Source organism: Acinetobacter sp. 809848, assembly GCF_000581275.1.
Classification (GTDB): domain Bacteria; phylum Pseudomonadota; class Gammaproteobacteria; order Pseudomonadales; family Moraxellaceae; genus Acinetobacter; species Acinetobacter pittii.
The window spans coordinates 1-55171 of sequence record NZ_JEXG01000024.1 but is presented as its reverse complement, the minus strand read 5'-3'; the positions used below and the strand labels follow the sequence as shown (position 1 = coordinate 55171).

The window sequence follows — 55171 nt, the reverse complement described above, 5'->3', positions numbered from 1 at the left end:
TTGGTTTGAAACAAGCAGCAGATGCAATTCGTTCGGGTGCTCGCCGTGTTTTATTGGTGAACGTTGAGATTACTTCTGGTCATTTGGACTATCGTAACCGTGACTGTCACTTCATTTTTGGTGATGTTGCAACGGCTTCTATTATTGAAGAAACCACTACTAAAACTGGTTTTGAAATTTTAGATATTCATTTATTTACTCAATTTTCAAACAACATTCGCAATAACTTTGGTTTCTTAAACCGTAGTGAAGATGCGGTAGTTGATGACAAATTATTCCGTCAAGATGGCCGCAAAGTATTTAAAGATGTTTGTCCACTTGTGGCAAAAATCATTAATGCGCAGTTAGAAAAAATGCAGTTAACTGCAAACGATATCAAGCGTTTTTGGTTACACCAAGCCAATGCCAACATGAATGAATTAATCTTGAAATATGTGGCTGGTAAAGAGGCAGATCTAAGCCGAGCGCCTATTATTTTAGATGAGTTTGCCAATACCTCATCAGCAGGTGTGATTATTGCTTTACATCGTACAGGCCACGAAGTGGATGATGGCGAATATGGCGTGATTTCATCTTTCGGCGCTGGTTATTCAGTAGGTTCGATTGTTGTACAAAAGCACGTTGCTTAAGTTGCAAAGTTAATAAAAAAACGCTCGTAAGAGCGTTTTTTTATGAGCGAAATAATATAAAAAAGAAGGCCAAAATTGACCCGCTTCAATTGAATCAAAAATGATTAAAACTTTTTGGTGTAGTTTACAAATAAGCGGTCTTCACCAAAGTCATTGCCGTGTTTAACGTTGTAATCAATACGAATATATTGCAGGGCAACACCCTTTAAGAATGGCTGTTGAAACGCATAGTTTAAAATTACATTCGACTCAGTTTCATAATTTTTTTCGCCATTGGCCGCTTTAAAATCATGGCCATAGACATATTTAACCATTGTATTTAAGCCCGGAACATAATCTTTAAAGTCATAGCCATACATCACATGGTAAGACTTTTCGTCTTCTTTAAAGAAACCAGTAGCATTCCAGTTAATGAAATAGGTCTCTGGTAAAAAGCCATCTGGTAGAGGGTAAGCCGACTCACCGATAATCTGTTGATAACCCAAACCAAAGGTATGATTTTTTACTTTAAGTGTTTCTAGCACTCCAATGTTTCGAGCATCAATATCAAAGGTGTTGCCGTCATCTTTTGCATTAAAGTACTTAAACTTAGAGGTCAGGGCAAAATTAGGTTGTTTCCAATTATGCTCAAGTCCAACATAGTGTTTGTTGTAGAGGTCTTCTAAATTACCAAAATAATATTCGCCCTTTAAAGACGGCGTGAATTGATAGCGCAGATCTATGTAATTTAAACCATCAGATTCTTTGGTAATGCCGTTCGCTGTAAAAGAAAACTTTTTAAAATCTTCTTCATTTCGTGGTGATACTTTTTCAACCCGACCAATTTCTGCATAAAGCTGATCTGAAAGTTGCGACTTAAGATTGGTTCCCCAATATGAAGCAAGTAATTGTCGGCTCGCATCCACAGCCGTTACAGGCAGGTCTAACCAGAGTTCACCGACACTTAAAAGGGTTTTGTCATAACCTAATTTTAAAGTTGCGCCGTATTTTAAAAAGTCAGATGCTTGTGATTGAGTTTCTTTATTAAAAGGCAAAACTGTGTCCGCAACATGTTTGTCTGAACTCAAGCGAACGGCGTATTGAACAGAAGCATCTGCGCCAATGGTAATAGGCTTGTCTGCAATTTGCAGAGGGGTGTCATGCATTTTCGACTTATAAAATAGCGATGCTGCCTGAGACCAACTGCCCGTATCTTTGAGTGCATCATTATCAAAATTACGATTGATATAGGCATTCTTTAGCGTGAACTTCCATTCATCTTCGGGCTGCTGATTTGGATTTGCGGCCCATGAGTTGCTGCACATCAGTAATAAAGTGGTAACGGCTAAAGTGTTTGGTTTAAAACGGTGAAATAATTCCATAATCCATTTCCAAAAAAGATGCGCCAGTCCTCGGCGCATTTAATTTACTGCTGGGTAAGCGTGTTTTGAGGGTTAAAAGTTGATGGCGTTTGTGCAGCAACTGAGGCTTTGAGATTGACCATAAATATTGCAAGTGCAGCAATCACGCCAGGGATTGCAATCGCTAAGAAATTCATTTGGTGAGGAAGCTCAAGTGTGAGTAGGGCTCCAGTTAAAACTGGTCCAATAATCGCGCCAATACGACCAATGCCGGATGCCCAGCCCATGCCAGTTGAACGAAGTGCTGTCGGATAGAACTGTGCAACGAAAGTGTAGAGTAAGATTTGCGAACCAATGGTGGCAGCACCAGCAATCGCAATCAGGCTATATAAAATAAATTGTGGACTATTAATGCCAAGCAGAATTAAAGCTGCTGATCCGACAATGAACATGATCGTAATAACAGGTTTTAAATGGAATCTGTCTGCTAAAGCACCGCCACCAATTGCACCGACCATGCCGCCAATATTGAGTGCAAACAGGAACAACATGCTTGCACCTAATGAGTAGCCCGCTTGTAGCATGAGTTTAGGTAACCAGCTTCCTAAGGCATACACCATGAGTAAGCACATAAAGAAAGCAATCCAGAACATAAATGTGCTGAAGGTACGGCCTTGCTGGAAAAGCGCACGGACAGGTGCATCTGTTGTTGTGCTTTCGTTTAATACCAGTTGAGTATTGGCGTTTACCTGAGTTTGAGGTGCAATTTTACTCACAATACTTTTTGCCTGTTCGCCATGGTTAGATTTCACTAAAAAGGCAAGAGATTCTGGCAAAAATTTCCAGATGAGTGGGAGCAGCAATAGGGGAATACCCGCAATTAAAAACATGATTTGCCAGCCCATATCTTTCACAAGCCATGCGCCGAGTAGTGCAGAGGTCATGCCACCAATTGCATAGCCACTAAACATGATTGCGACTAATGTACTGCGGATTTTTTTTGGTGCGTATTCAGTCATAAGTGCGACCACATTTGGCATAACGCCACCAATCCCAAGACCTGCGATAAAGCGCAAAATAGCAAACTCTGTTGGTCCTTTGGCAAAGGCACCCATAAAGGTAAATCCGCTAAATAAGGTGACACAAATCAGGATGGTTTTTTTTCGTCCCAGTTTGTCTGAAAGCGTGCCGAAAATCATGGCACCAAACATCATCCCGAATAGCGCAGCACTGGCGAGTAACCCAGCTTCTACCGCAGTTAATGACCATTGTTGCATTAACAGAGGAAGAGCAACTCCATAAATAACTAAATCATATCCATCAAAAATAATAATAAGTAAGCACCAGATTAAAACTTTCCAATGAAAAGATGTAAAACTGGCTTTATCAATTAACTCATTAATATTAACCTTGCTCGTATCCATTTTCTTCACCTCCAATTTGTGAAGTATCGCGTTATTTTTTAATAAACTATTTTGTTATTTGATTAGAGTCAAAAACCTAATTGATATATCTTTATGTTTTTAAGGTATTGTACTTTTATTGATTTAATTATTTGAAAAATATGTATTTATTTTTATTGTTCTAGTTGGCTTTGTTGTGTCTTTAAAATAGGGTTAAATATTGTATAGTGAGAATTTTAAGGATTTTATAGATACTTTTTTATAGATTTTATTGATGAGAATCACGCTTGAAAATATTGCTAAATTTATATTAAAAATTGAGGTGGAAATATAAAAAAAATACTAAAGTCTATTATTTAATTATTTTGGAAATTGATCTTAAAAATGAAATTTAATTTATATTAAATAAAATCGCCAAATCAGGGTTAGCGAATTATTTGCATCCTGATGTGGCGGTTGAGGTTTTATTTTAGTGGCGGGCGCTTAGATAAAAAACTTAATTTGTAGTTGGCGTTGATCGTGGTGTGAGAATAAAATGTGCGATTACACCAATACAAATTCCCCAGAAAACTGAGCTTAATCCAAGGAAATGCATGCCTGATGCCGTGGCTAAAAAGGTAATAAGTGCAGCATCACGTTGATTGTCATTTTTCATGGCAACAGAAATATTGGTGGCAATTGCTCCAAGCAAGGCTAAACCTGCCAATGCTGCAACCAACTCTTTAGGAAGTAAGCTAAATAGCATGACAATACTGCCAGCAAATAAGCCTCCTAAAATATAAAAAATTCCATTGGCAATTCCTGCGATATAGCGTTTTTCTTTCAGTTCATGTGCATCTTTGCCCATACATAAAGCGGCGGTAATTGAGGCAAGCACAATGGTAATACCACCGACGCAGGCAACAGCTAAAGAGGCAATACTAGTGACAGTAATAATGGGTTTGGCTGGGGTATCGTAACCGCTGAGTTTCATAATCGCCATACCCGGTAAAAATTGGCCGGTTAGACTGACTAAAATGAGAGGAACGGCGAGGTTCAATGTTGAGTTCCATGTCCATTCTGGGCTAATCCACTGTGGAATAGCTAAACTAAAACTCACATCAACCGGATTCATTTTGCCCAAAATGAGGCTTAATAAAACTCCTGCAGCTAACACCCAAATCATGGTGTAGCGCGGCATTAAACGTTTGGCAATTAAAAAGACAATAAGCATGCTAAAGACAATAAAAGGCATGCTATCAGACGCGGTAAATAGACCAATACCAAATTGAAAAAGAATACCCGCCATCATGCCTGCAGCGACATCTTGCGGAATCCACTTTAGTAATTTGTCGAAGTAACCTGTAACACCAATTAAAAAAATAACAATGGCAGAAGTAATATAGGCGGCTACTGCTTCATTCAACGAGACGTTTGGAAATAGGGTAACTAATAGGGCAGTGCCCGGTGCAGACCATGCGGTTATGACAGGAGTTTTATATTTAATTGAAAGATAAATACCTGAAACGGCGGCACCAATTGAAATTCCCCAAATCCATGACACCATCATATCGGTGGACACATGAGCACGCTGAGCAGCTTGGAAAAAAATAATCAGTGGGCCTGAGTAAGAAATTAAAACCGCAAGAAAGCCAGCAACTGTTGCTGATATGGACCAGTCATTTTTTAACGTCTTTAACAGGGTTGCCATGTGTGATTGCCTCCATGCAAATCATGTTATTTACCCAATCATGCAAAAAGATCAGGGTTAACCCTGATCTCCACCTCCGACCGGAATGACCGATCCCGTCATATACGATGCGTCATCTGATGCAAGAAATAAAATTGCATTGACTTGTTCTTGAATTGTGCCATAACGGCTCATAAATGTTCGATCTATTGTTTGATCAACTACTTGCTGCATCCAGTCTTTTTCATTTTGACTTAATGGATTGGCATTGCGTGGTACTTTCCGAGGTGGTGCTTCGGTTCCACCAGTCGCAACAGCATTGACTCGAATTCCATCTTTAGCATGTTCAAAAGCAAGCGATGCCGTTAAAGCATTTACTCCACCTTTAGATGCCGAGTAGGGAATACGATTAATACCACGGGTTGCAATTGAAGACACATTTACAATCACCCCCGATTGTTGCTTAATCATGGCAGGTAACACAGCACGGCAACACCATAACGTTGGAAACAACGAGCGATTTACTTCCTTAATGATCTCTTCTTCGGAAAACTCTTCAAAAGGTTTCATCCAGATCGCACCACCCACATTATTAATCAGAATATCTATCCGACCATAATGTTCAATGGCTCTTGCAACTACTGCTTGCGCGCCTGCATAGGTTTCTAGGTCAGCATTAATCGTGACGGCATCACCACCTGCACTCCGAATTTCTTTAAGAACGTCTTCAACATATTCAGAGCGGTCAGCCATGACGACTTGTCCACCCTCAGCCGCTACTTGTAGTGCCACGCCACGACCAATGCCTTGAGCACTACCCGTAACAATCACGACCTTATCGGTAAATCTTTGACGGTTTGACATAGATAACTTCTCCACCTGTTAATTCGCAGAGAATTTTTCAAACAAGAAATTAGCAGGTTTGATATTTTCAGTTTCTAACCAGCCACGTACAGCTTCTACCATTGGTACCGGGCCACATAGATAAACATCAACATCGCCACCGTTTAACCATTCACTTTCAATATGACCAGTGACATAGCCTTTGCGTTCATGGTTACTTTCAGGGCTTGCAACCACAGTTCGATATTCAAACCATGGGAATTTCGCCTGTAACTCATTGAGTTTTTCTAGAGCAACCAAATCAAAGTCATTGGTGACGCCAAAGACTAAACGAACAGGTTGTTCTGAACCTTTTTCTTCAAGCACTTGTAACATCGACATAAATGGGGCAACGCCAGTACCGCCTGCAAGCATCAGCACTGGGCGCGCTACATTACGCAAATAGAAGCTACCGAATGGTCCGGTAAATGTCATCTTGTCACCGGCTTTAGCATTTTTACTTAAGAATTCACTCATTTTACCGTTCGGTACGTTACGGACCACAAAGCCCGTTAAGCGATTGCCCGGTTTTGAGCTAAATGAATATGAACGGGTTTCGCCAGTTTCAGGAATTGCAACATTCACATACTGACCTGCAAGGAAATGAATATCCGGTTGGCCTTCATCAAGTTGAATATCAAACGTGATGGTTGAATCTGATAAGTTTTCAACGCGAGCTAATGTACCTTGGAAGCTATGAATTTCTGTTTTGCAAACATCTGACGACGCCTGAATCTGGAATACCGCATCGGAAGTTGGGCGACATTGGCAAGCAAGAATATAACCTTGCTCAGCTTCTTCAGGGGTTAATGCATCTTCAATATAGGTTTCTTCTGGCATGTCATAACTACCGGACTCGCAAAATGCGCGGCAAGTTCCACATGCACCATCACGGCAATCCAAAGGAATATTAATTTTTTGGCGATAGGCTGCGTCAGATAGGGTTTCGCCTTGAGCTACGTTAATGAAACGTGTAACACCATCTTCAAATTGAAGTGCGATATTGTGGTTTGACATGGCATGTATCCTACAAAATATTTGAAACTTTTACCCTCAGCCAACAGTCCGTTTAGCTGAGGGGGTATGTCTTAAAGGTGGTAAATATCAATCACTTGATTGATGTAGTCATTTTTCAAAACGACATACTTGCTCAAGATTTTTGGTTGATCACCTGAAAAATCGATCACATAACGTGACATACCGAAATAGCTGTAATTTGTCTTGTAACGGAAACTCAAAGTATTCCAGTTAAAGCGAACAGTAACTTTGTCGCCGTCGCGATCGAGAACTTCAACGTTGGCAATATTGTGGCTTGTGCGTGTGTCCGGCATGGTTGCAGATGAGCGTTCAGTTTTGATACGGAACACCCGATCTTCTAAACCTTGACGGTCTGGATAATAAATAAGTGAAATTTCAGATTGCGGGTCTTCAGTTAATTTATCGTCGTCATCCCAAGCTGGCATCCAGAAAGAAGCTTCTGGTGCATAGCATTCAAGCCAGTCATCCCATTGTTCATCATCTAAAAAGCGAGCTTCACAATAGAGAAACTGAGCAATATTTTCTAAAGTTGCTTTGTCTTGAGTGCTCATGCTGTTTCTCCCTGATCAGCAATTTCTTTCTCTGATGCAATCGCGTGTTTCATGGTGTGTAACCAATATTGATGTTGGGCAAGATAAAGTCCCTCATCTTCAGTTTTAATCCCACTTAACATTGGTTTTAAACCGATTTCGTTCGCTGCATCGTCTGGTCCATAAATCCAGTGTTTTGAACCGCGGCACATGTCATTCCATTCAAGTGCAATCCCTGCATAGCCTGCCTGACAAGCACGGAATTCTTCTAAATCGTCTGGTGTTGCCATGCCTGAGGCATTAAAGAAATCTTCATATTGACGGATACGACGTGCACGAGCTTCAGGTGCTTCACCTTTAGGCGCGATACAGTAAATGGTGACTTCAGTTCGATTAACCGAAAGTGGGCGAAGTACACGAATTTGCGAACCAAACTGATCCATCAAATAAACATTTGGATAGAGACAAAGATTACGTGAGCGCTCAATCATCCATTTCGACATCGCTTCACCGTATTTTTCGGTGTATTCGTCTGCTTTCGGGAAGTTTGGACGGTCTTCTGGGTTTGCCCATTGTGTCCAAAGCAACATGTGGCCATTTTCAAAGCCATACGAGCCACCGCCTTGTTTACCCCAAGAACCTGCACTCATGGCACGAATGTTATCGGCAGCTTGAGTTTCTTTACGGTGTTGAGTTGTTGCTGCATAGTTCCAGTGAACAGCAGAAACATGATAACCATCGGCACCATTTTCAGCGGTGAGTTTCCAGTTGCCTTCATAAGTATACGTAGATGAACCACGTAAAACTTCTAAACCATGTTCAGACTGGTCAACAATCATGTCGATGATTTTGGTGGTTTCTCCCAAGAATTCTTCAAGTGAAGGAACATCGGGATTTAAGCTACCAAATAAGAAACCTTTGTAACTCTCAAAACGAGCCACTTTTTTAAGGTCGTGTGAGCCATCTTGGTTAAAACAGTCAGAATAGCCTGCTTCACTTGGATCTTTAACCTTAAGCAATTTACCTGAGTTGTTAAAAGTCCAGCCGTGGAAAGGGCAAGTATACGTTGCTTTATTACCACGTTTGTAACGGCAAAGTTGTGCTCCGCGGTGTGAACACGCATTGATCATGGCATTCAATTCACCGTTACGGTTGCGGGCAATAATGACCGGCTGACGACCAATGTGAGTGGTGTAGTAGTCATTATTATTTGGAATTTGGCTTTCGTGTGCTAAGTAAACCCAATTACCTTCGAAGATATATTTCATTTCGAGGTCAAATAGGGCTTCGTCAGTAAACACTGAGCGATGAAGTTTAAATTCACCTGTATCGATATTATCGACAAGTAATTCATCAATACGGTCAAGATGGCTAGTATTGATTACAGGAATACGTGGCATGTCCGTTCTCCGACTTTCCAAAAGTGTGGAAGTCACCAAGGCCTTAGCTACGGTCTAAAAGGTCTTGATATCCTAATATTGTCAATGAAGCGCATGAGTGCGCTGGGTGTTTAACCGTGAATTGATGAAGATGAATAACTGGAAGATTGGCAAGAAGGCTTGTTCACAAAGCAATTCATCACTTCATCGGTTTGTTGCTTGTATATACCTTAAAAGAATGGTTAAACTGTGTCTAAGACTGAATTTGCATTTTTTTATATCTTAAAGGTATGGAAGCCTTATGGAACTAAGACATTTACGGTATTTTGTGGCGGTTGTTGAAGAGCAGAGCTTTACAAAGGCAGCCGAAAAACTATTTATTGCTCAACCACCTTTGAGTCGACAGATTCAAAATCTGGAAAGCGAGCTTGGCATTCAACTGTTTGAGCGTGGAAGCCGTCCTTTACAAACTACACAAGCAGGGCATTTCTTTTACCAGCACGCCGTTAAACTTTTGTCGAATGCTGAAGAAATAAAAAGTATGACCAAGCGTATTGGTCTCATCGAAAGAAGTATGACCATTGGTTTTGTTGGGTCTTTACTCTATGGTTTGCTACCTCGAATCATTTATTTATTTCGCCAACAACAACCTCATTTGAATATTCAGCTTATGGAGTTAAGTACAACCGAACAGTTACAGGCATTAAAAGAAGGACGTATTGATGTCGGTTTCGGGCGTTTAAGAATTAGTGATCCTGCTGTGAGACGAATTCTTTTACGTAAAGAGCGTTTGGTAGTTGCTGCACATACCAGCCATCCAATTGCACAGCGCACGGAAGGGGTATATCTAGCTGACTTGATTGATGAAAAGATGTTTATGTATCCCACTTCACCGAAACCCAATTTTTCGACCCAGCTTTTAAATATTTTTGCCGAGCATAGTTTGGTTCCAAAAAATATGCATGAAATACGAGAAATTCAACTGGCTTTGGGCTTAGTGGCAGCGGGAGAAGGGATCTGTATTATTCCGGCAAGTGCCGATACCATTCGATTTCCACACTTAAACTATATTCCGATTTTAGATAACGGCGCGGTCAGCCCAATTTTTATTACAGCACGGGCAATGGACAGAAGTGAAGATTTACAGTCACTGTTTGATTGTATTTATCAGGTTTATGACTTAGAAGGGATACCTTATCAACGGACTGTCTTTACACTCGATCAGAACCCGATAGATGATTCAAATGGTATCGACTTTTAAATAAAGGAGGTGCATAGCCTCAAAGGATGAAGCTATGCAGTTTTATATTTTATTGCACTTTCGCTGGGAAACCATCTTCTTCAAGTGCTTCGGTAATTTTATCGACGCTTTCACTGCTTTCAACAGTCACGATTTTGGTCACTAAGTCTACATCTACTTTTGCATTTGGATCGACGTCCTGAATCGTTGCAGTCACACCACGAGCGCAGCCACCACAAGTCATATTTTCAATAAGTAGTTTCATGTTCATACTCCATCAAGAATGAGATGTTTGTTTGGATAACACTGAGTCTAAACCTTGTCATGATTGTAAGGTCAAGACCAAATTTTTAAAAAAATATGCTTGACCTTCCCATGATGGGAATCTGTATGCTCAATACAGAATATTAAATTTTGCAGATTTGTAGAGGTGTTTGATGGACTCAAAAACCACAAAATTGCCAGCATATAGTGAAACACTTCCAATCGAAGGCATGACTTGTGCCTCCTGTGTAGGACGTGTCGAAAAAGCACTTAAGAAAGTTGAAAATATTGAGATTGCCAACGTTAACTTGGCAACAGAAAAAGCGGTTGTTTATTCAAATCAACCGATTCAGCGTGAAGCACTGGTTAAAGCAGTTGAACGAGCAGGTTATGATGTTCCTAAAGCTTCGCCAGTTGAGTTATCTATTGAGGGTATGACCTGTGCATCTTGTGTTGCACGTGTAGAAAAAGCCCTTAAAAAAGTAGACGGCGTTCAACAAGCTACGGTTAACTTAGCAACAGAGCAGGCTTGGGTACAAGCAGATGCATCAGTCAATGTTGAAGACCTAATTCGTGCTGTTAAAAAAGCAGGTTATGACGCGAAAGCATCTGAAAAAAATCAAGATGAGCAGCTCGACAAAAAAGCGTCAGAATTAGATCAGCTTAAAAAAGATTTGATCATTTCGATTGTGTTAGCCTTACCTGTGTTTATCCTGGAAATGGGTTCACATCTCATTCCAGCTTTTCACATGTGGATCATGGACACGATTGGTCAATACAATAGCTGGCTTTTACAGTTTGCTTTGACTACATTAGTTCTCGTTTTTCCAGGTCGCCGTTTTTACCAAAAAGGGATTCCAGCCCTATGGCGTTTAGCGCCAGACATGAACTCTCTAGTGGCAGTTGGAACCTTGGCTGCCTACAGTTTCTCGGTCGTAGCAACCTTTATGCCGCATGTGTTACCACAAGGCACGGTCAATGTTTACTTTGAAGCGGCTGCCGTTATTGTCAGTTTAATTTTGCTCGGACGATATTTTGAAGCTAAAGCTAAAGGGCGTACTTCACAAGCGATTCAACATTTAGTGGGAATGCAGCCAAAAACTGCTCGTATTCAGCGTGACGGTCAAGTGGTGGAAGTTGCTGTTGCCGACGTGGTCAGTGGAACTATTGTAGAAATTCGTCCGGGTGAACGTGTACCTGTCGATGGTGAAGTGATTGAAGGGCATAGCTACATTGATGAATCTATGATTACGGGTGAACCTGTTCCTGTTGAAAAAATAGTAGGACATCAGGTGGTCGGTGGTACAGTCAACCAGAACGGTACTCTAAACATTCGGGCAACCGCAGTGGGTAGCTCATCTGTACTTTCACAAATTATTCGCATGGTTGAACAAGCCCAAGGTTCTAAACTTCCAATTCAGGGCTTGGTCGATAAAGTCACCATGTGGTTTGTACCGGCTGTCATGTTAATTGCTGCAATTACTTTCTTGGTCTGGTTTATCTTTGGGCCAGAGCCTGCGCTGACTTTTGGTTTGGTCAACGCCGTTGCAGTACTGATAATTGCTTGTCCTTGTGCGATGGGGCTTGCAACGCCAACTTCGATTATGGTCGGTACTGGACGTGGTGCTGAGCTCGGTATCTTGTTCCGTAAAGGCGAAGCTTTGCAGCTTTTACAAGAAGCGCAGGTGGTTGCTGTTGATAAAACTGGAACGCTCACTGAAGGCAAACCAACACTGACAGACTTTAATGTGCAATCTGGTTTTGAACGTGAGCAAGTACTTACTTTGGTTGCCTCGGTTGAAGCCAAATCTGAACACCCAATTGCTCTCGCTATTGTTCAGGCTGCTGAGGGCGAGGGAATAACTTTATTACCAGTAACAGCATTTAACTCGATTACAGGTTCAGGTATTGAAGCTGAAGTGTCAGGTCAAAAAGTACAAATTGGCGCAGACCGTTATATGCACCAACTTGGTTTAGACACCAACTCTTTCCAAGCGATTGCTGCTCAGTTAGGTGAAGAAGGCAAAACACCGCTATACGTTGCTATTGATCAGAAACTTGCTGCAATTATTGCCGTGGCAGACCCAATTAAAGAAACAACCTATGCTGCGATTGAGGCCTTGCATCAATTAGGTCTCAAGGTTGCCATGATTACAGGAGACAACCGTCATACGGCGCAAGCAATTGCCAAAAAGCTGAACATTGATGAAGTTGTGGCAGAGGTTTTACCCGAGGGCAAAGTGGACACAGTCCGCCAACTGCAAAAACAGTATGGGCGCTTAGCTTTTGTTGGTGATGGTATTAACGATGCACCAGCCTTGGCACAAGCAGATGTCGGTTTAGCTATTGGTACAGGAACAGATGTTGCCATCGAAGCAGCTGATGTTGTGCTGATGTCAGGTAGTTTAAAAGGCGTGCCGAATGCAATTGCATTAAGTAAAGCCACCATGCGGAACATACGTCAAAACCTGTTCTGGGCATTTGTATATAACGTAGCCCTAATTCCAATTGCAGCAGGTGCGCTATATCCAGCATTTGGCGTTTTACTCTCGCCAATGTTTGCAGCAGGCGCGATGGCACTTTCTTCGGTCTTTGTTTTAGGCAATGCATTACGCTTAAAACGCTTTCATGCGCCAGTAGAGTAAGCGTGCTGAAAATCAACTTTTGGTTTAAGATCATGACAGCAGGTCTTAAACCAAATTTAATATTTGAGGTGTGAGATGAATATCGGTCAGGCATCCAAACATTCGGGCATTTCGGCGAAAATGATTCGCTACTATGAAGAAATCGGTTTACTTGAAGCAGCTCAGCGTTCTGCTTCTGGCTATCGCATCTATTCAGAAACAGACCTTAAAACTTTAAACTTTTTAAAGCATGCTCGAGAGTTAGGTTTTTCATCTGAACAGATGAAAGAGCTTATTTCACTTTGGAAAAATACTGATCGGCATAGTGCAGAGGTGAAAGCCCTAACCGTCAAACACATTGCCGAATTAAAGCAAAAAATTGCACACCTACAAGAAATGGTTAATATTTTGCAGGCTTCTGCCGATGATTGCTGTGGCGATCAACAGGCTTCTTGTGCCATTTTAGATCATATTGAAAAAGGGGTGGGTGTAAGCTAAATCCCATAAAAATAAAAAGGTAAAATCATGATTTATACAGCTTCTTGTCTTTGTAATGGTGTTCAACTCAGCATTAATGCTGAGTTGAACACCATTATGGTTTGTCATTGTAAGCAATGCCAAAAAGCACAAGGGGCTGCTTTTGCTGCCATCACTCAAGTACAAAAAAGCGATTTAGAGATTGTACAGGGTGAAAATCTTTTGCAAGCGTATTTTGCTTCTCCAAACAAAAAGAGAGTGTTCTGTAAAACTTGCGGTTCACCGATCTGGAGTGAACGTCTAGATAAGCTAGAAGTGGTACGCCTGAGGGTTGGACTTATTAATGAAGAAATATCGACGCCAGTCATCTCTCATGCTTTTGTCAATTCACAAGTGAAGTGGTATCCAATTTGTGATGACGCTCGCCAATATCCAAATGGGGTAGAAAACCCTTAAATATTAAGGTTAGATCGTATTTTGTTCATTTGTAAAAAAACGTGAACAAGACTAGTCATGAATAAATAATGTGCTATAACTGTACCTAAGGTAATCGTAATATCTCCTCGCTCCACAGGGAAACTTGGGACAGGGCAAAAGATACGATAAAACCTTACATATAGCTAGCAAAGAGCAAACAAGAGTTGGATAGACACAACGCTTACATTGCTCACCGTTGCAGAAAAGCCCGTGAAACGGGCTTTTTTAATGCCTGTAAAAAAGATATTTCTTATTTGGAAATATCTTATACTTTTAAACTATTTATGAAAAAGTAATGTAAAAATAATAAAATATTTCAAATATACAGACTTTTCTGTATTGCAATTTGTTTTTATTAAGGGTACATTTGGTTAACGGTTTAAAGTTCAAGTTTAATAATGAACTCATGGTCGTTGTGGGAGATCTAAGAGCCTGCATTTTCCCCAAGATGCGGGTTTTTTTTATGCCTGTAAAAAAGTAAAAGATGTAATCAATTTAAATAAAAAATACCTAATCTATAGTTATTTAAAAATTTTAATGAGCCTACGATCTAAAGATTGCGTAGGCTTAAAGTTGTGAATACCACTTAGGAGCGATATGCCAGACAAGCTTGTGCGCAAGCAAGACATGCTTTAGCACAAACTTGGCAGTGTTCGTGGTCATGTTTACTGCATTCTGCTGCACAAAGTTGACAAGCGTTCGCACAAAGTTGCATGGCTGATTCTGCTAGTTCAGAGTTTCTTAGTTCTAAAGACGTACAAAGTTGGCAGGTTTCTACACATGTCATGCAATGCTTAATACAGTCACGCATCATGTGCACATGTTCTTCTTGCAAACATGCAGCTGCACATGTTTTGCAGGCAATCATACATTCAATACATGCTTGAATTGAGGTAGAGGCATTACAAAATAAAGAAGAGTTGGTTTCTTGTTGAGTTTCCATAAAAGTTCTCCTGTCGAAGACTATTATTAAAAAACAGAATATTGTTATCTCTTTTCATTTTATAAAATCATTTCTTTGCTAGGTGAGTTTGAAATGAAAGGTCTACAAACGCTCAATAGGGCTTAACCTCGTATAAGAATGTTACATCTAGCTACTTCAGTTATAAATTTCAAAACTACCTGCCTAGCATTAGATTTAAAATTTGATTCGATATAATACTTTTGGCTAATTTCTTATTGTGTGAAAATTGGGCAAATTATCAGTGTGAACTTTAAGGGCACACGAAATGGAAAACGTTAATCAATTTGCTCACGGAGCTGAGCATGAAGTCCACATACATTGCAAACGATCATTAAGCACTTTAATACTGAGTATGCTCGTATTAATTACAACTGGTCGTTAAAAGAAAAAGCACCTGAGGGTGCTTTTTCTATATGAGTTTAAAGTAAATGCCTTCACTTAAGAGTCTATAAAGCCACGCCTTTTTTTGTAGGCTTTACGGTCATAAGAAGGGATGTTTGATTGCTGGAGATCAATCGCGAGTTGTTTCTTGCGTTGAAACTGAACTTCACTTAGAAGAGCAGCATAAATTTTGGGGCGGACAGTTTTAAACTTTTCTACATCCAATGGAATCGTATCTTCATTCTTAACAATGTACAGCACAGAGCCATTGCCATTCATTTCATAAACCGTCCAACCTACTCGCACAATGTAGAGTCCGGTTTTCTGATTCTTACCTAAATAAGATTTAAAACCATCTGGATGAGGGCGAACATAAGCATTCATCATGCATCCTCCATCATCTGATTTATTTGATGAAAGCGACAATCAAAGAATTGATGGGGAACGGGACATCATATTCAGTAAAATCACGATTTCTAGTTGTTTATATATTGATCAATTTTCAAATTTCAAGTCAGAAAAAAGCGTTTATTAAATAAGCTAAATAAGGGTTAAATATTAAAAATAACGGCTTATTTTTCTGTGAAAAAAAAGCTTGATTTAATGGTTTAGCGAGCATAAAAAATAGCGCTTATTCTATGTTTCTGTGATCGATTTTGCATATTTAAAATTATTGAAATAGTAAGTGAATTTGTAGTCAGGTGGAGTTAATTATTTGTTTTAAAATTAAAAAAATAAAATTCAATATTTCTTGTTACAACCATTATGTCGACAATAGATATTCCTTTTTGACATATTTCGCCTAGCATAACTAAAGAGTTCGTTGCCTATGGTGTCATTTATGTTTATTGGACTTGTGGTCACCATTTTGTTGACTCCAGGCCCAACAAATACATTGTTAGCCTCGGCTGGAATACAAGCAGGGGTGAAGCAGTCTCTTAAACTTATTCCTGCTGAAGTGATGGGTTATCTCATTGCAATTACTTCATGGGGTGTTTTGCTTGAGTCAGTTTCACATTTTATCCCTTGGCTTCCTGCCTTATTAAAGTTAATAAGTGCAACTTTTATTCTCTACCTTGCATTTAAACTTTGGATAACATCAACAAATGATATCAAATTAGACAGCCCACTAATTACGCCTAAGGCTTTATTTGTTGCAACACTTTTAAATCCTAAAGCTTTACTCTTTGCTTCTGCTATTTTTCCACATGCAGCATGGGAAGTGCTTCACGTTTATTTTGTGCATATTGCTATTTTTTTATCATTAATTACACCCATTGCATTTTTATGGATTGCTTTTGGAACCGTATTAATTTCAAACAAAGTAACTTGGTTAAACCAACGTAATTTACAACGTACGGCTGCATTTATTTTAACTTTTTTTGCGATGCCAATCGGCTATTCTGCGATTAGCTCATTTTAAACTTAACCCTTTATTTATATTAAAAAATTTAATTTTCAGGAGATTTTCATGACAAGATTAAAAGTAATTATCAAGGATCAGTTTGATAAAGAATCAATTGCTTTGGCAAAAGTTAGACCCATGAATGACCACGTGCTTGAGCTTCATAAAAGTGTTGAACATATTGAAATTAATGACGATATTATTTTGCCCAATATGGATTTGCTCTATGAAAACCCTAAAGACGGCAAAATTTATCAGTTAATTGGTCCATTCAGTGAGGAATAACTCTTAAATTAAATTTAACAATAACCATGAGTAAAGTTTGTGTTTTGTATGGTCTTAATAGAAGTCATTTAGTTAAGAGATGGTGAAAATTAAGCCAAACTAACGTATAGACACAATTAAAATATTGAACATCTAAAATGGTTATGGGACTATGCCTGTGTAAAAATGTGACCTAATCCACATTTTTGCATTTCAGGATTAAGTGGATTTCACTAAGCCCATTCCTTCAATGAGAAGTAGGAGTGGGCTTTTTTTATTCTTTAAATGTCTCATCTAGAGCTTGTTGAACGGCTTCAATACGTGACTTGCATGCTTTATAAGCCGTAATAGATTCTTCAACAATTTTCATTAAATTATCGATATCCGGGCTTTCTTGAGACTCAAGTAATTCGGCATTTTTCTTCAAAATGTCATGACCATCTTTAAATGTTAACTCTTCATTCTTCATTTGGAATTACCTGTGTAATGTTGGCTTCAACCACACCATCTTGCATCTCAATAGCAATAGCGGGGCTTGAAATCTGATGTATAGAGCGAATCGCTTTTCCTTCGGATCTAACAATTGCATAGCCCTTGGCTTGGACCTGTTTAGGGTTTTGCAAAAGAATTTCTTTCATCAAAGATTCGATTTGAGCTAATGAAAATTTAACTTGTTGCTGTGAGCTAAACTGAATACGTTCTTTCATCTGGTCAAGCAAACGATGTGCCGAGCTAAGCTGACTCTGTGCCGAAGATTTTATGTGATGAAGCAGTTGATCATTTTTGCTTTGATAGGTCGTGATTTGATGCTGAGAAAGTAGCTTAATCGTTTGCAGACTATCTACAGCTTCTTGGACGCGTTCAACAATGTGGTTTCGGATGCCAGCAATCACTTTACTTGGTGTATCAAATGAGCGATGAGCAATTTCATCAAGAATAGTACGGTCTTTTTCATGACCAATACCTACCCAAATGGGTACACTACGTTTGCAAAGTAGAGCGGCAAGTTCATAATCATTTAAATAAGCTAAATCATTCACCGATCCACCACCGCGAATAATCACAATCAAATCAGGTGGAAAGCTAAACGTGCTGGCCCATTGTCTTAAACCTGAACCTAAAGATTCAATCAAGCTGGTTGCAGCCGTGTTTCCTTGAAAAGTAGCGGTGTGATACACAAAATGACAAACCCCATTTCGCTCAAGTGCATCTGCATCTTTTTTAAAGTCACCAAGGCCCGCAGCATTTTGAGGGGCAATGACTAAAACATTTTGAATATCAAAAGGAGTGGGAAGAAGTTTATTTTTATGGATTAAACCTTCTTGAGTAAGTCGTTCAATAATTTGCTGGTAACGTTTAGCAATTTCACCCAATGTAAAGCTTGAGTCAATCTCTTCGATGTTGACCGAAAATCCATATTGAGGATCAAAACGTGCTCTAATTTTGATGAGCACATTTAAGTCGCTCGAAATCTCAATCCCAGTTTCACGTTCGAACTTTAAAACAATTTTACTCGCTGAAAATTTCCAAATCGTGGCTTTACAGCTAGCAATAACTTTATCAGTCTCTGCATCTTTTTCTGCGAGTTCTAAATAGTAATGACCGCCCTTAATATTTAAATTTCGAATTTCTGCTTTTACCCAAACTGGCTCATCAAAAGCCACACGTATGACTTCCTGAACTGTGCCGAGATATTCACTAAGGGAAAACTGAGGTTCAGACATACGAACTAAAAATTAAAGGGCCAAACTAGATAGTATAAAAGCCATCCAACCAAGGCAATTGTTGTCTATGAATATCGGGTTCTATTTAAAATAAATACAACAAATTAAAGAATTAAAAATTGAAATTGATAAGTAAATTTAGACTGAACGGTTAAAATGAAAAAATAATAAAAAGAGAATTGTTAATAATTACAACCGATTAAAAAATAAAGTTTGCTTTATAAAATATATGAGCGTATAAAGCTTACTTCCAATTGCGGGGTGGAGCAGTCTGGTAGCTCGTCGGGCTCATAACCCGAAGGTCGTTGGTTCAAATCCGACTCCCGCATCCAAAAATATTATGCTCTGTGATGTACCACTTTTCATAATACGAAAATTATGAAAAGCAATTAGCTTATAAATAACCCTATATAAAGCTAAATATTAAATTCTAGACGAAATGTCCATACCCTAAATCTAGCGTTCTAATTACATACCGTAAAATCACATGAGCTCAGTGATGAGTGAATGATTGTGAATATAGTAAATGAGTGGCACATTGCCACAGCCGTAAATGGCAACGAAATTAATGTGAGGATTGTTCCTCATGTGCGTAAACAAAACTCTCTCGATGGATATCGTTGGGTCGAAGTTGGTAAAAAAATTCAACTTCAATCTGGTGAAGAAATTGAGTTAAACCAAGATGGTAAAAGCTTCTATGCCGGGTTTAATCAACTTTATCGTTTAAATACATATTGTTGATAAAACCATGGTAATAAAGCGAGAAAACCTATCTCTTTTAAAGGAGATAGGTTTTTTTATGTCTACAGGTTATATAAATAATTAAAGTTATAAAAGGCTGTAATGATTAAAAAAGCTCATATTATTATTTTAATTATATTTAATAACTAAATTAGCCTGCTCGCCAAAACTGGCGACCCATAACCTTAAAGTTTTTACCGTTCTCTTCTGTTACACGTCGGTCTCTAAATTTTTCATTTAAGCTATGCAAAATTAAAGAGCCATCTGCCTCTTTAAAAATCTGTTTAATCATTCCTTCGCCAGCAAAGTAAACCGCATAAATCTCGCCATCAATGACTTCTGTTTGAGAGATATCAATACCCACCAAATCTCCGTCTTTAATGTAGTCGGTCATGCTATCGCCTTTAGCTTTAATAATACGCATGCATTCTTGAGCAACGCGTTTTTCTTTAAAGAATGAAGCAGGGAATGGAATTTTTCCATTAATAGCATCAAAGTGAAATTCAATAGATTCACCTGTCCCGCAAGAAAAGTTAGCTTCTACAACTTCAATCCAGACATATTGATCGGTAGATTCTGCACTTACTACAGTCGGGCTAAATACATCACTTTCTCTAAAAGAATCTTCAGTATTTCCAGTCGTTAACCAATAACCATCCACTCCTAAAAATTGAGCAATTAAAGGAAGAAATGCAGATTTTAAATTTTTCCCTGACTCTAAAGCCTGATAGGCAGGTTGCGACATCTTTACAGCTTCTGCCACTTCAGCCTGAGTTTTTTTGGCTTTAATTCTAGAGTCTTTTAAACGGTCTTTAAGAGCCATAATGGTTACACCAGTAAACTTATAACAAATATATAACTTAAGTTATATAGAGTAAAACAACTATAGTTATTGACTAATAATAACTATAGTTATAATATCAGTTATATCTCAAGATGAATAGAGAAAATTTAAGTGGTGCTTAAGTCACTATTTATCGCTTTATCAAAGCTTTGAGATGGAAGCTAAATTTATTTTGTTTCTACAGGTGGCAGAATAAAGGGAGATAGCTCAATTATTATTTGCAAACAGGCTATCAAAACAAAAATTGGAATAAAAAAAAGCCCGATTCCGTGGATCAGGCTTAATGTTCGTCGATAAAGGGTATCAAGAACATGAAGAATTTAACAAAGATTGTGAGACCTAACAAAAGTTTCCGATATACGGCAAAGCCTTATATGAACTTTTTGGTCAAAAAATTAAGGCGTGTAAAAAGCTTAAATCCACAAAATTTAATACTTTTTTACATTTTTAGAAAAGGAAATATTTGTTTATAAATTAGTGGCTTAATTGCATATAGTTGGGTTCTTTATGATTGTTGTACCAGATGAAACGTTTTGAACACACATTTGTAGTCATAGCTTAGCTATATTGCTCAAAGAATGTATCAAAACCTCAAGAATAACAAACGATAAAGACGCCTTACTAACGAGTACATTGAGTTGGAGATAGTGAATGACTACAGCAATGCAGAACAGAGCTAAACAACTTAAAAATGCAAAACGTGGAGGGTATATCCCGACAATTGCCAAAGACGTAAACAAATATAAGGTACAAAAAATAAAAAGGGCACTTGAGGAGGCCAAGCAGATTGTAAATGAGCTTGAAGATGACGCATTCGAATTCGATGATCAAGTCTCTATGCAAAAAGCGATTGGTGCAATCACAGTGATTGAGTTGATTGAACAAGCCTTAAACGGTGCACACTAACAGGCTTTAGCATACAAACATTCTTTCTCGGACCCCTGAAATAAATGGGGTCAAGGATAAGTTCGTCTTGCAATTTAGCGCTGCTTTAAAGCGTTAGTGTTTTTTATTGACTGTAATAAAGAAAACGAAGGGATTAATAAATATTGAAAACCACAAGCTGGTCAACGTGATGAGTTTTCAAGTTTTACCCTTTAGCGCAGGACAAAGTCATGGAAACAGTTTCTAGCAGTGGGTTAGCCACATTTTTAAATTTTTATAGTATTGCAATTATGGTGGCTCTAGCAGTCAGCTTAGTTGTCGCAGTTGTATTGATGATGCGTTTTCCTCGTTCTCCACAAGAATGGATTGTTGCTCTTATCTGTACCGTAGTTTCAAGCCTAACAGGCGGCTCATTCATTATTATGAAATGGAACCTGCATGAATGGGTATCCGATATTTGGGGAATGATCACCCTATCTGGATTCTTCTTCATTTGTGGTTTACCAGGCTGGGCTATTGTGAGATGGATATTTAACTTCATCAATAAACAAGAAGGTAAAACGATTGTAGAGGTCATCAAAGACCTAAAAAAAGCAAAAGATGATCTTCAAAATAGCTAAATACAGCTTTAAATATAAAGGTAGAATAAAATGAATATTGATCAATACTTAGAAACAATTATCAGCCGAGAAGGCGGGTATGTTAACCATCCATCAGATCATGGCCATGCAACTAAATTTGGTATTACAGAAGCAGTCGCTCGATCGAACGGATATCAAGGCAACATGCAAGACTTGCCATTAGCCCTAGCTAAATCTATTTATAAGCAAAAATACTGGCTTGAACCCCAATTTGACCAGATTAATGCGATTAGCCCAGCTATTGCAGAAGAGTTACTGGATACAGCTATAAATTGTGGCATCAATTTTACAAAGCCTTTATTACAACGTGCTTTAAATCTGCTGAATAAGCAGGGGAAGGAAGGTTGGTCAAATCTTGTGGTAGATGGCCAGTACGGACCTCTTACTTTGCAAGCACTGGCTACGTACTTAAATAGACGTAATAAAGAGGGTGAAAAAGTACTCGTGCGCATTTTAAATATTATGCAAGGGCAGCATTATATTGAAATTACCGAGAACAACCCTAACTACGAAGATTTCTTTTATGGTTGGATATTAAACAGAGTAACACTCTAAAAATGTATTAGAAGAGAACATGTTTAAAGATCTAATGAGTTAAAAAGCCTAACCACGAGTTAAGGCTTTTTAACAAACAATAGGTCGAGCAATGCTTTATTGTGCGATAAGTAAAATGGCAAGTAGAAAGAAAATAGCACCACTAATTTTATTGAGTATCGTGAAATTATTTCCAGCTAACATTTTCTCTTTAAAAATTGAAGAGAAGTTTGCGTAAACTAAATGAATTAAAAAACCAATAAAACAAAAGGTTAAAGAAAGAATTAAAAATTGATTTAAAATCTCTTTCTTGATATCAATAAATTGAGGGAAGAGTGCGATAAAAAATACGATTGTTTTAGGATTAAGCAAAGATGCAAATAGGCCCTGATAAAACAATTTAGATTTACTTACAGCTTTATCTTTTTGTTGATCGGTCATTAACTCTTGGGTTGCAAGTTTTTTAGTGAAGTTTTTATATCCGAGATACATTAAATAAAATGCACCAATAAACTTTAAAACCGTAAAAATAGTAGGGTTGCTAGTAATAATAAGTCCTACACCGCTGGCAGAAATTACAGCGATCACAAACATACCAATAATTAACCCACTTATTCCAAACAAAGCAGTTTTTACACCATAGTTAATTGAATTTGTGACAGTAAATAAAACTCCCGGTCCTGGGCTTAATAGGGTAAGAAATGCTATTGTTATAAATACTAAAAGACCGCTCACGCTGATATATCCTATTTATCAATTGAGGCAAGATTGTGCGATTACTTTAAATGAGAAAATAATCGTTGTATACAGAAGGTTATGTATATTTAAGTCTTAAATAGATTAAATAGTTAAAATGTAGATTTATATAAATAAATAGGGCATATAAAACTATAAAAGTGAAAGCAACATAAACACACAACGTTAAAAATTGAGCATGTTAGTATGCTAAGTCTATACCTCAAGAAATCTATAGTATGACGAAAAATGAACGGCAGTTTAAATCTGGCGAGTTTCAATTTTCCTTTTTAGCGTTTAAATATTGGGGTATATGGTTTTTAGCTTTTATTCTAATGTTATTTGCGATGTTACCTTGGGCTATTCAATGGCGCCTTGCTGATTTTCTATCAAAAATAGCGTGGAAATCTTTAAGTTCTCGAAGAAAAACTACACTACGTAATTTACAAGCATGTTTTCCAGAAAAAACACCTTTGCAAATCGAGGCAAAAGCTAAACAGGTTTTTGTTGATACTTTAACGGGTGTATTTGAAGCTCTCAATGCTTGGTATTGCCCAAATTGGTTTAAAAGCCGTGTCCACATAGATGGTTTAGAAAATTTAACTAATAATCAGGAAAATGGCGTACTTTTATTAGGTACTCACAGTACGCTTTTAGATGCAGGTGGAGCGGCGTGTACTTTATTCTTTAATATGGACGTGGTTTACCGACCTCAAAACAATCCGTTTTTAGATTTTCTGATTCATCGTAGTCGTGCGCGAGTGTATAAAAACCAAATTGCTCGAGACAACATGCGTGGACTCATACAAAACCTTAAACATGGGCATGCGATATGGTATAGCCCAGATCAGGATTTTGGCTTAAAACAAGGCGTAATGGCATCATTTTTTGGTATTCAGGCAGCTACCGTTACAGCGCATCGCAGACTAATGGATATCTCAAAAGCAGCAGCCGTACCTTTATATTTTTACCGTAGTGGTGATATTCGTAATCCGCAATATCATGTTTTAGTAGAACCTAAATTAGAAAATTTCCCGAGTGGCTGTGAAGTCAGTGACGCTGAAAGGGTAAACAAGATTATTGAAAACCAAATTCGCATTGCCCCTACACAATACATGTGGTTTCATCGACGCTTTAAAACACGCCCTGCTGGTGAACAGAAATTCTATTAATGGCGTCAGTAACTCAAGAATTAAAAGTACTTCTTTCAATTAAAATATAGAATATTAGATTTTTAATTGAAAGGATCTTTAATGAAATCAAGATGAAAGATGTTGAGTCAACACTATAAAATTTTTCTTGCTTTAATTATTTTGAATATCGATTGCAAATGATTTTGAAGTGTGTATAGTCGAGCATAACTAACAAAATATTCTTGTCATCATAAATTTCTATTTCGCAGTTTTATTTATAAGTCTTCGGTTCATTCAGATATTTAAGTTTTCACGTCTATTTTTTAGTTAAATTGGTTTCCCCAATAATAAGTTATAATATTTTAAAATTTAGGATAAATATATGTCTACTTCTACTGGTACAGTAAAATGGTTCAATGAAACTAAAGGTTTTGGTTTTATTGCGGCTGATGAAGGTAAGGATATTTTCGCTCATTTTACCGATATTCAAACACAAGGTTTTAAGGTTCTCTTAGAAGGCCAACGTGTTGAGTTTACTGTAGTACAGGGTAAAAAAGGCCCACAAGCTTCAAATATTGTGATTCTTCAGAATTCATAATTTCATAGAGCGACTAGAGTTGTTTTGAATATATTATTTAAATAGAATATGTTTAAGGCTAAAGCGCTTTAGAAGAGTTTAAAAACCCACTCTATCTTGTGGGTTTTTTATAAGTTTTAATTAAACTTATCTTTCAAAATAAAAAGCAGAATAAAAATATGCTCTTAAAAGTGCTTCTAAATTTTTTGTTAAAATATAAGTAATTAGGTGTATGGTACTCAAATGGATATTTGTATTGGCGGTATTTTAGACGGTCAAAAGATAGAAAATCATAATGATGTTTTTAAGATAGAAGAGCACTATTCAGACAATAGCTCTCAGTATGTTAAACAGCATTTCCACCTATTTGGAAAAATTTTTACCTTTTGGGTGTGCGAAGATATTGATTTACAACAGGCAATCAGAAAAGCCGAGAGAATTTTAGCGAATAAGAAAGAAACTCTTTAGTTGTTTGAACTAGAACACTTCCGTGCCTTAATTTGGTTTAAAGATTTTCTTATTAAGTAATAGATATTTTTTATATTAGCTTAATAGAATTCGTTACAGAATTTTTTACAATACTCTTGTATATGTTACACAGCTTAACATTTTTTTGTGGTATTTACTAACAATAGTAATACATTAGGCTTAATCTAAAGTTGTTTTATTTATTGCGCGAATAAAACAAAACCCACTTTAATAATATATCTTATTAAAGTGGGTTCTTTATTCAGACGGTCATCATTAATTCAATATACATAATTAAATTATAGATAATATTTGTTGTTATAAACCTCTCTTAAGAAAGGAAAACATTTTAAATGTTAAGTGCAGTACAACCTAATATTTGTTTTATTGGCAGTAGTAATCTAGCTTTAGCGTTAATAGGAGGGTTGGTTTTAAAAGGATTTAAAAAAGAAAAAATACACCTCATTGAAGAGAAAAAGATTAATGATACAAATGCTTTAAAGCAAAAAGAAAATGGACTAAAAAAAGCTGAAATTGTTGTTTTACTACTAGAGCCTAAACAGTTAAAAGAGACACTTATACCGCTAAAAAAATGGTTAGCTAGTAAAATTATAGTTTCTATGATGGCGGGAGTAGATATTGCAAACTTGACTCGTTTTACGGGTTCGAAAAAAATTGTTCGTGTAATTTCAAATCCGCCTGTGCTGACGCATACGGGGACACATGTGCTTATTGCTTCAGAGCAAATGGACCAGCTTGATAAAGACCTAATTGAAATGCTGTACTCTGCAACGGGTCAGACTTTTTGGGCGCCGTCTGAAACGCAGTCAGACGCAATTATTGCTTTGTCTGGTTCTGGGCCGGCTTACTTTTTCTATATTTTAGACAGCATGATAAAGACAGGGGTTTCTTTAGGACTTGATAAACAATTTGCTCTAGATTTAGCACTCCAAGCGGCTAGTGGCGCAGTTGAAATGGTCCGTAAAAGTAATGTCCCGCCAGCGGATCTGTGTGGCAAGGTGACCTTGGCTAACGGGATTACCGAATCAGCACTCAGAATGTTTGAGCTAGGAAATGTATCTGATGATATACGTTTAGCTATGAAGGCCGCATATCATCGTAGTAAAGAAATCACTTCAGAAATTATTACTGAGGTGAGTTAAGTATTCTTTAGCAAACTAGGCCTTTAAAAAGTATTCCCAAATAACGAAGCCTAAGCCAAACCCAATAAACGAGTAGAGAGTAATAATAAAGAATACAAAACTGGCCTTATTTTTTTTCTTCAAAATGTTCATGGCGATGCCTCCAATTCAGATTAATTACATTTTGAAGAAGTGAAGGCTGTAATCATAGATACAGAATTTTTTAAAAAAAATATAACAGAGCTATCATCTGTTATATTTTCTAGGCTTTTCCTTAATAAAGATTTTAAAATCAATAAATTAAAGATTTAACTGTCAGCGTTTAACCTTTTTATTCAATTAGCATTAAATCGGCTGTATTAGCAGATTTGAGAGGGCGTAGGGCAAAGGTCGAACGGGTGTGGCGTATTCCTTTAATTGAATAAAGTTTTTTTCTTAAAAATCGTTCGTAATGGTCAGCATCTTTGACTGCTACTTTAACCAGATAATCGTAGTCACCTGTGACGAGATGCGCTTCCACTACTTCAGGTATATCTGCTAATGCTTCACTGAAATTTTCTAGCATTTCGTCATCATGGCGCTCTAAAGTAATTTCAATAAAAAAGACTTCATGAATGCCAATCGCTTTTTGGTTTACGTTTACCGTATATCCTTCAATAATTTTTAAAGTTTCTAGACGTTTCAGTCGTGTCCAGCATGGAGAAGATGAAAGACCTACTTCTTCGGCCAGTTGAGCAACGGTTAAACGGCCATTTCCACGTAATGCAGATAAAATTTTCCGATCTATACGATCTAGTGTGTATTCTGTTTTGTTCAAAATATAAACCAAAGAAGAATCTTCTGATAAAAATTAATATACTTCATTTTTATGCTGTGAATGTTTAAAAATTTTAAAAAATACAGGAAACATTTTGAGTCAAAGGTACATACACTATTTCTGTGCATCGAACCTTTCTGGATAGAGGTTGGGATGGAGCAAAGAGCACTGTTTCAGTAAGGGTGACTAAACAGTGCTCTTTGCGGATTTAATAAAAAGAACAAATATCCTTTTCTAAAGAATGAAATCCTCTAATGTATTAATTGCTGTTTCTAGTTGGTCGTAATGGTGAATTCTTTTATCCGCTACAGTCGAGCAGATAGAAGGATCTGGGTGAAAAAATATTGTTTTCATTCCTGCGTTATTAGCACCCTCAATATCGGCTTTATGATTATCTCCTACAAAAATACATTCATTAGGAGTACAGCCAAGTTCTTTACATGCATACTCAAATATCTGTCTATCTGGTTTTCGCATCCCTACAGCTTCTGAAACGATAATTGTAGAAAAAAACTCTTTGAGACCGAGTGCATAAAAATTATTTTCTTGGAAAGGGGATTTACCATTAGAAACTAAGCCTAATTTATATCCTTTGTTATAAAGATTTTGAATTGTTTCTGGAACTTTCTCAAAAGGGCGGCAAAACTTATTAAAGTCGTTAATGTACGATTCAAGTAGGCTCTCAACACTAAAGTTTTTTATATTAAAATCTTCTAATAATTGAGAATAAACTAAATCTTTCCACACACTTCCATTGTTATCTAACTCAATAAATCTAGTTATAAAAGCCTGTTTATTTTCTTGTGATACTAATTGAAAAAAGTTTACTTGCCACTCAACAAATTTTATAAGTGATGTATTTCTGTCCAGTAAAGTCTGATCTAAATCAAATAAAATAATATTTGGCATTTTGGGTGTTATAAAATTTTTAGATAAAGACAGTATAGCTATCTATTTGATTTAAGAATTTTCAATTTTTGTGCTTACTCTGTATTCAATCAAATAATAACTTTTATTTATCAATTGAAGAAAAACTAATCATTATTTTTTATCTAACTTTTCCTTTAATGTAATTCCATTACAAAGAAGGAGCAAGGTTATGATCACCCAGCATGATATAAATCAAAAACAATATCAAAATAAATCTCTCGACTATTTAAATAGCCAAGCTCATTCTGAAGGCATTGAATTCAATAAATTTATTAATGAAATTCAGAAAATTGAAAAGGCCGTAGTCCTTGATTTAGGCTGTGGTGGTGGGCATGTTTCCTACAATGTTGCTCCACATGCCGACCTTGTATTTGCTTACGATTTATCTCATGAAATGTTAGACACCGTGTCTAAGACGGCGAGCCAACGCAAATTAAAAAACATCTTTGTGCAACAGGGCATTGCTGAGGACATGCCTTTTAGTGATCAGCAGTTTGACGTGGTCATTAGCCGATATTCAGCGCATCACTGGCAACATGTTCCGACGGCCATGAAAGAAGTAAACCGCGTGCTTAAGCCAGATGGTATTGTTATTTTTGTAGACATTATCAGTTCTAGCTCGCCCATATTAGATACGTTTTTACAGACCATCGAAACGATTCGAGACCCAAGTCATGTACGAAACTATAGTGTGAAAGAGTGGGTCTATTTTATTGAAGATGCAGGCTTTGACTTGGTGGGTTTAGATAAACAAACGCTCGCGTTAGACTTTGATAGTTGGGTAAAGCGAATGAAAACGCCTGAAGATCAAATCAAAACTTTACGTTATTTGCAGGAAGGTTCATCTGACCTTGTTAAGAAGTATTTCAAAATTCAAAATGACGGTAGCTTTGAAAGCCATGTGGGTTATTTTGTCTTTAAGAAATTAGGGTTTTAACGTAGTGTTATGAATAAGGGTTTTAGTAGATTAGAAATGGATTAAATATCACTAAAACTCTTTTTCCGAATAACTCGAATAATATTAAAGATGGTTATAAAACAAATTTAATATCATTCACTTGATAAAAATTAATCACCCAATTTTATTAAGGTGATTAAGTATTCAAAAGAGATGAGGGTTATCCCATTTTCTTTATTATTAATAGACACTTATAAATAATTATTATTTAATACGCCCGCAATATTATCACTAATACTTTTAATAACTTTGTCGGGGAAATAATGCGTAATATTTTAGTAACGATTTTCACTTTATTCTTAGCAACATCAATTTATGCTGCTCAAGAGTCTAGAAATCTTCTTGAGCAAACTCAGTGTGAGAAAGCAGTGGAACTACATGGTTTTTTAAGCCGTGCTCAGCTCGATTGTAATTATCACTATTACTCAGAAGAGTTAAAGGATGCTGCCGCAAAATGTACTAAACATGACCTTGGTGAAAAATACGGTAGAGAGGTTATGAAATTTGGTATGAAGGAATTTGAAGAACGCAAGAAAGAGGATACACAGGGCCACTTTTGTCATAAGGTTTTAAAAGAGTTCCCAAAATATATTAAACAATAAAAAATAAGGTTTTAAAAACCGATTCTAGCAAGCCGATAAGATGGATTTAATTATCCATTTTATCGGTGTATCACCAAATATAATCTACCAATTAAAATAGAAAATAAATCTTAAAAATCCACCTAATATCACATTGACACATATAATCGCTCTCATTATTCTCTGCGAAAGAACGGAGGCGGGACGCTTAGTGCGTGCCAGTTCCTAGATGACTGGTCTGTCAATCCACCTCCGTTCTTTCATCATGATTTCATAAATGAATTAATTGTTTTTAAAAATAGTCTGAATAATATTTATAGCTTTTGAAAAGTTATTAAAAGGAATAGTCTTTTTAGAGAGTTGAGCATTACTACTCAGAAATTTTTCTAAACGTTTATCAAAACTATGTGAAAACTGAATCAGCTCTAATGTATTTTTTAGAGTTTCTTTGGGTTTCTTGCGTGTAACTATAGACTTTAAATAACGTTGTAAAAGCCTTATTGTTCTTAAATAAAAAGGAACTTCCATTTTTAAAATTAAAGAGCATTCAAGAAGTAATGGAAGTAAGCGTTTATCGTAAGCTCCTTCTACAATCCAGCTATCTTGTAAGGCGATTTCTTGAGTACCACTTGAGATTGTTTCTTCCGAATTCTTTACAAACTCAGTTCCACTTATATTCCAGTAGATCTCATCAAACCCATAAGTTGATATCTTTAATTCATCAGCTAATTTCTTAGTGATAGTTGTTTTACCAGCGCCAGAAGGGCCTACAATACAAATTTTCATGGTTTATCTTTTTAAAGAGATATTTCAACAAAATGGTTATAAATAGAAACTAGACTAAAGTTTATAAGTCATTCATCTATTTTATCAAAGCTTAATAATTTTATTTTGTACAATAAAAACTCAATTATAATTCCGACTTGAAGGAAATAAACTCATGAAAAAACTTTTACTCATTTGTCTAATCGGTTTGGCAGTTACACAGGTTAATGCTCATTCTGGGGGTACAAACTCTAAAGGATGTCATACGAATAGTAAAACTGGTGACCATCATTGTCATTAAATAAGGGTATAAAAGAGTAAGCTGATTTCTGGTTTACTCTTTTTAATATCTTTATTTTTATATTTTTTATAAATAATAAGAGGAAAAAGAATGGAAATGATATTGGGAGTATTGGGCTTATTGGTTTTATTTTTAATATTAAGTAAAAAGCATAAGAAGAAAAATCTCACTGGTATAAGATCAATAGTCTATTTGGTTGATATTGTTGGGGAGCAATCCTATCAAGCAAATTTAAGAAAGATTGCTGGGCCTAAACAAGAAAAGTCAAAATATGTAGAAGTAATGGCTAGAGTTGTCTCTGAACCTTTTAATGCTTATGACAAGAACGCAGTTAAAATTGAAATTAATGGTTTAACAGTTGGCTATTTAAGTAGGGATGATGCAAAACTATTAGCTGGTAAAGTGATAAATAAGACTGTGCCAGCTTTAATTAATGGTGGTTGGCTTGATAACGATAGTGAAGGTAGCTATGGCGTAAAACTCGGTATTCAAAGTCTTAATGAATTAATATAACGAATTGCATTTTTAAGTTTTACTTAAATTTTAAAATCTAAAAAAATAAAAGCATTCTCTAAGGTATTAATAAATCTTTTTACTCATGTTTTTAAAGCTTTATTTGTAGCCAATATCACATTGACACCTAAAACCCCTCCGATTATCCTTTGCCTGCTGGCCACATTGCCAGTCGGCTTTGACAGGCCGCATACCCAAAGCACACGAAAAAGTCTCTCTTTTTTGTGGGCATCCCTGCGTGCCCCCTCTGCGGCGGAACGGGAGGGGGACACCTTCGGGTGTGCTGATCTTTTGGGTATCAGTCTGTCAACCTTCTCTCGTTTCGCCACCATTATTTGACAGTAATGTGGTGAAGCTTCTTTATACCCAAAGGAGTCCGCTATGCGTACTATTTCTTCTTTATTGGCTTTTGCCAAAGTCTCTCTATTCATACCACTCGAGCAATCTATAAAGCGGTTCAATCGACTCTAGGTTTTCTACACCTTAAGAATCTAAAACACAGCAACTATAAAACTTGAGATAGGTCAGCACGCCATTTTGTGCGGCTTTTGCATGCCTGTTTTTAGCACTCATTTTAAGAGTGACGGTATTTCTATCTCATTTACATACAACAAAAAATTATTTAAACGGTATATCTATGCCAAATTTACAATCTTCTTTTAAAGCATTAAAAGTGCTTCACGTAGCAAAAGACTTATTTAATCAATATAGGTTTCATAAAGTTGGTGTCGACCGAATTATTAGTGAAGCCAAAGTTTCCAAGGCTACTTTTTACAACGACTTTCACTCAAAAGAACGGCTAATCGAGAGGTGTATCAGTTTCCAAAAAGACACGCTAAAAGACAAAGTGTTTTCCATTCTCTATTCTTACAATGAACTCATGGTGCTGGATAAACTTAAGCAAATTTACTTTTTACATGCGAGTTTAGAAGGGCCATATCATTTACCCTTTAAGGCATTGTTTGAAATTAAAAGAGTCTATCCCAAGGCCTATGGCGTTACGATTGAATACCGAACTTGGCTCATCAATGAAATTTATAAACTACTTTTAACCGTTAAAACTACCGCCTCAGTCGAAGACGCTTACATGTTTTTATGTATGATTGACGGGGCGATGTTCCGACTTTTTGAAAAAAACAGCATTGATGAAAGCGCGCTAGTTCGATTGTTTCTTTTTAATCTGTGTCGGTCTAGATAACTCTTAAACGAAAGAAAGCCTCCCAAAAAGGAGGCTTTTCTTAGCATTTAATTAAGTGCTTAGCTTGATTACACAGGTTTTGCAGCCTGTGCCATTCCTTCAAAATATTGAACTGCAGGTGAGCGAGCCATATAAGCTAAAGCTTGCTCGGTATTTCCCTCATGAATTGGGTTAAATTTTGGAGAAACCCATCTTAACGTCGCTTTCCACAAAAATTTAATGGTCGGTAAGTTGTCTGAGCGAGTCGCGGTTTTTTCAAATTCACGAATAATTTTGAAGTAGCCACGGCGCATCAATTTTTGAATATCTTCATGCTCTAAATCTTGCTTACCTAAACTACGGGCAAAGTCAGCAAGGAAGTAAATAAACAGTGGGAAAACCGCCGCCATAATCACTTGGCGTGACACATAAAACCCAAACTTGTTTGTCAAAAGGTGCTCAAATAAATCGTAAGCAACACAGCGATGTTCAACTTCTTCAGCCAAATGCCAACGGAACAAATCTGCCATAGCAGGGTCAGCTTGGTCCCAAGTCTTACTGTCCAGCGTCCATTGACCAATGGTTCCCGTAAAATGCTCGATTGCAGCAATCACGCCTACTCGGAAAAGTAACCAATATTCATCAAGCTTTTCGCCTTTTAAAAAAGGTATGCCTAGAGGTTTGTCACCCAACAAAATATTAAAAACAAAATGGGCACGGTTGAGTGTTTCTTGAATGTCGTAACCATTTTCACGTAAGAAGTCCTGTGCTTTTTCATGCGCACGTGCATGAGCAGCTTCTTGGCGGACAAATCCAATCACTTCTTGTTTTAGTGTTTCATCGGTAATTAAGGGCAGGGTTTTATTAAACACACGGCAAAACCAAAACTCACCAGCTGGCAAGAGCATGTTAATGCCATTGGCGACATGCGAGCATAGCGGATCATTCGGCATCCAACAGACCGATGATTCGGTAAAATCGAAATGGACTTTTCTTGCTTTAAGCTGATGATTCCCTGTGATCATATACGTCACCCTATTCATAATTGTTCATTTAATGCGAATGGACAATTTTTAGCATTAAGTAAAATTGATCACCATGTGCTTAAGGGACAAAATGAGCTTCAAAAAGGTTTATAGAGATAAAAGCAGCTCTGTTAAAGATTGGGTATATTTAACACAACACGAGGGTAAGCTTTTTTATTTTAAATATGAGATGAATAAAAAAAGCTCCTTAATAAAAAGGAGCTTTGGTTTTTATAATTTAAATTTTTAATTATAAATTTATTTTATTTTAATCTAGCTAAAACTAGCTAGTTTAGAAGTTTAGATCGCTTGCCATTGCTCTTTAACTTCTTCTGAATTTTTATTCAGAATAACTTGGTCTTCTTTCACTTCCCCAATCCATCCAGTAGGGATAAGGTGATGTTGGCCACTTTCATCTCGGGTAAGTTTGAGTTGGTTCTCACCATCAAGATGATCGACAGTACCTACTTTAGTACCACAAGAAGCAATAACATCTGCGTGTTTTTTAATATCATTAATATTTAAAGTGTTCATTTTAGACCTCTTCTTTGGAAATAGAAAAACGGTAAGAACTAAACTACTTTAAATAATCGATTAAATGTTGAGTTTTTAATAAACCTTACATGATCGGATTATAAGTTCACTTAATCGTGATATTTGAGTAACAATGAAATAATTAGATATAAAACTAATAATATTTTTCTTTTTATTACAATTTACATGTTTATCTAAACAGAAATCTTTAGTTATGGTTGGGTTAAGTCTTATAAATAATTATTTGCAATGAATATTAAAATACCTATAAACATGACGATACTGAGCAGTTTGAGTGAATTTGAAGCTGCCTTAGCTGAAGATAAAAGTAAGCTTCGAATAAATTTGCTTTTTCAACTTGTAAATTTCACTCAAAATTTGCCTCATCCAGCTTCGGGTCAAACCTATCAACGTTGGCAACTTTTTGCGCAGATTGCTGGAGTAGACTTAAGTCTAGCTAAGCTATTTGAATCTCATTGTGATGCTTTAAGCATTTTAAATGAATTGGGTTATCAGCAAGAAATAGATGACCAGACTTGGGCAGTTTGGGCAGCAGACGGTGGACCAGCACCATTGCAAATAAAAGATAATCTTTGTAATGGCATAAAACCTTGGTGCTCTGGTGCTGAATTCATTGAAAAAGCTTTAATGAGTTATAAAGATCAGCAAGTGCAGGCGCAGCTTTGTATTGTCGACTTAAGTCATCCATCCATTACAACCGACTTAAGCCACTGGCACGCTGTAGGTATGCATGCGACACAGACTGCGCAACTAACTTTTAAAAATACACCTGTTAAATTGATTGGTCAGCCAAATAGTTATTTAAAACGTCCAGGTTTTTGGCATGGTGCAGCAGGTGTTGCTGCGTGTTGGTATGGTGCCGCCGTGCGTCTAGCTAACTTTTTGCAAGAAAGCTGTCAGGCAAATCCGAATCCTTATAAAAAATTGTATTTAGGTGAGGTCGCTCAGCAACTAGAAATCACTAAGCAGTATTTTCAATATGTGGCCAAGCTTATAGACCATAAACCAACGCTAAGTCATGAGCGGGAAATACGCATATTACGTGCCCAAACAGAACAATGCTGCCTGAGCGTTATTGAGCGAGTAGGGAAAGCTTTGGGTGCGCGTCCTTTTTGTGAAGATGCGACATTTGCTCAGCTCATGGCAGATTTGCCTGTGTTTATCAGGCAAAGTCATGCTGCTTTTGACTATGAACAAATTGCAGAACTCTGTGTGTCGGAGCAAAGCCTATGGGAACTTTAAAACATCCTTTGGTTGAAGACCGCGTTATTTTTGGTGAGGGTACGGCCAAAGAGCAATGGTTAAAGGCATTTAAGGAACAACCGTTAGTAGCTTTAGATCTTGAGCTATTTCGCTCAAAAAGAGTAGTAATTGTAGCCCCACATCCGGATGATGAAGTGCTTGGCTGTGGCGGGGTAATGCAGCAGCTGTTTGCACTGAACTGCAAGATTTTGGTTTTAGCGGTAAGTAACGGCACTCAAAGTCATCCTAACTCTACAAAATATTCTCCAGATCAGCTCAATATTCTTCGCCCGCAAGAAAGCTTGGCAGCCTTAAATTGTCTAGGCGTAGCAAAGTTCACCGAGCATATAGAGCTTAATTTGTTAGATGGCCAGATTCATTTGCAAACCGAACAACTGTGGCAGAGTTTAGGCAAGTTAGTTCAAGCCGACGATATTCTAATTTGTAGCTATGAATTTGATGGTCATCCAGACCATGAAGCAGTAGGTAAAACCGTACAAGCCTATGCAACCGCTAAGCAACTACTCTGTTTACACGTATTAATTTGGGCTTGGCATTGGGCAGAGCCTTTAGACCCACGCATTGATTGGCACCGAGCAAAAGCCTACCGCTTAACCGAAGAACAGCTAACTAAAAAACATCAAGCAATTTTGCAGTTTAAAACTCAACTTGAAGCAGATGAAACTACGGGTAATGCCGCCGTTCTCTCTCCAAATGCGATTAAACGACTTTTAATGCCTTATGAGGTTTATTTGAGTGATTCATTCTCGCGTGTACTTTGAAGATTTATATCGTCATAACAGTGACCCATGGGGCTATGACTTTCATTGGTATGAAGCACGTAAAAGACAAATTTGTCTCGCGTTGCTGACAAGACCCCGCTACCCAAAAGTGTTGGAAGTGGGCTGTTCAAATGGACATTTAAGTTTTCATTTGGCGCAAAGAGCTGATGAGTTAGTGTGTATAGATGTCTCTGAGCGTGCTGTTCATTTAGCTTCCGAGCGGCTACAAGAGTTCGAGCATGTTGTGGTTGAAAACAGAAAAATACCCGAAGACTACTCGATTCAAAAATTTGACCTGATTTTAATTAGTGAGATGGCCTATTACTTATCCAAGGATGAATTGCATCAGTTTATTGAAAAGTTAAAGCATAGTTTAAATGATGATGGCGAGATTCTGTGTTGTCACTGGCGTCATGAAATTCAAGATTTTGAATTAAATGCAGAGCAAGTCCATCAAGCTTTTCGGCAACATTTCCCATTTCATCATTACCTCAGCTTAAACGACCCAGACTTTATGATTGATCTGTGGACGGTGAACACTTCCTCTTTAGCGCAGCAGGAAAAACTAAGATGAAAATAGGTATCGTCATTCCAGCGCATAACGAAGAGCACTATCTATCGGCCTGCCTGCAATCTATTCAGGTCGCCATAGATAACATCGGCGATTATGAGGTAGAAGTGCTTGTTGTACTCGATAGCTGTACAGATCAGTCGCGGTTGATTGTCCAAAGCCATCACATTAACTGGATTGAATGCAACTATGCATGCGTGGGGCAAGCGAGGGATTTAGGTATTCGTCATTTAATTGGGCGTGGCGTGACATGGATTGCATGTACTGATGCAGATACCGTAGTGAGTCCTGATTGGCTGCGCTATCAAATCCAGCACCAACCAACAGATGCAATTTGCGGTACTGTAACGCTAGACGATTTTAGTCATCTCTCTATAACGAAACAGCAAAAATATTTAGCGCACTATAAAGATCAGATGGATCACGCGCATATTCACGGGGCAAATTTAAGTTTTAGTGCAGAGGTCTATCTTTTGGTCGGTGGCTTTGAGCCTATCTCATGCCATGAAGATGTATCTTTAATCAAAAAATTGATCCATCATTGTTGCAATATTACTTGGAGTAATCTAGTTCGAGTAACTACAAGTAGTCGTTTAAATGGGCGCGCCCCACAGGGATTATCGTATTTTTTAAATAATCTCTAATGACCTAAATCATCACTTCGCCCAATATCGAAATATTCTTTAAGTTTTTAGGGTCATATTTAATATTAATAATACTACCGACTTTATATTTATAGTGATCTTGCTTAGCAAGAAGCACCTTTAGATTTTCAGTAATGACTTGGCCTTGCTTAGTTTGAAATTTCAATTTGACATAACATAAAGGGCGATATTGCACCTTAGCTAATGAGTCTTGAAAATATACGACCTCGGCAGAAGCAATCTTTCCTCGTTTATAAATTAAAAATCTTTGAACCTGACTTTTAAGAAAAAAGGTCCAAGTAATATAGATAAACAATAAGCTGAACCAGACTGTTCCAATAAAAGTCAAAAAATCAGAAAATTTCACTCACTCAAACCAGAATTATTCGTTTAACGCATTATTCTAAATGAACTGATAAGCCCGATCTAGCTTATATAATTGATCTGAAACATAAGCAGATGAAGCTTTAAAATTAACGGATCATAATTAAATTTGGGCAGGGTATATAACTTACTTGTTGTATTTATGACTACATATGTAAACAAACCTTATGAGAAACGTTCTTAACCCCTAAAATTCTACAAAAGAAATTTTAAAGGTGTATAGGTTTGGATTTTTTAAATTTTTTCCGTGATATTCGGGGTGAGTTAAGTCAATATCCTTGGCTAGAAATGTTGGTTTCACTCACGATTTTGATTTTATTTGCTGCAATAGCAAATTTTATTGCCAAACGCATTATTGTTCGGGGCGTTCGTCATTTAGTCACAAAACTCAAATCACCAAATCAGTCTATTTTTGCTCAGCATAGCGTTATAAAGAAATTTGCAAATATTGTTCCTGCTGTTGTGATTATGAACGGCATTGCAACAGTGCCTCATCTATCTCCAAAGTTCATTGCTTTTGTAGAGATGGCAGCGCAGGCATTTATTTTTCTTACACTCGCGCTTACGGTCAGCGAGCTGTTAAATATCTTTAACCTTATTTATCAGCGAAATCCAAAATCTAGAAATAAGCCGATTAAAGGTTACTTACAACTGGTTAAACTCATTTTATTTGTTGTGTGTGGCCTCATGATTTTGGGAACATTCCTTAAAAAGGATGTGTTCACTTTACTTGCAGGTTTTGGTGCAATGGCAGCGGTATTAATGCTGGTTTTCCAAAACACTATTTTGTCTTTGGTGGCGAGTGTACAAATTGCCTCTTATGACATGGTACGTATTGGAGACTGGATTGAAATGCCATCACTCAATGCAGATGGTGATGTAATTGATATTTCACTGCATACCGTGACTGTTCAAAACTTCGATAAAACCTATACTACCATTCCAACCAATAAGCTCGTGACCGATACATTTAAAAACTGGCGGGGTATGAGCAACTCGGGTTGCCGTCGAATGAAGCGCTCACTTTTTATTGACCAAAGTAGCGTTCATTTCATGAGTGATGAAGAGCAACAAAAGCTCAAAGACTTTTTATTGCTAGATCAATACTTAAATGCAAAGAATTCTGAAATTGAAGAATTCAATAAGCATTTAAGCAATCAATCTCGTTACAACAAGCGCCGTCTAACCAATATTGGTACATTTAGGGCCTATGTAGAATTTTACTTGCGTCAGCACAAGGGTATTGCTCAAAATCAAACTATTATTGTTCGTCAATTACAGCCGACCAGCCAAGGGTTGCCGCTAGAGATTTATGCATTTACCAACACGATTGCGTGGGTTTCTTATGAAGCAATTCAGTCAGATATTTTTGACCATTTAATTGCAATTCTTCCCGAGTTTGGTTTACGTGTTTACCAAGCACCTTCGGGTCATGACTTGCAAAGATTGACGGCAGAAATTCATCCAAGTTAAGTTTTTAAGCTACAAATAACAGCGCTTCAACAATTTTCAAAAGCTCCCAGACGGGGGCTTTTTTAATTTACTTTCACAAAAGATTATCCAGCAAACCAAATATTCTGATGATCACACATGGGACTCAAATGTTTAATACGTAAATTGTCTTGCTCAAAATTACCAATACCTCCAGCAATATCTAATATGCCCCCTAAGCCGATCTGCTGACCTTTATAACTTAAAGTGTTTTTTTCAGCATCCCACTGAGCGCTATGTTCTGGAAAGACAATGAGTATATCTTTCACATAAAGACATCCTTGTTTTAACTCTAAGTTTCCTTTTAAGCGTGCTGAACCAGAGAAACCATCGTACTGATAGGCTGGGAGTTTCACAGCATTTGTACTGTCGTTTGCTTCTTGCTGGTGGCATCCTGCAACAAGGGCAAATACAACCGTGTAAAGCAATTTATTATTAATACCCAATTTTGTTCCTATAGGGATTTGCATATATTTGATAGTAATTGTCTAAAGTTGCATATCAATCTTTAGATTGTTAATGAAGATTTCATTCTATTACCGTTCGAACTTAAGATTTAAAGACTAAACTTTCTTATTCATGGGCTTATAAAACTTTGGATTATTATATTTTATTTATTTGTATATTGTTATCTTTTTCATGAGTGATTTGAGGCACGATATGACGTGTCATCCACCAAAATAATAATGCCAGAAAGCTAACACCTGCACCGAGTGCACATACACCAAGCCAACCAGCATAAGCATAAGTCGCTGTTGTGCTGATTGCACCTAATCCACTACCTACCGCATAAAAGAGCATGTATAGACCAACAAGACGGCTATGCGCTTCTGGACGAGTACGAAAAATCATACTCTGGTTGGTCACATGCAGAGCTTGCCCGCCCAAGTCTAACAATACGATGCCAATTACGAGTGCCCAGAGCGAATAGGACATGAGTGAAAGTGGAGCCCATGCAATTAATAATATTAACAGTGCCGCCAAGCTTGTACGCTGAGCATATCCACGGTCGGCCCAGTAACCGGCACGTGCAGCAGCCAAAGCACCCACAACCCCAACGAGCCCAAAAGACCCAATTACAGTATGCGAGAAGCTATAAGGCGGGGCACTTAACGGCAGTACCAATGCGCTCCAAAAAATATTAAATGCGGCGAACATGAGTAAAGCTAACACACCGCGCACTTGGAGCACTTTTTCTTGGCGCAGTAGCTTGAGCATAGAAGCCAGAAGCTGCGGGTAGCGCATGGCACTGGGTTGAATATTTAAATGAGGGAGACGTTTCCAAAGCGGCAAAGCAATCATGAGCATGATGATGGCTGCGCAAAAGTACACGCCACGCCAACCAGCCACATCACTTATTCCCCCTGAAAATACACGGGCAAGTAGTAAACCAATGAACACACCACTTTGTGCAGTACCGACTACATGTCCTTGCTCATGTGGGGCCGCCGCACTTGCAGCATAGGCAATAAGCCCTTGTGTCATGGCTGTGCCGAGTAAACCCACCGCAAGCATTCCTACCAAAAGAATAATCGTAGAATGGGCAAAGCCAACCACGAGCAATGCAGATATTAAAGCCAATAACTGTAGGGTCATTAACCGACGCCGATTTACCAAATCACCCAACGGCACTAAAAAGATTAAGGCTAGGGCACAACCTATTTGAGTAGCTGTCACCACACCACCAATGGCGGCATGACTAACGTTAAAGTCTTTTGCCAAAATGTCGAGCAAGGGCTGCGCATAATAGACATTTGCTACGCTTGCGCCACTTGCTATAGCAAACAGCAAAATTACGCCACGAGCCATGCTTGGAAGCGGTTTATCACTTTCGGCGGATGAAGTTGAAGATGCAAGAGAAGCTTTCATTATCTTAAACCTATTTAATCTAGTTTTAAAATGCAACTAGTTGAATGTTAGATCGACTAGTTTTAAAATGCAACTAGATAACTTATTACTGATGATCGGTTAGGAAACTCAATGGCGAACTCTACACTGATAAAAGATGAACCTTGTCCTGTTGCGCGCTGTGTCAATCTCATAGGAGATCGTTGGTCACTGCTTATTGTGCGTGATGCTTTTGATGGAATGCGCCGTTTTGGAGATTTCCAGCGCAGCTTAGGGGTGGCACGAAATATTCTTTCTGATCGCCTAAAAAAGTTGGTAGATGCTGGTGTTCTTGAACTACAAGATGCTTCAGATGGCACGGCTTATCAGGAGTATGTATTGACCGCTAAAGGGGAGAGTTTGTTCCCAGTGATTGTGGCTTTACGACAATGGGGAGAGCAGAACCTATTTGAAAGTGGTGAGCGCCATTCGCTGTTAATTGATAAAAATACGGGTCAGCAAATTCCATTTATGGCACCAGTCGCGGCAGATGGAACAGTACTGAGAGCTTCTAATACTGAAGTGAAAAAGGTGAAATAAAAGAAGAGAAAACAAAAATAACCTTTTTTAACTTAAATTTGGGCAGATTAGTTGCTAACCTTGCGCGTCAAATTAAGGTGAGATTATGAGATTTATATTCCTCTTTATCAGCGCAATTTCAATTCAATGTTATGCAGCATCAGAAGCAATGGAACTTCATTACTGTGAAACTGTGAAAAAAGCAGCGAGTGGCGTAATGGATGCTAGACAACATGAAGTGCCAGCTAAAGAGTTACATGACATCGCCAATCATCTTGAAGAGCAACAAGCCAAACAACTTTATCAAGAGCTTATCAAATCTGCATATTCTTCAAAGCTATTTGAAGACCCTCTTATTAAGTCAAAAGCTGTCGAAAATTTTCAAACCACGTGGCATGAACAATGTTTGGCAAAAGAATTAGCTAAAAATATGTGAGGGAGTTGGTGAAATTAGTTAATTAACTGATACTAAAAACCACCTAATTTTTTTAAACTAGGTGGTTTTTTAATTTTGGAGCATTAAATGAGGCTAGGGCTTGTAGCTTGAATGTTGGTAAGGCTATAATAAACATTAAATAACAATAAGTTATATTTTAACAGCGCTTAATGATTTTTTTACAATTATTGACGTATAAATAATTTATAAGTTAAAGAATTCTCAGAGGTCAGGATTAGTTTGTGAATTCAATACTGGTTTTTGCAGTACATCTAACAGTTTTGAAGCATCAGGAGCTACGATAGCACCACTGGTTACTTTAGTATTTAAATATTTAGGAAATTTTTCCATTAAATAAACTTCATATAACCACTTTCGAAATACACCTAAAGCATCTGCAGGATAAATCCATGCTTCATATTCACCACCTGATGATTGGCGAAACGTATCTGGGTATACATGTGGAAATTTGCATCTTTCTCCAAAACTTTCATCAAGTTTATTTTGTGTCCAATATCGAGACCATATTTGGCCCACACTAATATCTGGAACTGTTGTATCATCAATTTTACAGCCACCTCTTATCATATTTACGATAACAGTGGATAATTCTTTAAAGATCGAAAAATAGTTAATTGGAATATTATCATTTAGTAATAATCTCTCATGAAATGCTTGCCATGAGTCATCAATTTTTTGATTTGGGTTATAGTTACATTGACTATAGACATATAGCTTGAATGATGATCTAGCAAGAATACGGTAGTTTGTTCTTGCAATTTCTTTATTAGTTTCCTCTGCATCAAATGAGTAATATTCAAGGATTGCCATACATACTGCGTCAGGTATAGCGAAAAAGCTGCCATGAATACTTGATGCATTAATATACAATTCTGGTTGGTTGTAATCTTGAGCAACTAATAAATCTAGTATTCTTCTTCCACGTGGTGTGTGCTGTTCTTCTGACCATTTCTGGACTAACCGTAATATTGAGGTATGTTCTACACCACAAACTTTTGCAAGTCCCCTTACAGTAAGATAGGGAGTTCCATCACTAAGTACTCCCATTGGAAGATCATTTGTATTAGTTTCGGCGATCGAAAATAAGCCCAAATTCTGTTGATTTATGTGTTGCATTTTTTCTCTCTATTGAAGATATCTAAACAATTCCGTTAGTGCTCAAAATCATAATTTGAAAAAATAAATAATTTATTTTTAATAAAATATTTACATTATTTTGAAGTTCGGATTTTTAAGAGCATTAATTGAATTTATAACTTTTGAATTATTATATATCTTAATAATTTATTGATGTAAATATTAATGCTACTAAAGAGTTAGAGAATTTTAGAAATCTATACTTGATTTTAAAAAATACAAAAGCCAAAAAAGTCTATTTATTTACTAAGCTATTATTATATTTTTAATTGATTAGAATAGTTATAAATGAATACTTATAGGTATATGAATGAAAATTATACTTTACTATTTATGGGGATTTTTAGGAATATCTGATGATCAAAAAATTAAATAGTTGAAATCTGTGATAAGAATAAAAGTTGTTTCATGTCATAATTAAAATTTAATGATTTAGATAGTTAGAAATGTGAAAGGTGTCATATAAATGAAGAAACTCATGCTTGCTTTGTTAGTGTTATTTTATGGGGTTGCTCATGCGGAATGTAAAACTGGTAATGTTTATTCTGATATAGAATGCTTTGAAAAACAGTTAAAAACTGATAAAGCTAAAATGAATAAGATATACAATAAATTAGCTTCAAACTTGGATAGTGAAGGGAAAGCCAGTTTGGAAAATTCCCAAAAGGCTTGGCTTGATTATCGTACAAAGCAATGTTCTGGTTTGATGGGGTATTATGGATCTCAAGCAATGGGAGCAGGTTCACATTTAATTATTTTAAGTTGTGAAGCCGATAAAACTAAAGAACGCCTTAATGAGCTTAAAAGTTTAGATCTTTAAAAATCGGTCTTAAAAATTACGGTGTTTTAAATATTTAATTCTAAACCTGCCTTTTGGTGGGTTTTTTTAATATTTAAAGTATAGGTTAGTTGAATAGTCTAATTAATCAAAGCGAATAACTACCAGACAATAAAAAAACCACCTAATTCTTTCGAATTAAGTGGTTTTTAAATTTTGGAGCGGGAAACGAGACTCGAACTCGCGACCCCAACCTTGGCAAGGTTATAATAAATATTAAATAACAATAGGTTATATTTTAATGGTGCCGAAGTGGTGTCGAATAATTTTTTACAATTTTCTAGGGTTCATCTATACTTTTATTATAAGAAAAATTGATCAGCAAACAAATATTATTGGTGAAGTGGTATTTGAATATCTTTTCAGGTCTTAGTCTTAAGTTAGTAAAATTTACCATAAATTAGGTTTTAAAATTATGTGCGATTCAAAAGATTTTTGGTCTTGGCTAGGTTGTAATGCGGGACAAATCCAAATATTAATTGCTGTTATTGCCTTACTGTTAGCTATTATCCCGATCCGCCACGCATACAGACAACTTAAGCTTAGTAATGCTCAGAGAGCATTTGAGTTAAAGATTAATCTATATAGATTAATGACAGAAAATATTCAATTAATTAATCAATCATATGAAAAATTTAGTGAAATAATAAAAGAATATACAATTGTCATAGCTGAATTAAAAAGAAGAAATGATTCAGAACTAAATAAACATGAAGGAATTTTTGTTAGAGTCATTAAGGTGCACTCAGATATTGAAAGTCATGCAACCAACTTGTGTACCACAGCTAATTCATTAAAAAATAAAGTTGTTAGTATGAAGGAATTGGAAACAGCCTTGGAACTTGTTTCCGGTATTATGGTGGATGCTGCTGGATTCATAAACCAAGCAATGGGTATTGCTACAGCAATTGAGAATTTAAAAAGAGAAAAAGGAATTTAATATTCGAGTTATTATATTTATAAATAAAAGCGCATAAAGCGCTTTTTAATTCTTACGTCTCGACTGCCGTTGCTGTCTTTGCCTATTTAAATTTTCAAGAATAGGAATAACTTCTTTCGGATCGTAAAGATGTTTGCTTTCTGTCCCTTTGTTGAAGGGGCGAAGTTCATCAATAATCAATTTACGAGACAGGCTATAGCGCTCCATTAACCATGCAGCAGGAACACGGTTCGGTATTTCCTCGGCTTTCATTTCAATGACTTTCCCAACATTAGGAATAATCTCATGAATGAATACCTGAGGTGGTTTTTCTGCTTCAACAACGACTATATATTTTCCCATACTTTTACCTATCTAATTACCCCTAAGTACTGCAATGTTCTCAAGAGTGACCGCAGAGGGTCAGCAATACAGTCACTCATGTAGAACATCGCAGCTCTAAAATTGTTTTACTTTCTCCAAGTCGCTTCTTTAAATTTCGCCTCATCAACCAAGTTATCAATTTGAGACGGGTTCACATTGTCGTAGTAATGGTTCATCAGGTTGCCGAACACAATCAGTGTTCGGGCAGTAGAGGAGTAACGGAAGCTCATTAGGCAATTTCTCCCTTAGCAAGCTTTTCAATTTCAACTTGAACGGCTGGTAGTTTCGCCACTTCAATTTGCATGAGTGAATCTATTCCTAAGTATTCACACACGGTTTTAACGTCTAATCCACGCTCATCTATAAAAGCTTGTAATTGATCCCGTTGCTTATCACTAATTCCATTAAATTCGGGTGGACTAATCCATGTGTTTCTTTCTTTGTCATACTGGCAATTCAATGCTTTAGCTCTCATTAATATTGCTTGGCGCATGTTCTGGTAATACATGTGCTCTTTATCAAGCGACTCAGTTAATTGATTTAGGTCACTTGCATGCTCAGCTTCTTCACAGCTTTGTTTCCAATTTTCTAAGTCTTCTTGAGCTTTAGCTGCAGCAAGTTGTGCTGGTGTTAAAGTGTTGATGTGGTCCTTAGCTTGAGCGATAAGATCAGCTAAGAAAGTTGGATGAGATTTAAGATCTGGAACCCATACCTCACCAGTTTCACCACCTAATGCACCCGAGTTTTTCGCGTGGTGAGTAGGAGAAGGTTTGAAACTGATTACACGGGCATTTTTACCTTCACTTGTCGTAACGGTAGTTAGATAGCCCATAATGTCTGCAATACGATAAAGCTCATTACGGTTTTTACCACCTAGATCTGGTCGGTAAATGATTTGTTCACCGTTTTGATCTTCTGAAGCATGGGCAATGAAAACAACATCTTTGCCTAGACTGATTAAAGTGTTGATGTATTGCTTGAACGTCTGGTTTGCTAAACCTTGAGCCTTTAACTTTAAAGAGCCATCTTTTTGACGGTTATTAGCAGTTAGCAATAGATGAGTTTTAATGCATTCAAGCATTGCGCCCACGGTATCAATGATTACAGTTTTATAAGGTGCTAAGTCTTGAGGAGTTAAATTTGCTACATCACTCCATTGTTGAACCTGTACAACCGCACCGCGACGTAAATCACCAGTACGGTGAGCACCACGGTCAAAGTCAAAAGAAATTGCTTTTTCCGCAGTAAAGCCCATTGATGATTTACCTAAACCCGGATCGGCGTATAGGTACACAATAATTGCTTGAACCAAAAGAGTTTGGTCAGCTGTAATAATTGGTAGAGCCATTTTTATAATCCTTATCGTGAGCCAGTGAAGCCGCGCTTAGTTTTATAAGCTTTGCGTTCAATTGATGAGATGTGAGAGTTACCCAAATCGATAGCTAATTTCTTTTTACGTTGAAAGCTGATCTCTTGTGTAAGTACTTCCCAAGCTTTTGGATATTCAGTTTTGAACTTCTCAACATCTAAAGGTGTCTTAACTCCTTTAATGATTTTGTACAGCACAGATCCGTTAGCATTCGAGGCATAAATAGTCCAGCCAATTCGTACTGAATAAATACCTGTGTTGTCATGGCCTAAGTAAGATTTGTACCCATCTGGGTGTTTTTTGAAATTAGTCATGATTAGCCCCCGAACATCCAAGTTGCAGCGGCTACAGCAATCACCCAAAGGATGACTGAAACGAAAATGAATATAATGAAGTCAATTACATTCGCTTTAATTGTGGCAAAACGAGAAGGGCGCTGTTCTTCAACAGTAGGGTGTTGATATAAGCGTGCAGTCGTTTGACTAGGAATAGGGTTTTGTTTCATACTTATCTCGCAGTTATGCAAAGCACCCATGAGTTCGAAGGCAGGGGTGCTTTTTTGTTAGCTATAAGATTAATATTACCAAAAAGGTAATTTAATGCAAGGTTAATTTACCAAAATGGTTTTATTTAATTATTAAAGAGTAAAAGAAATAAAAAATAATTTATTTAAAAATAAGATGAGCTAATTCTTTGTTTTTACTGCAGTTTTTTTAATAAAAAATCATTTATATTCAATAATTTAAATGTGGTTTTTTATGTGGAAAAATGCTATAAATGCTTTAAATTCCTGCAGTCTAAAAAGATGAATCAGCTTTCTTCACATAATCAAGCACTTCGTATCTTAATTGAAAACACTAATTCAAGTTCGGTAAAAGAGCTTATTGATTTAGATTCCATTGACATCGTTCTTAGAGAGTGTTTGTCTATTGATGAAATGAGGGAAGCAGGTAGTTTTTTTACAGGTCAAAATTTAGCAACCACAGTAATCAAAAGATTTCAAAGAGCAATTACATTTGATTCAGTAGTTTTAGATCCAACCTGTGGAGCTGGAAACTTATTAATTGAATGTTCAAGATTTTTAGGTGTAGAAAAAACACTAACTAAAACTCTTGAAAAATGGGGAGTGGTTTTATGGGGATTTGATATCCATGAATCTTTCATCGATGCTTCAAAATTAAGATTAGTGATCGAAGCATTAAGCCGTGGTGTAATAAATGATTGTTCAGTTGAGCAAGCCATGTCATATTTTGAGAACATCAAAGTTGTAAATGCTTTAAATATTAAAAAAAATGATCTAATAAATGTAACACATGTTGTAATGAATCCTCCTTTTACCTTATGGGATTCACCAAATAAGTATTATTGGAAAAAAGGTAAAATAAATGCAGCTGGTATAGTATTTGATCATTATTTAAGGATTTTACCTGAAAGTTGTTTAATTACTGCGATTTTGCCTGATGTATTAAGATCTGGTAGTCGCTACGAACTATTTAGAGAATTTTGTTCTTTAAGCTTGGATGCAGAGTGTGAAGTATGGGGGCGCTTTAATGCAAAAACTGATGTAGATGTTTTTAATTTACATGGTTTGGTTAATAGAAAAGAAGAGGTCAAAGAAATCCAGTGGCAAGAAAAATTAGATGAATATACTAAAATCTCGGAGATCTTCGATGTCTGTGTGGGGCCATTGGTAGCTTATCGAGATTTAGAAAGTGGTCCAGAGTATCCATATTTCCATTCAAAAAATACGCCAAAATGGGAAGTTATTACTCAAGCTGGAGAAAAAAGAAAGTTTAAAGGAAAAGTTATCTCACCTCCATTTGTATTAATTAAAAGAACCTCGAGCCCAGGTGATAAAAATAGAGCTACAGCTACCTTAATAAATTTAAAATCTATGGTGGCTGTCGAAAATCATTTGATTGTTATTAAACCTAAAAATAACTCTCTAAATGATTGTAAAAGACTAATGAAAGTTCTTTCTAGTGAACATACAAATGAGTTTCTTAATAAGAGAATACGTTTACGTCATTTGACAGTTCAAGTTGTAAAAGAAATACCTTTTAATTAGTTGTACTATTAGGCCTCTTCTAGACTATGTTTTTCTTCCAAAGACTTTTCAAGATTAGTGAAAAAACTTTCAACTTTTATAGACTGCTCCTCAAGATAGAGACTTAGCTGTGCACTATTTTCTCTAAGAAAATATTTGTTAAAACAAAACTCTAAAATATCTTCTTTATGCATACCCAAGAGAAATAATATTTTATTCTCAAGTTGAGAATACTCATTAAAATCTAGAGATATGTTATTCTTCGATCCATGTGCAATCGCATTCCTATGTGCTAATAAACTAAAATCAAGTAATTTTTTTAAATATTCAACTTTTTGTATTTTATTGTTTGTATCCTGTATATCCACTTTAGTTTTAGCTGAGAAATAATACTCATAGAAGGGAAGGTTTAAGCTATTAATAATATTTTTATAATTTTTATAATTTAGATTTGAATAAGTTTGTATAAAACCATCATCAACATCTTGATCAAGATTTACTTCAACTTTAAATTTGTTGCTAACTCTTTTTTCATGCTTATCGATAAAATCTAAATAATGGGTAATACTTAGACTTTTAGAAGATTGCTCAGAGGAACAGGTATCGATGCTTTTCTGAAGCATAAGGGCAGCAAAATTAGGAGTGAGATTTGAGGTTATTAAAGCTTGATTAGATAAATATTTAAGGTAAAGCTTACTAGTCTTTTTTACAAATCCTTCCCAGTGGCTATATAGTAATAAAAATAAGGTTTTCATTACTGTTTGATAGAGTACTTGATCTTTATCGGAATCTTGATGAATTTTAAAAGCAATAAGGTTTAAGCTAGTAATTTCTTTTTTTCTCCAGCTTAATTCATCATCCAACGTTGATTCTAAAACTTCAATTTTCATAATGAGAAATATTCCTCGGAAAATTTAATTAATTTTTCAAATCTATCAATAACTTTTGTGCCTCTACTTGAAGCACTTATATAATCTGCATGAGAATACATATTTTTAATTTTTCTTATGAATTGATCTTCACTTAGGAGTTTTAAATTATTTAAATTTTTTGCCACTCCAATAAGTATTGCTTCATATGCACTTAAATTAAAACTTCCATAGAATTTTTTAGTAACTGGATTATATTTTCTGAATGAATTATGACCTAAATTCTTTTCTAATAGATCAATAGCATTCTTTAATAGTTCTATTGCTGATTCAATTTTAAAAGGATTATTATCAAGTATTTCTAATGTTTCATTATCAATGAAGTCACTTATCTTTATATCAGAATTATATTTACTAAAATTAATGTTTTTATAATTTAATGAAATAATGAAGCGGTTAATAAGCTCCATATCATATGCTTCCTGCATCTGACGAAGAGATAGACTGGTAATTTTAATAAATTTTTTATCCATTCTATAACTATCAATAGCATTAAAGAAATTCAAATTATTCATAATGATAATACAATTACGGACTTCTTGTGGAGTTAGTGAAGACCCTCCTGTATTTAATCTTTGAAAAAGTTCATATTGAGATTTTGTATTGTTTTCTTCTAAATAAATAATATTTATATCGAAAGCACCTCTTCGTACTAATCTCCGATACTCTATCGGTAAGTCAATCCATCTAAGATTATTAAGTTTGGTTAATTTCTTTAGACCCTGAAAATAGAAAATATCATCATTACTTTCTTGTACGTCTTTTAATGCCTCTTCTAGTTCATCCTCAATACCATTAAAATCCTCTTCTTCATCAATATCTTCTACTAATTGTTGATGCTTTTGACTCAGAACATGTTGAATAGAATCATTTTCGTCTTTTTCAATCAGCCCTTCGAGTTTAAATAATGTAGAAAGACGTTGTAGCCCATCAATGACAATCCATTTTGCATCAGCTTGTTGAGCTACAAAGATTGGAGGTAGAGGGATACCTAAAAAGATTGATTCAACAAGACGTGATTGTTGTTCAGTTTTCCACCTGAAAACTCGTTGGAAATTTGGATTGAGGATTAAGTCTTTTCTTTTATATAGAGAACAAAGTTCACCAATAGTCATAGAGAGTTTTTGAGTTTTTATATATCTTCTTGCTCCATCTAATTCTTCTTTAAACTCGATTAGACGTTGCTGATCTATACCATTACCTTCTTCTACAACTGTAACTTCGTTTTCTTTCACTTTTCCGCCTACCTCATTAAAATTAGACATCTCTATATAGCCCTACAACCTTACCAACCAATTTACATCCTTCACGGAGTGGTATGATCTTTTCGTGCCATTTAGGGTTTAAGGGTTCTAAATACATACCGTTGCTTTCTACAATCAATTTCTTGAAAGTTGCTTCTGTTTCCCCGTCGCATGCAACGATAACCAAATCACCTGTTTTTAAATCACTTATTTGGAAGTCAGGATTTACATATATTTTGTCGCTTGGTCTAAAGTCTGGAGCCATAGATTCTCCAACTACAATTAAACCATAACCGTTTTTGCCACACTTAGGGTTTGGTGGTAACCATTCCTTAAATTCAGTACCTGTTGGAATAGAATCTGCTGTTGTCCAAGTTCCTGCTTGTACCCAAGAAATAACAGGTACTAAACGTCCAGCTATAGGAAACGGAGCCGTTACATTATTATCCAAATTTGTTAGTTCTATATCTTCATGAACTTGGTCTAGCCATCCATGAGCTTTTCCAAAAGCTTCTTCAATTTCTCTGGCTACTTTATTTCCTATTCCTTTAATAGGATTAGTTCCAGCAAATTGGCTAGTTTGCGACTGACCTTTATTAATCTTTTCAGCAAAATTAGATACACCGCCTACTTGTTCTACAAGAATTCGTGTATTTAGATAGCGAATGCTTTTACTGTCCATAAAATTCTCAAAATGTGATCAGTTAAAACTGATTATTTAAGCTTATGTTTCTACTGATATTAATAGAAATAATAAATAGGTCTTAATAAGTAAGTACTTACTTAAGTATGTATTTTATCTTTATCACCTTTAAGGTAAACAAGAAAAAAGATTGTATTTGTATTACCAAAAAGGTAATATTTGGATTGATTAAAGAGGATCAATCTATGAAGTTTCGTGATTTCATCCTAAATATGACTAAAGATGAGCTAAATGAATATGCAAAAGCTGCTGGTACAACAACTGGTTATCTAAAGACACATCTTTTGTATGGCTATAAAGAACCACGTAAGAACTTACGTAAAGCTTTAGCTGAACATAGTGGTGGTAAAGTTTCAGAGCAAGAAGTATTACAACATTTCGGGTTGTATCCCACCTCAAATTTATTAAACCAAAATGGTAATGAAGTAGCTCGGACTTAAATTTAATAGGCAAGGGAGCTGCTCTTTTCATGAGAACCGATGAAATGAATGAAGCAAGAGAATTGGGCTTTCTAGGTGGAAAGCTCGATAACCCTGTAACGGTCAAATTCAATGATTTGACTGATGAATCTATCGAAGGCGTGGCTAATGCCAGCGACATGACTAAAGCAGACTGGATACGTGAAGCTTGCATAGAAAAACTCTTGGTGGAGAGACGCAAGTTCAATCGTATGCGGAAGGTGTGGGGTCATCCTAAGGAAACAAGAGAGGCCAGAGGATGCCATGAGAATACAGGGACAAATTAAGAGCAATAAAAAAGCCTGATCTCGGAAATCAGGCTTCTAGGCATTCAATTGAGGTGAATCAAATGAACAGAAATAATTTATCAGAACAACCAATCGAACTCAACTCACAAGAATTTGTAGTCGGTGACATGGTGGTTGTTAATGAACTGGATCATAAAGAAATTTTTGAAGTGTTTGGATTTTACTACAGCACACCTAAACGACTTTTTGTTAAGTCAGCATGCGGTAAGCAATTAACTTTACCAGTTCAATTCTTTAGATCGGCATCAATTGCTGAGTTAGAAGCAAAACGTCGATTAACTGCAGAAGAATTAGCGCGGGCGGAGGTGTCATGAATCACCAATTCAAACACCTTCCTGAACATAAGCAGAGGGAAGGCATCCAGTCTTGGTATGAGCCAGCCCTTAATCTCCTAAACAAAATGCTTGAACGAAACAAAGCAAATCTACGTAAGCGTGGCTATAACGAAAAGAATGCAGCCATTACACGCGAAGAGTTTAGACAAGAACTCGCTCGACGTGGCCGCATTACTTTGTATTTAGCTGGGGAAATTGAAACGAGTTTGTATAAGGCTCAAAAGATTGAATACATGGGCGGATATGTAAAGCCTAAGGAGATGCAATGAATGAGTTATCTCTTTTCGCAGGCGCTGGTGGAGGAATTCTCGCATCTTATCTCTTGGGATGGCGAACAGTGTGCGCAGTTGAACGTGATGCCTACGCAGCACAAGTTCTGGCGCAACGACAGAATGATGGAATTCTCGAAGCTTTCCCAATTTGGTCTGACATTACATCTTTTGACGGAAAACCATGGAGAGGAATTGTTGACGTTATATCTGGCGGCTTTCCGTGCCAAGACATCTCATCCGCAGGAAAAGGTGCAGGAATCGAAGGTGAACGTTCCGGGCTTTGGGCAGAAATGGCACGAATTATCGGTGAAGTACGACCTAGATACGTGTTCGTGGAAAACTCACCAATGCTTGTTTCCAGAGGACTTACAAGAGTCATCAGTGACCTTGCCAAAATGGGGTATGACGCGCAATGGGCACGTTTTTCAGCATCTAACTTTGGAGCGCCCCATATCCGTGACCGAATTTGGATTGTTGCCCACTCCCAAAGCATCGGATGCGAAACCAAGAACGTCTCCAGCAGATTTCCTCAGAAATTCACCAGGATTGGAAACTGTAGTCAATATGTGGCCAACTCCCAAAGCATCCGATTGGAACAAGCGGGGAAATGTAAGTCCTCATCCGAGAAATGGTTTACCAGGTGCGGTCATGAACTTTCCGACACCAACTGCGAGCGATGCAAACAAGTGGAGCAACGAGTCTTTAGCCGAACGCAAAGCGAAGGGACGCCAGATCCGTCTCAATACAGCAGTTTCGCCAGAGGGTGGGAATGGTGGGCGATTGAACCCGAACTGGGTCGAGTGGCTGATGGGGTGGCCAATCGGGTGGACCGACTTAAAGCCATTGGAAATGGACAAGTTTCAATCGTGGCGAAAAGCGCATTTGAATTTTTAGGGGAAGATCTATGAGTTTAGATGCGACCATTTGGGCTTTCAAAGCCGAGGTTAAAACCTCAAGCCAGAGACTCGTTTTATTGGCCTTGGCTGATAGAGCGGGAGAATCTCACAAGTGTTACCCAAGCATTAAGCGAATGGTTAAAGACACTGTCCTTAACCGTAAAACGGTGATCAAGGTATTAGATGAACTTGAAGCGATTTCATTAATTAGATTTACAGGTGAAATCACAGGGAATGGTGTGAAGGTTTACCAATTAATTGGTGTGATGGGCCGTGAAGAAAATGATTTAACCAGTCCCAAAAATGGTACTAGTACCAATAACGGAACTAGTTCCAATTTCGGTACTGGTTCCAAAAACGGTACTAGTACCAATAGTGGGACCGCAACCAGTCCCAAAAACGGTACCGAGACCAGTACCAATATTGGGACAGAGAATCTATCAGGGAATCTATCAGATGAATCTAAAAATAAAAAAACATGGTTGAGTTTGAAAAAACTTGGTGAAGAAATTCGTTTGGCAACTGATCAGGAAACTTACGAGCAGATCAAAAACGCGACTTGGTTCGATCGAGAGCTAAGAGCATTTGAACTCTACAACGCCGAGAAGAATCTTTGTGATGAACTCATGAATTACCACTTTGCAGATTGGTTAATCAACGCATGTGGAAAATACCAAGCACGTGAACAGGCAAAGATCCAAAATTCAACGACGCGGGTTCTAGTCCCGCAGGGGGAGTCAAATCAACTCAGTGACAAACAGATTCATACCTTCGCTCAAAAACTCTCACAACATCCTGATTTCGCAAGTCAGTTTGCAGCTGCAGGGGAAAGCTACGATCAACTTTCAGCACGTATCGCAGTGAAACTTAGCGATCCAGATCAGGCGAGACAATGGGAACCGTACCTCAAGCAAGTCGGGTTCAAAGGCTCATTGCAGGGGGCAGCATGAAAGACCTCTACCATGTCAACGTAGCGCTCTGGGATGGTGAGCTCTACGCATTTGAAGGGGCTTTGCATGTCTAGTATGAGTTTAGCTGAATACCGTGAATTATTTCCAGTGAAGACAAAGAAACGCCGTTCAGCAAAGCAAGGTACAAGACAGCCAAGTGAAGGTGAGACGGTACTGGCAACACATTTGAGAGCATGCAAGATCAGTTTTGAGCAGGAATATAAATTCCATCCAAAACGCAAATGGAGAGCTGATTTTCTGATTACGGGAACAAAGATATTGATTGAGGTTGAAGGCGGTATCTGGAGCGGAGGACGTCACACAAGGGGAAAAGGTTACATCGGGGATATGGAGAAATATAACTCGGCAGCAATGATGGGTTTTACAGTTTTA

At 37.0% G+C, this 55171-nt stretch carries 68 protein-coding genes, 1 tRNA gene and 2 pseudogenes (1 of these 71 cut by a window edge); 39 read left to right on the top strand and 32 right to left on the bottom strand.

The genetic code is table 11. The features are described from left to right. A protein-coding gene (locus J536_RS17305) for a beta-ketoacyl-ACP synthase III (RefSeq protein ID WP_032004013.1) crosses the window boundary here: on the top strand, nucleotides 1–629 show its 3' portion. It extends 478 nt beyond the left edge of the window; 629 of the gene's 1107 nt are visible here — the last part of the coding sequence; its start codon lies beyond the left edge, outside the window; the stop codon is at nucleotides 627–629. Between the two features lie 104 nt (nucleotides 630–733). Here the strand turns inward: J536_RS17305 and J536_RS17300 are convergent, their stop codons facing one another. The 7 genes and pseudogenes from J536_RS17300 to benA all read right to left on the bottom strand — a co-directional run bounded on the left by J536_RS17300 (nucleotide 734) and on the right by benA (nucleotide 8891). Then, entirely contained in the window at nucleotides 734–1990 is a 1257-nt protein-coding gene (locus J536_RS17300; protein WP_032063469.1) for an OprD family outer membrane porin, read from the bottom strand. 44 nt (nucleotides 1991–2034) lie between these two features. Next, on the bottom strand, nucleotides 2035–3393 hold the full coding sequence (locus J536_RS17295; protein WP_032056616.1) for an aromatic acid/H+ symport family MFS transporter: 1359 nt from the start codon (nucleotides 3391–3393) through the stop codon (nucleotides 2035–2037). A gap of 475 nt (nucleotides 3394–3868) precedes the next feature. After that, nucleotides 3869–5062 carry a benzoate/H(+) symporter BenE gene (gene benE / locus J536_RS17290; protein WP_032056615.1) on the bottom strand — a complete coding sequence of 398 codons (1194 nt, stop codon included), beginning with the start codon at nucleotides 5060–5062 and terminating at the stop codon, nucleotides 3869–3871. A 57-nt stretch (nucleotides 5063–5119) separates the two neighbouring features. Further along, on the bottom strand, nucleotides 5120–5905 hold the full coding sequence (locus tag J536_RS17285) for a 1,6-dihydroxycyclohexa-2,4-diene-1-carboxylate dehydrogenase (protein WP_032056614.1): 786 nt from the start codon (nucleotides 5903–5905) through the stop codon (nucleotides 5120–5122). A gap of 18 nt (nucleotides 5906–5923) precedes the next feature. Next, complete coding sequence (gene benC / locus J536_RS17280; RefSeq protein ID WP_032056613.1) at nucleotides 5924–6940, bottom strand: benzoate 1,2-dioxygenase electron transfer component BenC; 1017 nt, start codon at nucleotides 6938–6940, stop codon at nucleotides 5924–5926. Between the two features lie 52 nt (nucleotides 6941–6992). Further along, nucleotides 6993–7512, bottom strand: a pseudogene (benB, locus tag J536_RS17275) (benzoate 1,2-dioxygenase small subunit). Continuing rightward, nucleotides 7509–8891 carry a benzoate 1,2-dioxygenase large subunit gene (gene benA, locus J536_RS17270; protein WP_032056610.1) on the bottom strand — a complete coding sequence of 461 codons (1383 nt, stop codon included), beginning with the start codon at nucleotides 8889–8891 and terminating at the stop codon, nucleotides 7509–7511. The pseudogene benB and the gene benA overlap by 4 nt, the downstream one beginning before the upstream one ends. A 106-nt stretch (nucleotides 8892–8997) precedes the next feature. On the opposite strand from benA, the pseudogene J536_RS25335 reads away from it, so the two are divergent. Then, a pseudogene (locus J536_RS25335) lies at nucleotides 8998–9127 on the top strand (hypothetical protein). A gap of 44 nt (nucleotides 9128–9171) precedes the next feature. Continuing rightward, on the top strand, nucleotides 9172–10131 hold the full coding sequence (locus J536_RS17265; RefSeq protein WP_017386346.1) for a LysR family transcriptional regulator: 960 nt from the start codon (nucleotides 9172–9174) through the stop codon (nucleotides 10129–10131). Nucleotides 10132–10180: 49 nt separating this feature from the next. Here J536_RS17265 and J536_RS17260 read toward each other — a convergent pair whose 3' ends face one another. Further along, nucleotides 10181–10381: a heavy-metal-associated domain-containing protein gene (locus J536_RS17260; protein ID WP_080776980.1), complete on the bottom strand. Its 201-nt coding sequence runs from the start codon at nucleotides 10379–10381 to the stop codon at nucleotides 10181–10183. Between the two features lie 166 nt (nucleotides 10382–10547). Between J536_RS17260 and J536_RS17255 the strand changes: the two genes are divergently transcribed. The 3 genes from J536_RS17255 (at nucleotide 10548) to J536_RS17245 (ending at nucleotide 13931) form a co-directional block, all read left to right on the top strand. Continuing rightward, entirely contained in the window at nucleotides 10548–13019 is a 2472-nt protein-coding gene (locus J536_RS17255) for a heavy metal translocating P-type ATPase (protein WP_032063468.1), read from the top strand. Nucleotides 13020–13094: 75 nt separating this feature from the next. Next, complete coding sequence (cueR, locus tag J536_RS17250) at nucleotides 13095–13496, top strand: Cu(I)-responsive transcriptional regulator (RefSeq protein ID WP_001020650.1); 402 nt, start codon at nucleotides 13095–13097, stop codon at nucleotides 13494–13496. A 27-nt stretch (nucleotides 13497–13523) separates the two neighbouring features. Continuing rightward, nucleotides 13524–13931, top strand: coding sequence for a GFA family protein (locus J536_RS17245; protein ID WP_032063467.1), 408 nt, complete (start codon nucleotides 13524–13526; stop codon nucleotides 13929–13931). A 607-nt stretch (nucleotides 13932–14538) separates the two neighbouring features. Here J536_RS17245 and J536_RS17240 read toward each other — a convergent pair. Both J536_RS17240 and J536_RS17235 read right to left on the bottom strand, forming a co-directional pair. Continuing rightward, nucleotides 14539–14895 (bottom strand): four-helix bundle copper-binding protein, encoded by a 357-nt coding sequence (locus tag J536_RS17240; protein ID WP_032063466.1) that lies wholly within the window; start codon nucleotides 14893–14895, stop codon nucleotides 14539–14541. A 459-nt stretch (nucleotides 14896–15354) separates the two neighbouring features. Continuing rightward, nucleotides 15355–15684, bottom strand: coding sequence for a hypothetical protein (locus tag J536_RS17235; RefSeq protein ID WP_032063465.1), 330 nt, complete (start codon nucleotides 15682–15684; stop codon nucleotides 15355–15357). Between the two features lie 442 nt (nucleotides 15685–16126). On the opposite strand from J536_RS17235, the gene J536_RS17230 reads away from it, so the two are divergent. Beyond that, nucleotides 16127–16720, top strand: a complete 594-nt coding sequence (locus J536_RS17230; RefSeq protein WP_005802640.1) for a LysE family translocator — start codon at nucleotides 16127–16129, stop codon at nucleotides 16718–16720. Nucleotides 16721–16768: 48 nt separating this feature from the next. Next, nucleotides 16769–16987, top strand: a complete 219-nt coding sequence (locus J536_RS17225) for a hypothetical protein (protein WP_017481389.1) — start codon at nucleotides 16769–16771, stop codon at nucleotides 16985–16987. Between the two features lie 253 nt (nucleotides 16988–17240). Here J536_RS17225 and xseB read toward each other — a convergent pair whose 3' ends face one another. After that, entirely contained in the window at nucleotides 17241–17435 is a 195-nt protein-coding gene (gene xseB, locus J536_RS17220) for an exodeoxyribonuclease VII small subunit (RefSeq protein ID WP_002119890.1), read from the bottom strand. Continuing rightward, nucleotides 17425–18690, bottom strand: a complete 1266-nt coding sequence (gene xseA / locus J536_RS17215; RefSeq protein WP_032063464.1) for an exodeoxyribonuclease VII large subunit — start codon at nucleotides 18688–18690, stop codon at nucleotides 17425–17427. Before xseA ends, xseB begins: the two co-directional genes overlap by 11 nt. A 255-nt stretch (nucleotides 18691–18945) precedes the next feature. Between xseA and J536_RS17210 the strand changes: the two genes are divergently transcribed. Continuing rightward, a tRNA-Met gene (locus J536_RS17210) sits at nucleotides 18946–19022 on the top strand. A 175-nt stretch (nucleotides 19023–19197) separates the two neighbouring features. Then, a complete protein-coding gene (locus tag J536_RS0104620) occupies nucleotides 19198–19431 on the top strand; it encodes a hypothetical protein (RefSeq protein ID WP_002119938.1) in 234 nt (77 codons plus the stop codon). Nucleotides 19432–19582: 151 nt separating this feature from the next. On the opposite strand, the gene J536_RS17205 is transcribed toward J536_RS0104620, so the two are convergent. After that, the gene (locus J536_RS17205) at nucleotides 19583–20254 is read right to left on the bottom strand and encodes an XRE family transcriptional regulator (RefSeq protein WP_002119885.1); all 672 of its coding nucleotides are present in this window, start codon (nucleotides 20252–20254) and stop codon (nucleotides 19583–19585) included. A 672-nt stretch (nucleotides 20255–20926) separates the two neighbouring features. Here J536_RS17205 and J536_RS17200 point away from each other — a divergent pair. The 3 genes from J536_RS17200 (at nucleotide 20927) to J536_RS17190 (ending at nucleotide 22356) form a co-directional block, all read left to right on the top strand. Further along, nucleotides 20927–21181 (top strand): hypothetical protein, encoded by a 255-nt coding sequence (locus J536_RS17200; RefSeq protein ID WP_002119927.1) that lies wholly within the window; start codon nucleotides 20927–20929, stop codon nucleotides 21179–21181. Between the two features lie 209 nt (nucleotides 21182–21390). Further along, on the top strand, nucleotides 21391–21780 hold the full coding sequence (locus tag J536_RS17195; RefSeq protein ID WP_002119864.1) for a hypothetical protein: 390 nt from the start codon (nucleotides 21391–21393) through the stop codon (nucleotides 21778–21780). A 30-nt stretch (nucleotides 21781–21810) separates the two neighbouring features. Then, the gene (locus J536_RS17190; protein WP_032063463.1) at nucleotides 21811–22356 is read left to right on the top strand and encodes a glycoside hydrolase family 108 protein; all 546 of its coding nucleotides are present in this window, start codon (nucleotides 21811–21813) and stop codon (nucleotides 22354–22356) included. A 96-nt stretch (nucleotides 22357–22452) separates the two neighbouring features. Here the strand turns inward: J536_RS17190 and J536_RS17185 are convergent, their stop codons facing one another. Then, a complete protein-coding gene (locus J536_RS17185) occupies nucleotides 22453–23070 on the bottom strand; it encodes a LysE family translocator (protein ID WP_017399418.1) in 618 nt (205 codons plus the stop codon). Between the two features lie 239 nt (nucleotides 23071–23309). Between J536_RS17185 and J536_RS17180 the strand changes: the two genes are divergently transcribed. The 4 genes from J536_RS17180 (at nucleotide 23310) to J536_RS17165 (ending at nucleotide 26411) form a co-directional block, all read left to right on the top strand. Continuing rightward, on the top strand, nucleotides 23310–24242 hold the full coding sequence (locus tag J536_RS17180) for a lauroyl acyltransferase (RefSeq protein ID WP_032006555.1): 933 nt from the start codon (nucleotides 23310–23312) through the stop codon (nucleotides 24240–24242). A 343-nt stretch (nucleotides 24243–24585) separates the two neighbouring features. After that, nucleotides 24586–24801, top strand: a complete 216-nt coding sequence (locus J536_RS17175) for a cold-shock protein (RefSeq protein ID WP_005070223.1) — start codon at nucleotides 24586–24588, stop codon at nucleotides 24799–24801. A gap of 222 nt (nucleotides 24802–25023) precedes the next feature. After that, nucleotides 25024–25248: a hypothetical protein gene (locus tag J536_RS17170; protein ID WP_002117453.1), complete on the top strand. Its 225-nt coding sequence runs from the start codon at nucleotides 25024–25026 to the stop codon at nucleotides 25246–25248. A 353-nt stretch (nucleotides 25249–25601) separates the two neighbouring features. Beyond that, on the top strand, nucleotides 25602–26411 hold the full coding sequence (locus J536_RS17165; protein WP_017403101.1) for a pyrroline-5-carboxylate reductase family protein: 810 nt from the start codon (nucleotides 25602–25604) through the stop codon (nucleotides 26409–26411). A 15-nt stretch (nucleotides 26412–26426) separates the two neighbouring features. On the opposite strand, the gene J536_RS25325 is transcribed toward J536_RS17165, so the two are convergent. From J536_RS25325 to J536_RS17155, 3 genes are all read right to left on the bottom strand, one after another. Further along, entirely contained in the window at nucleotides 26427–26543 is a 117-nt protein-coding gene (locus J536_RS25325) for a hypothetical protein (RefSeq protein WP_002117441.1), read from the bottom strand. A gap of 178 nt (nucleotides 26544–26721) precedes the next feature. After that, on the bottom strand, nucleotides 26722–27207 hold the full coding sequence (locus tag J536_RS17160) for an Lrp/AsnC family transcriptional regulator (RefSeq protein ID WP_031944692.1): 486 nt from the start codon (nucleotides 27205–27207) through the stop codon (nucleotides 26722–26724). 234 nt (nucleotides 27208–27441) lie between these two features. Continuing rightward, nucleotides 27442–28116, bottom strand: coding sequence for an HAD family hydrolase (locus J536_RS17155; protein ID WP_032063462.1), 675 nt, complete (start codon nucleotides 28114–28116; stop codon nucleotides 27442–27444). A gap of 190 nt (nucleotides 28117–28306) precedes the next feature. Between J536_RS17155 and J536_RS17150 the strand changes: the two genes are divergently transcribed. Together J536_RS17150 and J536_RS17145 are read left to right on the top strand one after the other, a co-directional pair. Continuing rightward, nucleotides 28307–29074: a class I SAM-dependent methyltransferase gene (locus J536_RS17150; RefSeq protein ID WP_032063461.1), complete on the top strand. Its 768-nt coding sequence runs from the start codon at nucleotides 28307–28309 to the stop codon at nucleotides 29072–29074. Nucleotides 29075–29358: 284 nt separating this feature from the next. Beyond that, a complete protein-coding gene (locus tag J536_RS17145; RefSeq protein WP_017481398.1) occupies nucleotides 29359–29697 on the top strand; it encodes a hypothetical protein in 339 nt (112 codons plus the stop codon). Between the two features lie 261 nt (nucleotides 29698–29958). On the opposite strand, the gene J536_RS17140 is transcribed toward J536_RS17145, so the two are convergent. Continuing rightward, nucleotides 29959–30462, bottom strand: a complete 504-nt coding sequence (locus J536_RS17140) for an AAA family ATPase (RefSeq protein ID WP_032063460.1) — start codon at nucleotides 30460–30462, stop codon at nucleotides 29959–29961. Nucleotides 30463–30616: 154 nt separating this feature from the next. Between J536_RS17140 and J536_RS26490 the strand changes: the two genes are divergently transcribed. From J536_RS26490 to J536_RS17125, 3 genes are all read left to right on the top strand, one after another. Next, nucleotides 30617–30742, top strand: coding sequence for a YHYH domain-containing protein (locus J536_RS26490; RefSeq protein ID WP_134853824.1), 126 nt, complete (start codon nucleotides 30617–30619; stop codon nucleotides 30740–30742). Nucleotides 30743–30832: 90 nt separating this feature from the next. Next, nucleotides 30833–31255: a hypothetical protein gene (locus J536_RS17135; RefSeq protein ID WP_032063459.1), complete on the top strand. Its 423-nt coding sequence runs from the start codon at nucleotides 30833–30835 to the stop codon at nucleotides 31253–31255. A gap of 637 nt (nucleotides 31256–31892) precedes the next feature. After that, on the top strand, nucleotides 31893–32453 hold the full coding sequence (locus J536_RS17125) for a TetR/AcrR family transcriptional regulator (RefSeq protein ID WP_032063458.1): 561 nt from the start codon (nucleotides 31893–31895) through the stop codon (nucleotides 32451–32453). A 68-nt stretch (nucleotides 32454–32521) separates the two neighbouring features. On the opposite strand, the gene J536_RS17120 is transcribed toward J536_RS17125, so the two are convergent. Further along, nucleotides 32522–33457, bottom strand: a complete 936-nt coding sequence (locus J536_RS17120; protein WP_032063457.1) for a metal-dependent hydrolase — start codon at nucleotides 33455–33457, stop codon at nucleotides 32522–32524. Nucleotides 33458–33757: 300 nt separating this feature from the next. Further along, nucleotides 33758–33991 (bottom strand): DUF2171 domain-containing protein, encoded by a 234-nt coding sequence (locus J536_RS17115; protein WP_032063456.1) that lies wholly within the window; start codon nucleotides 33989–33991, stop codon nucleotides 33758–33760. Nucleotides 33992–34240: 249 nt separating this feature from the next. Here J536_RS17115 and J536_RS17110 point away from each other — a divergent pair, with 249 nt between their 5' ends. Genes J536_RS17110 through J536_RS17095 form a run of 4 tightly spaced genes read left to right on the top strand, consistent with a single transcriptional unit; the run spans nucleotide 34241 to nucleotide 37251 of the window. Next, nucleotides 34241–35254 carry an acyl-CoA dehydrogenase family protein gene (locus J536_RS17110; RefSeq protein ID WP_050680439.1) on the top strand — a complete coding sequence of 338 codons (1014 nt, stop codon included), beginning with the start codon at nucleotides 34241–34243 and terminating at the stop codon, nucleotides 35252–35254. Then, nucleotides 35242–36036, top strand: coding sequence for a PIG-L deacetylase family protein (locus tag J536_RS17105; protein WP_032063454.1), 795 nt, complete (start codon nucleotides 35242–35244; stop codon nucleotides 36034–36036). The genes J536_RS17110 and J536_RS17105 overlap by 13 nt, the downstream gene beginning before the upstream one ends. After that, nucleotides 36011–36610 carry a class I SAM-dependent methyltransferase gene (locus tag J536_RS17100; protein ID WP_032063453.1) on the top strand — a complete coding sequence of 200 codons (600 nt, stop codon included), beginning with the start codon at nucleotides 36011–36013 and terminating at the stop codon, nucleotides 36608–36610. The genes J536_RS17105 and J536_RS17100 overlap by 26 nt, the downstream gene beginning before the upstream one ends. After that, the gene (locus tag J536_RS17095; RefSeq protein WP_032063452.1) at nucleotides 36607–37251 is read left to right on the top strand and encodes a glycosyltransferase; all 645 of its coding nucleotides are present in this window, start codon (nucleotides 36607–36609) and stop codon (nucleotides 37249–37251) included. The genes J536_RS17100 and J536_RS17095 overlap by 4 nt, the downstream gene beginning before the upstream one ends. A 4-nt stretch (nucleotides 37252–37255) precedes the next feature. On the opposite strand, the gene J536_RS17090 is transcribed toward J536_RS17095, so the two are convergent. Continuing rightward, nucleotides 37256–37618: a DUF3592 domain-containing protein gene (locus J536_RS17090; RefSeq protein ID WP_032063451.1), complete on the bottom strand. Its 363-nt coding sequence runs from the start codon at nucleotides 37616–37618 to the stop codon at nucleotides 37256–37258. 242 nt (nucleotides 37619–37860) lie between these two features. Here J536_RS17090 and J536_RS17085 point away from each other — a divergent pair, with 242 nt between their 5' ends. Beyond that, nucleotides 37861–39108 (top strand): mechanosensitive ion channel family protein, encoded by a 1248-nt coding sequence (locus tag J536_RS17085; RefSeq protein ID WP_005070199.1) that lies wholly within the window; start codon nucleotides 37861–37863, stop codon nucleotides 39106–39108. An 83-nt stretch (nucleotides 39109–39191) separates the two neighbouring features. Here J536_RS17085 and J536_RS17080 read toward each other — a convergent pair whose 3' ends face one another. Then, the gene (locus J536_RS17080) at nucleotides 39192–39596 is read right to left on the bottom strand and encodes a hypothetical protein (protein ID WP_032038435.1); all 405 of its coding nucleotides are present in this window, start codon (nucleotides 39594–39596) and stop codon (nucleotides 39192–39194) included. A 133-nt stretch (nucleotides 39597–39729) separates the two neighbouring features. Further along, a complete protein-coding gene (locus tag J536_RS17075) occupies nucleotides 39730–40995 on the bottom strand; it encodes an MFS transporter (RefSeq protein ID WP_032063450.1) in 1266 nt (421 codons plus the stop codon). Between the two features lie 111 nt (nucleotides 40996–41106). Here J536_RS17075 and J536_RS17070 point away from each other — a divergent pair, with 111 nt between their 5' ends. Both J536_RS17070 and J536_RS17065 read left to right on the top strand, forming a co-directional pair. Continuing rightward, on the top strand, nucleotides 41107–41553 hold the full coding sequence (locus J536_RS17070; protein WP_032063449.1) for a winged helix-turn-helix transcriptional regulator: 447 nt from the start codon (nucleotides 41107–41109) through the stop codon (nucleotides 41551–41553). Nucleotides 41554–41638: 85 nt separating this feature from the next. After that, entirely contained in the window at nucleotides 41639–41968 is a 330-nt protein-coding gene (locus tag J536_RS17065; protein WP_001210983.1) for a hypothetical protein, read from the top strand. A gap of 222 nt (nucleotides 41969–42190) precedes the next feature. Here J536_RS17065 and J536_RS26215 read toward each other — a convergent pair whose 3' ends face one another. Beyond that, nucleotides 42191–43105: a hypothetical protein gene (locus tag J536_RS26215; RefSeq protein ID WP_032063448.1), complete on the bottom strand. Its 915-nt coding sequence runs from the start codon at nucleotides 43103–43105 to the stop codon at nucleotides 42191–42193. 487 nt (nucleotides 43106–43592) lie between these two features. Here J536_RS26215 and J536_RS17060 point away from each other — a divergent pair, with 487 nt between their 5' ends. Together J536_RS17060 and J536_RS17055 are read left to right on the top strand one after the other, a co-directional pair. After that, nucleotides 43593–43946, top strand: coding sequence for a lysozyme inhibitor LprI family protein (locus J536_RS17060; RefSeq protein WP_050680437.1), 354 nt, complete (start codon nucleotides 43593–43595; stop codon nucleotides 43944–43946). A 433-nt stretch (nucleotides 43947–44379) separates the two neighbouring features. After that, complete coding sequence (locus J536_RS17055) at nucleotides 44380–44904, top strand: hypothetical protein (protein WP_032063446.1); 525 nt, start codon at nucleotides 44380–44382, stop codon at nucleotides 44902–44904. A gap of 45 nt (nucleotides 44905–44949) precedes the next feature. Here J536_RS17055 and J536_RS17050 read toward each other — a convergent pair whose 3' ends face one another. The 5 genes from J536_RS17050 to J536_RS17035 form a co-directional block, all read right to left on the bottom strand. Beyond that, complete coding sequence (locus tag J536_RS17050) at nucleotides 44950–45246, bottom strand: hypothetical protein (protein WP_032063445.1); 297 nt, start codon at nucleotides 45244–45246, stop codon at nucleotides 44950–44952. Nucleotides 45247–45353: 107 nt separating this feature from the next. Then, nucleotides 45354–45497 carry a hypothetical protein gene (locus tag J536_RS25875; protein WP_005047320.1) on the bottom strand — a complete coding sequence of 48 codons (144 nt, stop codon included), beginning with the start codon at nucleotides 45495–45497 and terminating at the stop codon, nucleotides 45354–45356. Next, complete coding sequence (locus tag J536_RS17045; RefSeq protein ID WP_032063444.1) at nucleotides 45497–46615, bottom strand: ATP-binding protein; 1119 nt, start codon at nucleotides 46613–46615, stop codon at nucleotides 45497–45499. The genes J536_RS25875 and J536_RS17045 overlap by 1 nt, the downstream gene beginning before the upstream one ends. 11 nt (nucleotides 46616–46626) lie before the next feature. After that, entirely contained in the window at nucleotides 46627–46950 is a 324-nt protein-coding gene (locus tag J536_RS17040; protein WP_032063443.1) for a hypothetical protein, read from the bottom strand. Nucleotides 46951–46952: 2 nt separating this feature from the next. Then, complete coding sequence (locus tag J536_RS17035) at nucleotides 46953–47141, bottom strand: hypothetical protein (RefSeq protein ID WP_032063442.1); 189 nt, start codon at nucleotides 47139–47141, stop codon at nucleotides 46953–46955. Between the two features lie 300 nt (nucleotides 47142–47441). On the opposite strand from J536_RS17035, the gene J536_RS17030 reads away from it, so the two are divergent. Beyond that, nucleotides 47442–48704, top strand: a complete 1263-nt coding sequence (locus J536_RS17030; RefSeq protein ID WP_032063441.1) for an N-6 DNA methylase — start codon at nucleotides 47442–47444, stop codon at nucleotides 48702–48704. 8 nt (nucleotides 48705–48712) lie between these two features. On the opposite strand, the gene J536_RS17025 is transcribed toward J536_RS17030, so the two are convergent. The 3 genes from J536_RS17025 to J536_RS17015 are packed head-to-tail and all read right to left on the bottom strand — an operon-like array spanning nucleotide 48713 to nucleotide 51538. Beyond that, complete coding sequence (locus J536_RS17025; RefSeq protein WP_032063440.1) at nucleotides 48713–49573, bottom strand: MAE_28990/MAE_18760 family HEPN-like nuclease; 861 nt, start codon at nucleotides 49571–49573, stop codon at nucleotides 48713–48715. Then, nucleotides 49570–50877: a DUF262 domain-containing protein gene (locus J536_RS17020; RefSeq protein WP_050680435.1), complete on the bottom strand. Its 1308-nt coding sequence runs from the start codon at nucleotides 50875–50877 to the stop codon at nucleotides 49570–49572. The genes J536_RS17025 and J536_RS17020 overlap by 4 nt, the downstream gene beginning before the upstream one ends. Further along, nucleotides 50870–51538 carry a LexA family protein gene (locus J536_RS17015; RefSeq protein ID WP_032063438.1) on the bottom strand — a complete coding sequence of 223 codons (669 nt, stop codon included), beginning with the start codon at nucleotides 51536–51538 and terminating at the stop codon, nucleotides 50870–50872. The genes J536_RS17020 and J536_RS17015 overlap by 8 nt, the downstream gene beginning before the upstream one ends. A 206-nt stretch (nucleotides 51539–51744) precedes the next feature. Between J536_RS17015 and J536_RS17010 the strand changes: the two genes are divergently transcribed. From J536_RS17010 to J536_RS16990, 7 genes are all read left to right on the top strand, one after another. Continuing rightward, entirely contained in the window at nucleotides 51745–51999 is a 255-nt protein-coding gene (locus J536_RS17010) for a hypothetical protein (protein WP_032063436.1), read from the top strand. A 29-nt stretch (nucleotides 52000–52028) separates the two neighbouring features. Next, complete coding sequence (locus J536_RS0104600) at nucleotides 52029–52304, top strand: hypothetical protein (RefSeq protein WP_032063434.1); 276 nt, start codon at nucleotides 52029–52031, stop codon at nucleotides 52302–52304. A 62-nt stretch (nucleotides 52305–52366) separates the two neighbouring features. Continuing rightward, on the top strand, nucleotides 52367–52639 hold the full coding sequence (locus J536_RS17005) for a hypothetical protein (RefSeq protein ID WP_032063433.1): 273 nt from the start codon (nucleotides 52367–52369) through the stop codon (nucleotides 52637–52639). Continuing rightward, on the top strand, nucleotides 52636–52929 hold the full coding sequence (locus J536_RS0104595) for a hypothetical protein (protein ID WP_032063432.1): 294 nt from the start codon (nucleotides 52636–52638) through the stop codon (nucleotides 52927–52929). The genes J536_RS17005 and J536_RS0104595 overlap by 4 nt, the downstream gene beginning before the upstream one ends. Continuing rightward, nucleotides 52926–53840, top strand: coding sequence for a DNA cytosine methyltransferase (locus tag J536_RS17000; RefSeq protein WP_032063431.1), 915 nt, complete (start codon nucleotides 52926–52928; stop codon nucleotides 53838–53840). Before J536_RS0104595 ends, J536_RS17000 begins: the two co-directional genes overlap by 4 nt. Next, nucleotides 53837–54778 carry a helix-turn-helix domain-containing protein gene (locus J536_RS16995; protein WP_032063430.1) on the top strand — a complete coding sequence of 314 codons (942 nt, stop codon included), beginning with the start codon at nucleotides 53837–53839 and terminating at the stop codon, nucleotides 54776–54778. Before J536_RS17000 ends, J536_RS16995 begins: the two co-directional genes overlap by 4 nt. A gap of 66 nt (nucleotides 54779–54844) precedes the next feature. After that, on the top strand, nucleotides 54845–55171 hold a 327-nt coding region (locus J536_RS16990), incomplete at its 3' end, for a hypothetical protein (RefSeq protein ID WP_050680433.1).

Bases quoted from the DNA above. Each gene is read 5' to 3' on its own strand.
- J536_RS17125 (WP_032063458.1), top strand. From the start codon at position 31,893: ATGCCAAATTTACAATCTTCTTTTAAAGCATTAAAAGTGCTTCACGTA.
- J536_RS17110 (WP_050680439.1), top strand. From the start codon at position 34,241: ATGAATATTAAAATACCTATAAACATGACGATACTGAGCAGTTTGAGT.
- J536_RS17235 (WP_032063465.1), bottom strand. From the start codon at position 15,684: ATGATGAATGCTTATGTTCGCCCTCATCCAGATGGTTTTAAATCTTAT.
- xseB (WP_002119890.1), bottom strand. From the start codon at position 17,435: ATGAAGAATGAAGAGTTAACATTTAAAGATGGTCATGACATTTTGAAG.
- J536_RS17205 (WP_002119885.1), bottom strand. From the start codon at position 20,254: ATGGCTCTTAAAGACCGTTTAAAAGACTCTAGAATTAAAGCCAAAAAA.
- J536_RS17195 (WP_002119864.1), top strand. From the start codon at position 21,391: ATGGAAACAGTTTCTAGCAGTGGGTTAGCCACATTTTTAAATTTTTAT.
- J536_RS25325 (WP_002117441.1), bottom strand. From the start codon at position 26,543: ATGAACATTTTGAAGAAAAAAAATAAGGCCAGTTTTGTATTCTTTATT.
- J536_RS17075 (WP_032063450.1), bottom strand. From the start codon at position 40,995: ATGAAAGCTTCTCTTGCATCTTCAACTTCATCCGCCGAAAGTGATAAA.
- J536_RS17025 (WP_032063440.1), bottom strand. From the start codon at position 49,573: ATGAAAATTGAAGTTTTAGAATCAACGTTGGATGATGAATTAAGCTGG.
- J536_RS17240 (WP_032063466.1), bottom strand. From the start codon at position 14,895: ATGGAAACTCAACAAGAAACCAACTCTTCTTTATTTTGTAATGCCTCT.
- J536_RS17050 (WP_032063445.1), bottom strand. From the start codon at position 45,246: ATGGGAAAATATATAGTCGTTGTTGAAGCAGAAAAACCACCTCAGGTA.
- J536_RS17170 (WP_002117453.1), top strand. From the start codon at position 25,024: ATGGATATTTGTATTGGCGGTATTTTAGACGGTCAAAAGATAGAAAAT.
- J536_RS17115 (WP_032063456.1), bottom strand. From the start codon at position 33,991: ATGAACACTTTAAATATTAATGATATTAAAAAACACGCAGATGTTATT.
- J536_RS17105 (WP_032063454.1), top strand. From the start codon at position 35,242: ATGGGAACTTTAAAACATCCTTTGGTTGAAGACCGCGTTATTTTTGGT.
- benA (WP_032056610.1), bottom strand. From the start codon at position 8,891: ATGCCACGTATTCCTGTAATCAATACTAGCCATCTTGACCGTATTGAT.
- J536_RS17080 (WP_032038435.1), bottom strand. From the start codon at position 39,596: ATGCAAATCCCTATAGGAACAAAATTGGGTATTAATAATAAATTGCTT.
- J536_RS17285 (WP_032056614.1), bottom strand. From the start codon at position 5,905: ATGTCAAACCGTCAAAGATTTACCGATAAGGTCGTGATTGTTACGGGT.
- J536_RS17045 (WP_032063444.1), bottom strand. From the start codon at position 46,615: ATGGCTCTACCAATTATTACAGCTGACCAAACTCTTTTGGTTCAAGCA.
- J536_RS17030 (WP_032063441.1), top strand. From the start codon at position 47,442: ATGAATCAGCTTTCTTCACATAATCAAGCACTTCGTATCTTAATTGAA.
- J536_RS0104600 (WP_032063434.1), top strand. From the start codon at position 52,029: ATGAGAACCGATGAAATGAATGAAGCAAGAGAATTGGGCTTTCTAGGT.
- benC (WP_032056613.1), bottom strand. From the start codon at position 6,940: ATGTCAAACCACAATATCGCACTTCAATTTGAAGATGGTGTTACACGT.
- J536_RS26215 (WP_032063448.1), bottom strand. From the start codon at position 43,105: ATGCAACACATAAATCAACAGAATTTGGGCTTATTTTCGATCGCCGAA.
- J536_RS17005 (WP_032063433.1), top strand. From the start codon at position 52,367: ATGAACAGAAATAATTTATCAGAACAACCAATCGAACTCAACTCACAA.
- J536_RS17040 (WP_032063443.1), bottom strand. From the start codon at position 46,950: ATGACTAATTTCAAAAAACACCCAGATGGGTACAAATCTTACTTAGGC.
- J536_RS17265 (WP_017386346.1), top strand. From the start codon at position 9,172: ATGGAACTAAGACATTTACGGTATTTTGTGGCGGTTGTTGAAGAGCAG.
- J536_RS17055 (WP_032063446.1), top strand. From the start codon at position 44,380: ATGTGCGATTCAAAAGATTTTTGGTCTTGGCTAGGTTGTAATGCGGGA.
- J536_RS26490 (WP_134853824.1), top strand. From the start codon at position 30,617: ATGAAAAAACTTTTACTCATTTGTCTAATCGGTTTGGCAGTTACACAG.
- benE (WP_032056615.1), bottom strand. From the start codon at position 5,062: ATGGCAACCCTGTTAAAGACGTTAAAAAATGACTGGTCCATATCAGCA.
- J536_RS17190 (WP_032063463.1), top strand. From the start codon at position 21,811: ATGAATATTGATCAATACTTAGAAACAATTATCAGCCGAGAAGGCGGG.
- J536_RS17165 (WP_017403101.1), top strand. From the start codon at position 25,602: ATGTTAAGTGCAGTACAACCTAATATTTGTTTTATTGGCAGTAGTAAT.
- J536_RS17230 (WP_005802640.1), top strand. From the start codon at position 16,127: ATGGTGTCATTTATGTTTATTGGACTTGTGGTCACCATTTTGTTGACT.
- J536_RS17070 (WP_032063449.1), top strand. From the start codon at position 41,107: ATGGCGAACTCTACACTGATAAAAGATGAACCTTGTCCTGTTGCGCGC.
- J536_RS17300 (WP_032063469.1), bottom strand. From the start codon at position 1,990: ATGGAATTATTTCACCGTTTTAAACCAAACACTTTAGCCGTTACCACT.
- J536_RS17135 (WP_032063459.1), top strand. From the start codon at position 30,833: ATGGAAATGATATTGGGAGTATTGGGCTTATTGGTTTTATTTTTAATA.
- J536_RS17140 (WP_032063460.1), bottom strand. From the start codon at position 30,462: ATGAAAATTTGTATTGTAGGCCCTTCTGGCGCTGGTAAAACAACTATC.
- xseA (WP_032063464.1), bottom strand. From the start codon at position 18,690: ATGTCTGAACCTCAGTTTTCCCTTAGTGAATATCTCGGCACAGTTCAG.
- J536_RS17145 (WP_017481398.1), top strand. From the start codon at position 29,359: ATGCGTAATATTTTAGTAACGATTTTCACTTTATTCTTAGCAACATCA.
- J536_RS17060 (WP_050680437.1), top strand. From the start codon at position 43,593: ATGAAGAAACTCATGCTTGCTTTGTTAGTGTTATTTTATGGGGTTGCT.
- J536_RS17245 (WP_032063467.1), top strand. From the start codon at position 13,524: ATGATTTATACAGCTTCTTGTCTTTGTAATGGTGTTCAACTCAGCATT.
- J536_RS17095 (WP_032063452.1), top strand. From the start codon at position 36,607: ATGAAAATAGGTATCGTCATTCCAGCGCATAACGAAGAGCACTATCTA.
- cueR (WP_001020650.1), top strand. From the start codon at position 13,095: ATGAATATCGGTCAGGCATCCAAACATTCGGGCATTTCGGCGAAAATG.
- J536_RS17225 (WP_017481389.1), top strand. From the start codon at position 16,769: ATGACAAGATTAAAAGTAATTATCAAGGATCAGTTTGATAAAGAATCA.
- J536_RS16995 (WP_032063430.1), top strand. From the start codon at position 53,837: ATGAGTTTAGATGCGACCATTTGGGCTTTCAAAGCCGAGGTTAAAACC.
- J536_RS17010 (WP_032063436.1), top strand. From the start codon at position 51,745: ATGAAGTTTCGTGATTTCATCCTAAATATGACTAAAGATGAGCTAAAT.
- J536_RS17150 (WP_032063461.1), top strand. From the start codon at position 28,307: ATGATCACCCAGCATGATATAAATCAAAAACAATATCAAAATAAATCT.
- J536_RS17255 (WP_032063468.1), top strand. From the start codon at position 10,548: ATGGACTCAAAAACCACAAAATTGCCAGCATATAGTGAAACACTTCCA.
- J536_RS17155 (WP_032063462.1), bottom strand. From the start codon at position 28,116: ATGCCAAATATTATTTTATTTGATTTAGATCAGACTTTACTGGACAGA.
- J536_RS17120 (WP_032063457.1), bottom strand. From the start codon at position 33,457: ATGATCACAGGGAATCATCAGCTTAAAGCAAGAAAAGTCCATTTCGAT.
- J536_RS17295 (WP_032056616.1), bottom strand. From the start codon at position 3,393: ATGGATACGAGCAAGGTTAATATTAATGAGTTAATTGATAAAGCCAGT.
- J536_RS0104620 (WP_002119938.1), top strand. From the start codon at position 19,198: ATGATTGTGAATATAGTAAATGAGTGGCACATTGCCACAGCCGTAAAT.
- J536_RS17180 (WP_032006555.1), top strand. From the start codon at position 23,310: ATGACGAAAAATGAACGGCAGTTTAAATCTGGCGAGTTTCAATTTTCC.
- J536_RS17000 (WP_032063431.1), top strand. From the start codon at position 52,926: ATGAATGAGTTATCTCTTTTCGCAGGCGCTGGTGGAGGAATTCTCGCA.
- J536_RS0104595 (WP_032063432.1), top strand. From the start codon at position 52,636: ATGAATCACCAATTCAAACACCTTCCTGAACATAAGCAGAGGGAAGGC.
- J536_RS17020 (WP_050680435.1), bottom strand. From the start codon at position 50,877: ATGTCTAATTTTAATGAGGTAGGCGGAAAAGTGAAAGAAAACGAAGTT.
- J536_RS17065 (WP_001210983.1), top strand. From the start codon at position 41,639: ATGAGATTTATATTCCTCTTTATCAGCGCAATTTCAATTCAATGTTAT.
- J536_RS17200 (WP_002119927.1), top strand. From the start codon at position 20,927: ATGACTACAGCAATGCAGAACAGAGCTAAACAACTTAAAAATGCAAAA.
- J536_RS17015 (WP_032063438.1), bottom strand. From the start codon at position 51,538: ATGGACAGTAAAAGCATTCGCTATCTAAATACACGAATTCTTGTAGAA.
- J536_RS17260 (WP_080776980.1), bottom strand. From the start codon at position 10,381: ATGAACATGAAACTACTTATTGAAAATATGACTTGTGGTGGCTGCGCT.
- J536_RS17035 (WP_032063442.1), bottom strand. From the start codon at position 47,141: ATGAAACAAAACCCTATTCCTAGTCAAACGACTGCACGCTTATATCAA.
- J536_RS25875 (WP_005047320.1), bottom strand. From the start codon at position 45,497: ATGAGCTTCCGTTACTCCTCTACTGCCCGAACACTGATTGTGTTCGGC.
- J536_RS17175 (WP_005070223.1), top strand. From the start codon at position 24,586: ATGTCTACTTCTACTGGTACAGTAAAATGGTTCAATGAAACTAAAGGT.